Origin of the sequence: Amycolatopsis sp. NPDC049688 (genome assembly GCF_040674975.1) — a bacterium.
Lineage (GTDB): Bacteria > Actinomycetota > Actinomycetes > Mycobacteriales > Pseudonocardiaceae > Amycolatopsis.
In genome coordinates, this window is the sequence record NZ_JBFANY010000024.1 from 56,840 (window position 1) to 112,874 (window position 56,035).

54 protein-coding genes (2 of these 54 cut by a window edge) are annotated in these 56,035 nt (G+C 72.4%); 27 read left to right on the top strand and 27 right to left on the bottom strand.

Annotated features, from left to right (window positions below; translation table 11 throughout):
- Positions 1-396: the 5' portion of a DMT family transporter gene (locus AB0J55_RS42730; protein ID WP_364262818.1), read on the bottom strand. It extends 510 nt beyond the left edge of the window; 396 of the gene's 906 nt are visible here — the first part of the coding sequence; the start codon lies at positions 394-396; its stop codon lies beyond the left edge, outside the window.
- A gap of 102 nt (positions 397-498) precedes the next feature.
- Between AB0J55_RS42730 and AB0J55_RS42735 the strand changes: the two genes are divergently transcribed.
- On the top strand, positions 499-1,401 hold the full coding sequence (locus AB0J55_RS42735) for a LysR family transcriptional regulator (protein WP_364262821.1): 903 nt from the start codon (positions 499-501) through the stop codon (positions 1,399-1,401).
- Here the strand turns inward: AB0J55_RS42735 and AB0J55_RS42740 are convergent.
- The 7 genes from AB0J55_RS42740 to AB0J55_RS42770 form a co-directional block, all read right to left on the bottom strand.
- Positions 1,398-2,492, bottom strand: a complete 1,095-nt coding sequence (locus AB0J55_RS42740) for a serine/threonine-protein kinase (protein ID WP_364262824.1) — start codon at positions 2,490-2,492, stop codon at positions 1,398-1,400. The two genes, AB0J55_RS42735 and AB0J55_RS42740, sit on opposite strands and share 4 nt — an antisense overlap.
- Before the next feature lie 13 nt (positions 2,493-2,505).
- A complete protein-coding gene (locus tag AB0J55_RS42745; protein ID WP_364262827.1) occupies positions 2,506-4,140 on the bottom strand; it encodes a serine/threonine-protein kinase in 1,635 nt (544 codons plus the stop codon).
- 215 nt (positions 4,141-4,355) lie between these two features.
- On the bottom strand, positions 4,356-5,216 hold the full coding sequence (locus tag AB0J55_RS42750; protein WP_364262830.1) for a hypothetical protein: 861 nt from the start codon (positions 5,214-5,216) through the stop codon (positions 4,356-4,358).
- 258 nt (positions 5,217-5,474) lie between these two features.
- A complete protein-coding gene (locus AB0J55_RS42755; RefSeq protein ID WP_364262833.1) occupies positions 5,475-7,253 on the bottom strand; it encodes a hypothetical protein in 1,779 nt (592 codons plus the stop codon).
- 334 nt (positions 7,254-7,587) lie between these two features.
- Positions 7,588-7,902 carry a hypothetical protein gene (locus AB0J55_RS42760; protein WP_364262836.1) on the bottom strand — a complete coding sequence of 105 codons (315 nt, stop codon included), beginning with the start codon at positions 7,900-7,902 and terminating at the stop codon, positions 7,588-7,590.
- 65 nt (positions 7,903-7,967) lie between these two features.
- A complete protein-coding gene (locus AB0J55_RS42765) occupies positions 7,968-8,264 on the bottom strand; it encodes a chorismate mutase (RefSeq protein WP_013222709.1) in 297 nt (98 codons plus the stop codon).
- Positions 8,265-8,425: 161 nt separating this feature from the next.
- Positions 8,426-8,851 carry a DUF1707 domain-containing protein gene (locus AB0J55_RS42770; protein WP_364262839.1) on the bottom strand — a complete coding sequence of 142 codons (426 nt, stop codon included), beginning with the start codon at positions 8,849-8,851 and terminating at the stop codon, positions 8,426-8,428.
- A 134-nt stretch (positions 8,852-8,985) separates the two neighbouring features.
- On the opposite strand from AB0J55_RS42770, the gene pcrA reads away from it, so the two are divergent.
- Positions 8,986-11,400 carry a DNA helicase PcrA gene (gene pcrA, locus AB0J55_RS42775; protein WP_364262842.1) on the top strand — a complete coding sequence of 805 codons (2,415 nt, stop codon included), beginning with the start codon at positions 8,986-8,988 and terminating at the stop codon, positions 11,398-11,400.
- A gap of 962 nt (positions 11,401-12,362) precedes the next feature.
- On the opposite strand, the gene AB0J55_RS42780 is transcribed toward pcrA, so the two are convergent.
- Positions 12,363-13,043 carry a M23 family metallopeptidase gene (locus AB0J55_RS42780; protein WP_364262845.1) on the bottom strand — a complete coding sequence of 227 codons (681 nt, stop codon included), beginning with the start codon at positions 13,041-13,043 and terminating at the stop codon, positions 12,363-12,365.
- A 555-nt stretch (positions 13,044-13,598) separates the two neighbouring features.
- Between AB0J55_RS42780 and AB0J55_RS42785 the strand changes: the two genes are divergently transcribed.
- The 9 genes from AB0J55_RS42785 (at position 13,599) to AB0J55_RS42825 (ending at position 23,961) form a co-directional block, all read left to right on the top strand.
- Positions 13,599-15,839: a hypothetical protein gene (locus AB0J55_RS42785; RefSeq protein WP_364262848.1), complete on the top strand. Its 2,241-nt coding sequence runs from the start codon at positions 13,599-13,601 to the stop codon at positions 15,837-15,839.
- Positions 15,829-16,152, top strand: a complete 324-nt coding sequence (locus AB0J55_RS42790; protein ID WP_364262851.1) for a hypothetical protein — start codon at positions 15,829-15,831, stop codon at positions 16,150-16,152. Before AB0J55_RS42785 ends, AB0J55_RS42790 begins: the two co-directional genes overlap by 11 nt.
- Before the next feature lie 119 nt (positions 16,153-16,271).
- Positions 16,272-17,441 carry an ADP-forming succinate--CoA ligase subunit beta gene (gene sucC / locus AB0J55_RS42795; RefSeq protein ID WP_364262854.1) on the top strand — a complete coding sequence of 390 codons (1,170 nt, stop codon included), beginning with the start codon at positions 16,272-16,274 and terminating at the stop codon, positions 17,439-17,441.
- 1 nt (position 17,442) lies between these two features.
- Complete coding sequence (gene sucD / locus AB0J55_RS42800) at positions 17,443-18,333, top strand: succinate--CoA ligase subunit alpha (protein ID WP_364262857.1); 891 nt, start codon at positions 17,443-17,445, stop codon at positions 18,331-18,333.
- Between the two features lie 206 nt (positions 18,334-18,539).
- Positions 18,540-19,319 carry a DUF5336 domain-containing protein gene (locus AB0J55_RS42805; RefSeq protein WP_364262860.1) on the top strand — a complete coding sequence of 260 codons (780 nt, stop codon included), beginning with the start codon at positions 18,540-18,542 and terminating at the stop codon, positions 19,317-19,319.
- Positions 19,320-19,460: 141 nt separating this feature from the next.
- Positions 19,461-20,903, top strand: a complete 1,443-nt coding sequence (locus AB0J55_RS42810; RefSeq protein ID WP_364262863.1) for a DUF6350 family protein — start codon at positions 19,461-19,463, stop codon at positions 20,901-20,903.
- Positions 20,904-20,980: 77 nt separating this feature from the next.
- On the top strand, positions 20,981-21,598 hold the full coding sequence (gene purN / locus AB0J55_RS42815) for a phosphoribosylglycinamide formyltransferase (protein ID WP_364262866.1): 618 nt from the start codon (positions 20,981-20,983) through the stop codon (positions 21,596-21,598).
- Positions 21,588-23,147, top strand: coding sequence for a bifunctional phosphoribosylaminoimidazolecarboxamide formyltransferase/IMP cyclohydrolase (gene purH, locus AB0J55_RS42820; protein WP_364262869.1), 1,560 nt, complete (start codon positions 21,588-21,590; stop codon positions 23,145-23,147). Before purN ends, purH begins: the two co-directional genes overlap by 11 nt.
- 31 nt (positions 23,148-23,178) lie before the next feature.
- Entirely contained in the window at positions 23,179-23,961 is a 783-nt protein-coding gene (locus tag AB0J55_RS42825; RefSeq protein ID WP_364262872.1) for a hypothetical protein, read from the top strand.
- Here the strand turns inward: AB0J55_RS42825 and AB0J55_RS42830 are convergent.
- Together AB0J55_RS42830 and AB0J55_RS42835 are read right to left on the bottom strand one after the other, a co-directional pair.
- Complete coding sequence (locus tag AB0J55_RS42830; RefSeq protein ID WP_364262875.1) at positions 23,958-24,716, bottom strand: hypothetical protein; 759 nt, start codon at positions 24,714-24,716, stop codon at positions 23,958-23,960. The two genes, AB0J55_RS42825 and AB0J55_RS42830, sit on opposite strands and share 4 nt — an antisense overlap.
- A gap of 44 nt (positions 24,717-24,760) precedes the next feature.
- Positions 24,761-25,249, bottom strand: a complete 489-nt coding sequence (locus AB0J55_RS42835; protein WP_364262878.1) for a GNAT family N-acetyltransferase — start codon at positions 25,247-25,249, stop codon at positions 24,761-24,763.
- Positions 25,250-25,536: 287 nt separating this feature from the next.
- On the opposite strand from AB0J55_RS42835, the gene AB0J55_RS42840 reads away from it, so the two are divergent.
- The 3 genes from AB0J55_RS42840 to AB0J55_RS42850 all read left to right on the top strand — a co-directional run bounded on the left by AB0J55_RS42840 (position 25,537) and on the right by AB0J55_RS42850 (position 32,583).
- The gene (locus tag AB0J55_RS42840) at positions 25,537-26,232 is read left to right on the top strand and encodes a hypothetical protein (protein WP_364262881.1); all 696 of its coding nucleotides are present in this window, start codon (positions 25,537-25,539) and stop codon (positions 26,230-26,232) included.
- 802 nt (positions 26,233-27,034) lie between these two features.
- The gene (locus tag AB0J55_RS42845; RefSeq protein ID WP_364262988.1) at positions 27,035-28,597 is read left to right on the top strand and encodes a DNA polymerase Y family protein; all 1,563 of its coding nucleotides are present in this window, start codon (positions 27,035-27,037) and stop codon (positions 28,595-28,597) included.
- Positions 28,598-29,277: 680 nt separating this feature from the next.
- On the top strand, positions 29,278-32,583 hold the full coding sequence (locus AB0J55_RS42850) for an error-prone DNA polymerase (RefSeq protein WP_364262884.1): 3,306 nt from the start codon (positions 29,278-29,280) through the stop codon (positions 32,581-32,583).
- Here AB0J55_RS42850 and AB0J55_RS42855 read toward each other — a convergent pair.
- The 3 genes from AB0J55_RS42855 to AB0J55_RS42865 are packed head-to-tail and all read right to left on the bottom strand — an operon-like array spanning position 32,576 to position 34,545.
- The gene (locus tag AB0J55_RS42855) at positions 32,576-33,304 is read right to left on the bottom strand and encodes a methyltransferase domain-containing protein (RefSeq protein ID WP_364262887.1); all 729 of its coding nucleotides are present in this window, start codon (positions 33,302-33,304) and stop codon (positions 32,576-32,578) included. The two genes, AB0J55_RS42850 and AB0J55_RS42855, sit on opposite strands and share 8 nt — an antisense overlap.
- A gap of 31 nt (positions 33,305-33,335) precedes the next feature.
- Positions 33,336-33,764: an acyl-CoA thioesterase gene (locus AB0J55_RS42860; RefSeq protein ID WP_364262890.1), complete on the bottom strand. Its 429-nt coding sequence runs from the start codon at positions 33,762-33,764 to the stop codon at positions 33,336-33,338.
- Positions 33,733-34,545 (bottom strand): helix-turn-helix domain-containing protein, encoded by an 813-nt coding sequence (locus tag AB0J55_RS42865; RefSeq protein WP_364262893.1) that lies wholly within the window; start codon positions 34,543-34,545, stop codon positions 33,733-33,735. Before AB0J55_RS42865 ends, AB0J55_RS42860 begins: the two co-directional genes overlap by 32 nt.
- Positions 34,546-34,709: 164 nt before the next feature.
- Here AB0J55_RS42865 and AB0J55_RS42870 point away from each other — a divergent pair, with 164 nt between their 5' ends.
- A complete protein-coding gene (locus AB0J55_RS42870) occupies positions 34,710-35,297 on the top strand; it encodes a pentapeptide repeat-containing protein (RefSeq protein ID WP_364262896.1) in 588 nt (195 codons plus the stop codon).
- 40 nt (positions 35,298-35,337) lie between these two features.
- On the opposite strand, the gene AB0J55_RS42875 is transcribed toward AB0J55_RS42870, so the two are convergent.
- Positions 35,338-38,433 carry a glycohydrolase toxin TNT-related protein gene (locus AB0J55_RS42875; RefSeq protein WP_364262899.1) on the bottom strand — a complete coding sequence of 1,032 codons (3,096 nt, stop codon included), beginning with the start codon at positions 38,431-38,433 and terminating at the stop codon, positions 35,338-35,340.
- 178 nt (positions 38,434-38,611) lie between these two features.
- Here AB0J55_RS42875 and AB0J55_RS42880 point away from each other — a divergent pair, with 178 nt between their 5' ends.
- Both AB0J55_RS42880 and AB0J55_RS42885 read left to right on the top strand, forming a co-directional pair.
- The gene (locus tag AB0J55_RS42880; RefSeq protein WP_205624108.1) at positions 38,612-39,478 is read left to right on the top strand and encodes a bifunctional methylenetetrahydrofolate dehydrogenase/methenyltetrahydrofolate cyclohydrolase; all 867 of its coding nucleotides are present in this window, start codon (positions 38,612-38,614) and stop codon (positions 39,476-39,478) included.
- Entirely contained in the window at positions 39,475-39,792 is a 318-nt protein-coding gene (locus AB0J55_RS42885) for a DUF3017 domain-containing protein (protein WP_364262902.1), read from the top strand. Before AB0J55_RS42880 ends, AB0J55_RS42885 begins: the two co-directional genes overlap by 4 nt.
- On the opposite strand, the gene AB0J55_RS42890 is transcribed toward AB0J55_RS42885, so the two are convergent.
- Both AB0J55_RS42890 and AB0J55_RS42895 read right to left on the bottom strand, forming a co-directional pair.
- Positions 39,789-40,973 carry an MFS transporter gene (locus tag AB0J55_RS42890; RefSeq protein WP_364262905.1) on the bottom strand — a complete coding sequence of 395 codons (1,185 nt, stop codon included), beginning with the start codon at positions 40,971-40,973 and terminating at the stop codon, positions 39,789-39,791. The two genes, AB0J55_RS42885 and AB0J55_RS42890, sit on opposite strands and share 4 nt — an antisense overlap.
- Positions 40,974-41,158: 185 nt before the next feature.
- Complete coding sequence (locus AB0J55_RS42895; RefSeq protein WP_354827698.1) at positions 41,159-41,482, bottom strand: metalloregulator ArsR/SmtB family transcription factor; 324 nt, start codon at positions 41,480-41,482, stop codon at positions 41,159-41,161.
- A gap of 109 nt (positions 41,483-41,591) precedes the next feature.
- Here AB0J55_RS42895 and AB0J55_RS42900 point away from each other — a divergent pair, with 109 nt between their 5' ends.
- On the top strand, positions 41,592-42,770 hold the full coding sequence (locus tag AB0J55_RS42900; RefSeq protein ID WP_364262909.1) for an MFS transporter: 1,179 nt from the start codon (positions 41,592-41,594) through the stop codon (positions 42,768-42,770).
- Here AB0J55_RS42900 and AB0J55_RS42905 read toward each other — a convergent pair.
- Entirely contained in the window at positions 42,767-42,955 is a 189-nt protein-coding gene (locus AB0J55_RS42905) for a DUF1918 domain-containing protein (protein WP_033261422.1), read from the bottom strand. The two genes, AB0J55_RS42900 and AB0J55_RS42905, sit on opposite strands and share 4 nt — an antisense overlap.
- Positions 42,956-43,038: 83 nt before the next feature.
- On the opposite strand from AB0J55_RS42905, the gene AB0J55_RS42910 reads away from it, so the two are divergent.
- Positions 43,039-43,602 (top strand): hypothetical protein, encoded by a 564-nt coding sequence (locus AB0J55_RS42910; RefSeq protein WP_364262912.1) that lies wholly within the window; start codon positions 43,039-43,041, stop codon positions 43,600-43,602.
- On the opposite strand, the gene AB0J55_RS42915 is transcribed toward AB0J55_RS42910, so the two are convergent.
- Complete coding sequence (locus AB0J55_RS42915) at positions 43,599-44,177, bottom strand: HhH-GPD-type base excision DNA repair protein (RefSeq protein WP_364262915.1); 579 nt, start codon at positions 44,175-44,177, stop codon at positions 43,599-43,601. The genes AB0J55_RS42910 and AB0J55_RS42915 overlap by 4 nt on opposite strands.
- A gap of 73 nt (positions 44,178-44,250) precedes the next feature.
- Positions 44,251-45,030, bottom strand: coding sequence for an AraC family transcriptional regulator (locus AB0J55_RS42920; protein ID WP_364262918.1), 780 nt, complete (start codon positions 45,028-45,030; stop codon positions 44,251-44,253).
- Between the two features lie 50 nt (positions 45,031-45,080).
- Between AB0J55_RS42920 and AB0J55_RS42925 the strand changes: the two genes are divergently transcribed.
- Entirely contained in the window at positions 45,081-45,494 is a 414-nt protein-coding gene (locus tag AB0J55_RS42925) for a DUF2000 domain-containing protein (RefSeq protein WP_364262921.1), read from the top strand.
- Positions 45,495-45,498: 4 nt separating this feature from the next.
- On the opposite strand, the gene AB0J55_RS42930 is transcribed toward AB0J55_RS42925, so the two are convergent.
- From AB0J55_RS42930 to AB0J55_RS42945, 4 genes are all read right to left on the bottom strand, one after another.
- Positions 45,499-45,918: a hypothetical protein gene (locus AB0J55_RS42930; RefSeq protein WP_364262924.1), complete on the bottom strand. Its 420-nt coding sequence runs from the start codon at positions 45,916-45,918 to the stop codon at positions 45,499-45,501.
- 145 nt (positions 45,919-46,063) lie between these two features.
- On the bottom strand, positions 46,064-46,675 hold the full coding sequence (locus AB0J55_RS42935) for a class I SAM-dependent methyltransferase (RefSeq protein WP_364262927.1): 612 nt from the start codon (positions 46,673-46,675) through the stop codon (positions 46,064-46,066).
- A gap of 10 nt (positions 46,676-46,685) precedes the next feature.
- Entirely contained in the window at positions 46,686-47,066 is a 381-nt protein-coding gene (locus AB0J55_RS42940; protein WP_364262930.1) for a DUF2203 domain-containing protein, read from the bottom strand.
- 25 nt (positions 47,067-47,091) lie between these two features.
- Positions 47,092-47,613: a hypothetical protein gene (locus tag AB0J55_RS42945; protein ID WP_364262933.1), complete on the bottom strand. Its 522-nt coding sequence runs from the start codon at positions 47,611-47,613 to the stop codon at positions 47,092-47,094.
- A 255-nt stretch (positions 47,614-47,868) separates the two neighbouring features.
- Between AB0J55_RS42945 and AB0J55_RS42950 the strand changes: the two genes are divergently transcribed.
- Entirely contained in the window at positions 47,869-49,092 is a 1,224-nt protein-coding gene (locus AB0J55_RS42950) for an NADP-dependent isocitrate dehydrogenase (protein ID WP_364262936.1), read from the top strand.
- Positions 49,093-49,275: 183 nt separating this feature from the next.
- A complete protein-coding gene (locus AB0J55_RS42955) occupies positions 49,276-49,572 on the top strand; it encodes an SH3 domain-containing protein (protein WP_364262939.1) in 297 nt (98 codons plus the stop codon).
- Here the strand turns inward: AB0J55_RS42955 and AB0J55_RS42960 are convergent.
- The 3 genes from AB0J55_RS42960 to AB0J55_RS42970 all read right to left on the bottom strand — a co-directional run bounded on the left by AB0J55_RS42960 (position 49,569) and on the right by AB0J55_RS42970 (position 52,134).
- Positions 49,569-50,117, bottom strand: a complete 549-nt coding sequence (locus AB0J55_RS42960; RefSeq protein ID WP_364262942.1) for a permease — start codon at positions 50,115-50,117, stop codon at positions 49,569-49,571. The genes AB0J55_RS42955 and AB0J55_RS42960 overlap by 4 nt on opposite strands.
- 79 nt (positions 50,118-50,196) lie before the next feature.
- The gene (locus AB0J55_RS42965; protein WP_364262945.1) at positions 50,197-50,772 is read right to left on the bottom strand and encodes a WHG domain-containing protein; all 576 of its coding nucleotides are present in this window, start codon (positions 50,770-50,772) and stop codon (positions 50,197-50,199) included.
- Between the two features lie 603 nt (positions 50,773-51,375).
- Positions 51,376-52,134, bottom strand: a complete 759-nt coding sequence (locus AB0J55_RS42970; RefSeq protein WP_364262948.1) for an MBL fold metallo-hydrolase — start codon at positions 52,132-52,134, stop codon at positions 51,376-51,378.
- A 428-nt stretch (positions 52,135-52,562) separates the two neighbouring features.
- Here AB0J55_RS42970 and AB0J55_RS42975 point away from each other — a divergent pair, with 428 nt between their 5' ends.
- The 5 genes from AB0J55_RS42975 to yhjD all read left to right on the top strand — a co-directional run.
- A complete protein-coding gene (locus tag AB0J55_RS42975; protein ID WP_364262951.1) occupies positions 52,563-53,372 on the top strand; it encodes an exodeoxyribonuclease III in 810 nt (269 codons plus the stop codon).
- A 312-nt stretch (positions 53,373-53,684) separates the two neighbouring features.
- Positions 53,685-54,038, top strand: a complete 354-nt coding sequence (locus AB0J55_RS42980) for a hypothetical protein (protein ID WP_364262991.1) — start codon at positions 53,685-53,687, stop codon at positions 54,036-54,038.
- Between the two features lie 46 nt (positions 54,039-54,084).
- Positions 54,085-55,119, top strand: coding sequence for a tryptophan--tRNA ligase (gene trpS / locus AB0J55_RS42985; protein WP_364262954.1), 1,035 nt, complete (start codon positions 54,085-54,087; stop codon positions 55,117-55,119).
- Positions 55,116-55,613, top strand: a complete 498-nt coding sequence (locus AB0J55_RS42990) for an AAA family ATPase (protein WP_364262956.1) — start codon at positions 55,116-55,118, stop codon at positions 55,611-55,613. Before trpS ends, AB0J55_RS42990 begins: the two co-directional genes overlap by 4 nt.
- A 65-nt stretch (positions 55,614-55,678) precedes the next feature.
- Positions 55,679-56,035: the start of an inner membrane protein YhjD gene (yhjD, locus tag AB0J55_RS42995; protein WP_364262958.1), read on the top strand. It continues 654 nt past the right edge of the window; 357 of the gene's 1,011 nt are visible here — the first part of the coding sequence; the start codon lies at positions 55,679-55,681; its stop codon lies beyond the right edge, outside the window.

Here is a 56,035-nt window from a genome sequence, read left to right on the forward strand (position 1 = left end):
GAGACCCACTACCAGGCCGGCCAGCCGCGCCCCGGTCATCCGCGACGACGTCCCCATCAGCGGGGCCGCGAGCAGCACCCACAGCGGCGTCGTCGAGTTGAGCACGCCGGTGATCCCCGAATCGACCGTCGTCTCGCCGATCGCGAACAGCAGGAACGGCAGCGCGTTGTGGAAGAACGCCGCGACGGCCAGGTGTCCCCACATCCGGCGGTCGCGCGGCAGCCGTGCCCGCTGCAGCCGGCACAGCACCAGCAGCATGGCCGCGCCGAGCACGAGCCGCGCCAGCACGAGCTGGACCGGCGAGAACATCCCCAGCCCCAGCTTGATCCAGAAGAAACTCGAGCCCCACATGAGCGCCAGCGCGGCGATCCTGAGCAGGGTTTTCGTTTCGCCCACCCCAGTCCTCCTTCGATAACAGCGTCAGCTTCGTCCGCGCCAGACGTAAGGACAAGCGAAAATAACTGCAGGAACACTTAAGCTGAGCTGTACGATCGGGGCATGCTCGACGTCCGCCGCATGCAGGTCCTCCGCGCCGTGATCACCAGCGGGTCGATCACCGCCGCGGCCCGCAACCTCGGCTACACGCCGTCCGCGATCAGCCAGCAGCTGTCGGCGCTGGAACGCGAGGCGGGCACCGAGCTGCTCGAACGCGTCGGCCGCGGTGTCCGGCCGACCCCGGCGGGCGCACTGCTGTCCGAGCACGCCGAGACGCTCAGCGCCGAGCTGGCCAAGGCCGAGGCGGCGTTGACCGAGCTCAAGGAGGGCCGCACCGGCCGCGTCGCGATCCGCTACTTCGCCACGGCGGGCGCGTCGCTGGTCCCGCCCGCCATCGCCGCCGTCCGGCGCGAGCACCCGGGCGTGCATCTCGACCTCAAGCTGGTGGAACTCGACGACCCGATCCTGGACGTCGAGTCGGGCGACGCGGACGTCGCGATCACCGTCTTCCCGCGCAAGACCCCGCCGGCCAAGGGCGTCGAGCTGGTGCACCTGCTCGACGACCCGTACCGGGCGGTGCTGCCGAAGGCCCACCCGCTGGCCCGCAAGCGCGTGCTGGACCTGACGGAGTTCGCCGAGGAGCCGTGGGTCGGCGTCGACGGCCTGCCTGGAGTCTGCCGCGACATCCTGCAGGGCGCCTGCGCTTCCGCCGGCTTCGCGCCGAACATCGTGGTGGAGTCCGAGGACTACCAGACAGCGCAGGGGTTCGTCGCGGCCGGCATCGGCGTCGGGTTGATCCCCGAGCTGGGGCTCGGCGCGCAGCACCCCGGGGTGGTCGTCCGCCGGATCCGGAACCCGGAGCCGGCGCGCGCGATCCACGCGGCGGTGGCGTCCCGGGCGTGGGGTCACCCGGCGGTCCGCACGCTGCTGGAAGCCATGCGCGCGGCGACCGCCAAGGTGGCCTAGACGAAGAACAGCTCCGACACCAGGATGCCGACCAGCACGGCCGCGAGGATCGCGGCCACGGTGATCAGCGTCTTCTTCGACACCGGCAGGTTCCACGCCTGAGCCTGGGCCTGGGGGCCCGGTGCCGGCGGCGGCGCGTACTGCGTCGGCGGCGGGACCGGCTGCATCCGCTGCGTCTGCTCCGCCGCGGAGTAGCCGGGCGCGGAGACCGGGATCTGCTGCTGGAACTGCGGTCCCGAGGGCGGCATCGGCGGCGCCGCGGGCGCCAGCCCCGGGTTGAAGGGCGGCGGCGGGGGCGGCGGGATCCCGGGTGCCGTCGGCGGGATGAACGCCGTCTCGCGGCCTTCGGTGATCGCCTGCAGGGACCGGACGGTGTCCGCCATCGTCGGCCGGGTCTTCGGGTCCGCGCGCAGCATCTTGCGCAGCGCCTCGGTGAGGACACCGGAGTTCTGCGGCGGGCGTTCGGACGACTGGCCGTCTTCGCCGAACGGCGGCACACCCTCCACCGAGGTGTAGAGCGTCGCGCCGAGGGAGAAGACGTCGGCGGCCGGCGTGGGCGGCAGCCCCCGCGCGACCTCGGGGGCCACGTACGCCGCGTGGGGCCCGCCGCCGCTGATGCCGATGTCGGTGAGCTTCACGCCGCCGTCGTCGGCCAGGAGCACGGTGCCCGGCTCGAGGGTGCGGTGCACGAACCCGGCCGCGTGGATGGCCGCCAGGGCGTTGCCGAGCTGGATGCCGAGCTGCGCCGCCTGGTCAGGGGTGAGCCGCCCGTGCTCGGCGAGGAACGTCGCCATGCTGCGCGACGGGATGTACTCCATCACCAGCCAGACGTCCTGGCCGTCGGGCAGCACGTCGAACACCTTGATCGCGCACGGGTGCTCGATCCGCGCCGCGTCCTTGCCCTCCTGCATGGCGGCCGCGCGCGCCTGCTCGGCGCGGTCGCCCGCGCCGACCGGCAGGTACATCCGCTTCATCGCGACGGTCCGGAACAGCCGCGTGTCGAACGCCAGCCACACGATGCCGGCGCGGCCGCGGCCGATCGGCTGGTCCAGCCGGAACCGGCCGCCGACGATGGTTCCTTCGGAGCTCAACACATACCTCGGGTCAGGAGTTGCCGGTACCGGTCGCCGAGGTCGACACCGGCGGAGACGACTCCGGCGACGACGAGGGCGGGGGCGACGATGTCGTCGTCTTCGGAGTCGACTTGGGCGTGGTGGTCTCGGCCGGTTCGGAGCTCCGCGAGGTCGTCGCCTTCTTCGACGACGAGGTCGGCTCCGTCACCGGCGGCGGCACGTCGGCCGTGCTGAAGGTCGTGTCCTCCGTGGGCGTCGGCGTCTCCGACGTCGCGGCGGGCGACGGCTTGGTGCTGGAGATCGGCGAGGCAGGCGCCTCCGGGTTGTTCGGGCTCAGCAGCCACACGACGAGCGCGACCAGGCCCACCACCACGACGCCGCCGATGATCGCCGGGCGCTTCCACGCGCCGGGCTTGCCCTCGTCCTCGTCGACCGGGCTCATCTGCGGCCGCGACCGTGCCGGGGGCGGCGGGGCGGGCTCGTCGTCGTAATCGTCGTAGTCGTCTTCGTAGCCGCCCTGCTCGTGCGGCGGCACCGGCACGGCGCGGGTCGCGGCCAGGCCGGGCGGCACGCCCCCGGCCGCGTGGTGGTCGTCCTCGCGGTAGTGGCCGTACCCGTCGTAGTCGTCCTCGGGGTAGCCGGTGGCCTCCGGGTAGTCGTCCTCGTCGTAGAACGGCACGGCCTGCGTCGGAGCCCCGCCGCCGCCGAGCAGCGTGCCCGAGTGGCCGGCGGGGATCTCGTCGAACATCTGCGTGGCGTTCGGGTCGGCGACGGCGGCCGCGCCGAGGACGCCGGCGGACGGCGCCATCATGGTCTCGTCCGCCGGGCCGCCGAGCGGCGTCTCACCGCGCGCGACGGCCGCGAGCAGCTCCTCGCACTCCTCGGCGGTCGGCCGGTGTTCGACGTCCGGGTGCAGCAGCACGGCCAGCACGCTGGCCAGCGGCCCGGACTGGCGCGGCGGGTTGATCTGCCCGGCCGCGACCGCGTGCAGCAGGCTCAGCGTGTTCTCCGACAGCCCGAACGGCGGCTGGCCTTCGCAGGCCGCGTACAGCGTCGAACCGAGGGAGAAGACGTCGGACTCCGGCCCGGGCTCGCCGCCGATGGCGACCTCGGGGGCCAGGTAGGCGGGGGTGCCGGCGATCATCCCGGTCTTCGTGACCGTGACGTCGTCCTTGGCGCGGGAGATGCCGAAGTCGGTGATCTTCACGACGCCGTTGCCGCCGAGCAGGATGTTGCCCGGCTTGATGTCGCGGTGGACGATGCCGACCGCGTGCGCCTCGCGCAGCGCCGCGGCGACCTGGGCGCCGATGCGCGCCACCTCGGTCGGCGGCAGCGTGCGGCGTTCCTGCAGCACGGCGGCCAGGCTGGTGGAGTTGAGGTACTCCATGATCAGGCACGGCTGCCCGTTGTCGTCCGTGACGACGTCGAACACCGAGATCGCGTTGGGGTGGTGCAGGCGGGCCGCGATCCGGCCCTCGCGCATCGTCCGCTGCCGGGCGTCTTCGGCGTCGTGCTCGTCCAGGTGCGGCTGGAGCAGCAGCTGCTTGATGGCCACGGTGCGGCCCAGGACCTCGTCGTGCGCCTGCCAGACGGCCCCCATCGCGCCCGTGCCGATCCGGCCGACGATGCGATATCGACCGGCGACCAGACGACCCTCGTCGCTCACGCGACCTCCCTTTGGGCTCCGACTTCACCAGGGCGTGAGGATCGGTGCCTGGTGACGCGGCCACGTGTACGCCGCTTCGCTGGAGCGTATGCACATGTCGTGGGCTGCGTGCCGGCTTCACGGAGACCGGCCCGTGACAAGGCTAGGCGCTCACTCTGCGCACACGAATCCGGTACGGGCACTTGAACCACGGGTGAAGGGGTGATCGCCGAGGGCTACATGTACTGGGCCGAGACGAGCTCGGCTTCGGTGATCAGCCCGCCGGTGTCGGCGACCCGGAACAGCTGGGTGACGCGCACCAGCGCGCCGTCCGGCCGGTGCAGCGTGGCGACCGCGAGGATCGAGCCGTCCGGCTTGATCTGCGTGTCGGCCTCCTGGACGTCGATGGCGTCCATCGCGCTCCAGGTGCGGACCAGCTCGCCCGCCGAGCCGCCGGCCAGGGACGGGCTCAGCAGCGCCAGCGCGCCCGCCGAGTTCCGCGCGATGGCGGCGTAGAAGTTCTTGACGGCCTGGATCTTGCGGCTCGCGCTGCGCGCGTCGGCGGCCTGGTCCGGGACCGAGGTGACCGGCGCGGGCGCCGCCTGGGCCCGCGGGGTGCCGTTCGCCGGGTGGTCGGTCACCGGCGTGTCCTCGGCCTGTGTGCCGGGGGTCGTCGTCCCGCGCTGCTCCGGCGCGCCGCCACCGGCCTGGCGCTGCGGCACGGCGAGTCCGCCGAGCTCGGCGGCGCCGGTGAACCCCGCGGGCGTGGACTGGCCGGCCGGCGACGCGGCGCGGTGCGAGCTGGTCAGCATCGGCGCGGCGATCACCGCGCCGGCGACGAGCGCGCCCGCGGCGACGAGCCCGGTCAGCTTCGCGCGGCGGGCGAGCCGGCTTTCCGGCTCCCCGGCGTCGTCGGCCTGCTCCGGCTCGCGGGCCGGCTCGGTCCGCCGCGGCAGGAACCGCTGCGGGTCGCGGACGACCTGCTCGAGGTGGTCGCGGTCGGCGTCGGCGACGCCGTCCAGGATCTCGGCCGGGATGATGTCCTCGACGCGGACGGCGTGGGGTGACTCACGCCGTGTGCGCTGCCGATCAAGCACGAAAGTCCTCGCTCTGGGGTGCCGGGACGGGCATCCGCCGTTCGGCCGGTGCCCGTTGGTCCGGTTGGCCGGTTCGTGGCCGGTTCCGGATCCGCTAGTCGTCAGGTAACCCTGTGCGGACGGCGACCACCAGGCTCTGTCGCCGGAATGCCGTCGCGATACGACGAGCGGCAGCTTATGTCACCCACCCGGACCAGGGATAACCGCTCGGCGCACCGCACGTGCATCAGAACGGGCGAACCGCACGTGCAGGCGTGGCTACTGACCGTCAGCCGTGATCTTGTCGCCGTCGCCGAAGGTCAGCGTGCGCTCCTCGACGGTCTTGGTCCCGTCCGTGTGGGTGATCTCCACGGTGTTGACGGTGACGCCGCGCTGCTGGTCGATGCTGACCTTCTTGACTTCGAAGTACGCAATGCCCGCGTACCGCCGGGCGAGGGCCTGCGGGCCCTGGTCGTGCAGCTCGCCGGTGGTCACCGACGACGCCGCGGCGGGGTCGGTGGTGACGGTGTTGAAGAACTTTTCCGAGTTGTCCCCCATGGTCTGGGCGTCCGGCGGGAAGGAGTACCACCACGGTGATTTGACCGGGGTCTCCCGCTGGGCGGGCGTGACGGGCGGCTTCCGCGGCGTCCTGTCGGGGGTGGCGGCCCCGGTCGTCGGGGTGGCCGGCGCTTCGGTGCTCCCGGCCGGCGGCGGAGCGACGCCGTCGACCGGCCCGGCCCCGCCACCGCTGGTCTTCCCCGGGGTGGTTTCCGAGGGGGCGGCGGACTCCGGCCCGGCGGCGGACCCGCCCTCGGTGGGCGGCCGCTGCCCGGAGGTGGGATCGACGACGGCCGGCGCGCCCTGGTAGCCGGGCCACGCGCCCTGCACGGCCTGGTCCACCGGCGGTTTCCCGACGAGGAAGGACCCGGCGCACAACAGCCCGACGACGACGGCCCCGGACGCACCGGTGGCGAACCAGGCGGCCTTCCGCCAGGTCTTGGGCGGGGTCACGGAGGCGGGCACGGACCCGATGGTGAAGCCACCGAGCCCGTCGATCGGCGGGGCGGAGTAGATCCGGGCATCGTCTTCGTCGACGTCCACCCCGCGCGGAGCGGGGGAGGCCAGCGAGACCCGCGTGCGCCGGGCGGCTTGGTCGGCCCGGGATTCGGCGGGCGAGGGTCCGGCCGGATCGTCCTCGAAGTCTTCGTAGTCCTCGGCTTCGTAGTCCTCGAAGGCTTCGAGGGGCAGGCTCCCGTGCACGGCCGGGAAGAGCGGAGCGGGCCGCCCGCCCCGCGGCTGCGGCAGGGACGGCAGCGGAAGACAGCCGGACATCACCGGATCGGCCGGGGCGCGGCCATCGGCGGGACGGTCGGTGTGGCGCTGCCAGGGGTGGTTCAGCGGGAGCGACCCGGAGGACACCGGATCGGCGGGACCGTCGGTGTGGCGCTGCCAGGGGTGGTTCAGCGGCAGTGACCCGGAGGACACCGGATCGGCGGGACCGTCAGTGTGGCGCTGCCAGGGGTGGTTCAGCGGCAGTGACCCGGAGGACACCGGATCGGCGGGACCGTCGGTGTGGCGCTGCCATGGGGGGTTCAGTGGCAGCGACCCGGACGACACCGGATCAGCGGGGTGCTGTGCGGCGTACGGCTGCGCCGGCCACCCCGTCGTCGCCCGGTCGGCCGCCAGCGGGTCGCCGGGGTGCCGGGTGGGCTGGTGCGGCGAGAGCGAGCCGGCGAGTACGGGATCGGTGGGCATCGGGTCGCCGGGGTATCGGGTGGCGTACTGCTGCGCCGGCCACTCCGCCATGGCCGGGTAAGCCCCCACCGCGTCGCCGCTGTTCCGCACCGGGCAGTCCTCAGGAGACGAGCCCACTCCACCGCCGTGGCCGTACCCGGCTTGCGGCGGGAGCACCGCCGGCGGATCGGTCACCCGGCCCGCCGCGTGGTGGCGCACCGGGCGGTGCTGCGGAAGCGGCGGCGTCCAGCTCTCCGCGCCGCCGCGCCGGTGGCGTCCGGGATGCGCGGGCGCGTTCGCGCGTCCGAGGAACTCGTGGCTCATGTGAGCTCGACCACCCGGCCGCACACTCCTGACGCCATCCGGCCGCCAGCCGACCCGATCGGAGCATCCTCACGCGCGGAATCCTGTTCGGAATCCTGCGCAAATGCACGCGCACGCAACAGTGGGCGCGCGGGGCCAGTGCCCCCGCGCGTCCTGCGGGCGTTGCCCGACCCAGACGCAAGGGTCCTCACGGCGTCAACCCTAGGAGCATCCGGCGGAGAAAGTCGCCCCCAAACCTGCAAGTTGCAGAGGTTTCACTCGGTCGGGCGCGACCGAACGGGCGATAGTGACGCTGCGAAGTTTCACGCAGCGGTATCGGTCCTGATCAGGCCCTTCACCCTCCCGAACGGTAACGGTCCCGCGTGGACTGCAGCGCCTTCGTCGCCACGACACCGCTACCGGCGGCGACGATGATCGCGAAGATGTCCAGCGCCGGTCCCCCGGCCGTGAGCAACCAGGCGAACAGCGAAGCCGCGGTCGTACCCCCGGCAACGGCCCAGCGGCTGCGGACGTACTGCGCGACCGGAGCGCCGCCGGCCCGCTTACCCGCTGCGTTGTTGAGCAACGCCAGATACCCCACATGGCCCAGCGCGGCCAGCACGCTCGCGAGCGCGACGATGACGGCGATGAGGTTCACGAGCCAGTCCATGACCCCAGTCTGCCCGCAAGAGGGGCGCGCCTGCCTCGGGGAAGTCCCCGAATTCGCCGCAACCGTTACCGGCCGAGCCGCCCGCGGCCCAGGTTCAGCAGCGCCATCGCGAGCTGCCGGCCGTCCGGGCCGAGTTCGCGGTACCGCGCGAGCACGTCCATCTCGCGGTTGTAGACGATGCGCGTGCCGCCGGCGGCCATCCGCGCGGCGCCGATCGTCTTGGACACTTCGACCCGGCGTTTCACCAGCCGCAGGATCTCCTTGTCCAGCCAGTCGATCTCCTCGCGCAGCGACGCGATGTCGTCGCCCGCGGGGGTGTGCTCGGCGGGCTGGCCGTCGGCGTTGGTGGCGTGTGCGTTCATCGGGACCTCTTTCTCGAAGCCCGGACCCGGTCCCAGGGACGGCGACAGCCCCGGGTCCGCGGACTCCGGGGCTGGCGTGATGGCGGTTCGGGCACTACGCGATCACGGGAGCCGGAGTCCGGGTCCCGTAAAAAAATCGCTCTGCGTGGTGCCGCACACGCTCAGTATGGCACAGCGGCGCCGGGCCGCTCCCGGAACGCGCGCACCCGAGCATGAACCAAGAGGCTCACCGCGAGCCAGAAGATCGGGAACGCCGGCCAGAAGAACCCGGCGCCCAGCACGACCCAGCGGACGATCGCCACGGCCGCGATCGCCACCACGACGGCGAGGTGCAGCCGTAGTGCGGGGTGCCGCCGCAGCGCGTCGCGGCCGAGCGGGAAACCGGGGCGCGGCGGCGCCGGGCGCGGCAGGTCGGCGGTGAGCGCGGTGAGTTCGTCGGTGAACCGCGCGGCGTAGACGTGGCTGAGGCGCTCTTCGACCTCTTCGAGGGTGAGCCGGCCTTCGGAACCGGCGTGCTGGACGGCGGTGGCGACGCGTTCGCGATCGGCGTCGGCGGCCCGGATGCGGGCGGATGAGGTGTCTTCCATGTCCGCCGATGCTCCGCGCGCGGAGCCCGTGGCGCGTCGGACGGCAGGCGACACCTGCCGGTACGCCCGGCGCCGTAGCCGCGCCCGGCACGCTGTGCCGCAGTTCCACCCACCCGGGGTAGCGTGGACGCACGATGGACACCCTCTTCGATCTCCCCGCCGCGAACCCTGTGCGCAAGCCCGCCGCCGGCGGGCAGGCCGAGCTGCTCGACGACCTCAACCCCGCCCAGCGCGAAGCCGTCACCCACGCCGGTGGCCCGCTGCTGGTGGTGGCGGGCGCGGGATCGGGCAAGACCCGGGTGCTGACCCGCCGGATCGCCTACCTGCTCGGCCAGCGCCGGGTGCACCCCGGCGAAATCATGGCGATCACGTTCACCAACAAGGCCGCCGCCGAAATGCGCGAGCGCGTCGCCGCGCTCGTCGGGCGCCGGGCGAACGCGATGTGGGTGTCGACGTTCCACTCCATGTGCGTGCGGATCCTGCGCCGCGAAGCCAAAACGCTGGACATGTCGTCGAGCTTCTCCATCTACGACTCCGACGACACCAAGCGGCTGATCACCTTGGTGGCGCGCGACCTCGACATCGACCCGAAGCGCTACGCCGCGCGCACGCTCGCCGTGCACATCTCGAACCTGAAGAACGAGCTCACCGACCCGGAAACCGCGGCGGCGAACGCGGGCAACGACCTCGAGCGCCGCGTCGCCGAGGTCTACGGCGAGTACCAGCGGCGGCTGAACCAGGCCAACGCCTTCGACTTCGACGACCTCATCATGCGCACGGTCTCGCTGCTGCAGGCGTTCCCGGACGTCGCCGAGTACTACCGGCGCCGCTTCCGCCACGTCCTCGTCGACGAGTACCAGGACACGAACCACGCGCAGTACACGCTGGTCCGTGAGCTGGCCGGGACAGCGCCGAACGAGGCGGGCGTCGAGCCGGCCGAGCTGGTCGTCGTGGGCGACGCGGACCAGTCGATCTACGCCTTCCGCGGCGCGACGATCCGCAACATCGAGGAGTTCGAGCGGGACTTCCCGAACGCGCACACCATCCTGCTGGAGCAGAACTACCGCTCCACGCAGACGATCCTGTCCGCGGCCAACGCCGTCATCGAGCGCAACCCGAACCGGCGCGCGAAGCGGCTGTGGACGGATTCGGGCGACGGCGAGAAGATCGTCGGCTACGTCGCGGACAACGACCACGACGAAGCCGCGTTCGTCGCGGGCGAAATCGACGCGCTGGCGGAGAAGGGCGAAGCCGACTACTCCGACGTCGCCGTCTTCTACCGCACCAACAACCAGTCCCGCGTCTTCGAAGAGATCTTCATCCGGCTCGGGCTGCCGTACAAGGTCGTCGGCGGCGTGCGGTTCTACGAGCGGCGCGAAGTCCGCGACATGATCGCGTACCTGCGTGTGCTGGCGAACCCGGAGGACACGGTCAGCCTGCGGCGCGTGCTGAACGTGCCCAAGCGCGGCATCGGCGACCGCGCCGAAGCCGTCGTGGCGACGCACGCCGAGCGCGAGCGGATCTCCTTCGCACAGGCGCTGCGGGACGCCGTCGAGGGCAAGGTGCCGCTGCTGAACCCGCGCTCGGTCAAGGCGATCGGCGGGTTCGTGGCCCTGCTCGACGAGCTGGGCGTGCTGGTCTCGGAGGGCGCCGAGGTCCACGACGTGCTGGAAGCGGTGCTGGAGAAGACCGGTTACCGCGTCGAGCTCGAGGAATCGGACGACCCGCAGGACCACACGCGCGTGGAGAACCTGGACGAGCTCGTCACGGTGGCGCGGGAGTTCACCGAGATCACCGCCGAGGTCGTCGCGGACGAGAACGCCGAGCTGGTCGTGGAGGAAGGCGTCCCGGCGCCGGGCTCGCTGCCGGCGTTCCTCGAGCGCGTGTCGCTGGTCGCGGACGCGGACTCGGTGCCGTCGCCCGACGGCGGCGAAGAAGGCGACGGCGGCGCGGGCGTGGTCACGCTGATGACCGTGCACACCGCGAAGGGCCTGGAGTACCCGGTGGTGTTCTGCACCGGCTGGGAGGACGGCGTCTTCCCGCACATGCGGGCGCTGGGCGACCCGACGGAGCTGGCGGAGGAGCGGCGGCTCGCGTACGTGGCGATCACGCGGGCGCGTCAGCGGTTGTACGTCTCGCGCGCGATCACGCGCTCGGCGTGGGGCCAGCCGTCGATGAACCCGGCTTCGCGGTTCCTCGACGAGCTGCCGCCGGACCTCGTCGACTGGCGGCGCCTGGAGCCGTCCAGCGGCGGCTTCGGCTCGTTCGGTTCCGGCTCGCGCGGCACCCCGCGGGCGGCGACCACCTGGGGCGGCCGGCGGTCCACTTCGCCGTCTTCGTCGGGGACGCCGTCGTTCGGCAAGGGCTGGAAGGACACGGTGGCGCTGAAGCTGGACGTCGGCGACCGCGTCAGCCACGACAAGTACGGCCTCGGCACGGTGATCTCCTGCGACGGCGTCGGCCCGCGCGCCACGGCCACGATCGACTTCGGCGCGGCGGGCAAGGTCCGCCTGATGCTGATCGGCAGCGTGCCGATGGTGAAGCTCTAGGCCACCCGGTCGAGTGAATCCGGCGGCGATCCCGGCGATCGCCGCCGGAATCGTCGTACCCACCCGGTAAAAAGGACCCTGCGATCGAACAAAGGTTCGACGGAGGGGGTAGTGTGGTGTGGACGCGGTGCTGTTTGGGCTTCTCGCCGAAGGGGTACGAAATTACCTGCGGGGAGTCCTGGAGACGATGGTTCCGGATCGGGGTCGGGAGCCTTCGGGGGTTTCGGGAGTCCCTCCGCACGCGGGAGCGGAGGCGTGCCGGCTGGCCGCCGCCTGGCGAGCGCTGCTCAGGCAGCACGAACTCGGCGCGGACGGGCGTTGTGTCACCTGCGGCCGGGGACGCCGCTGGACGACCAGAGCCCGAAGCGTCGCGCGTGTCCGCTCCGCGGGGGGCGCGGTGCCATGGGGCTGGCTGCCCACCCGGCGGCCGGCAGAGCTGTGCACGGTGTGGCAGGTCGCGGTGGCGTACTTCATCCGCCGGTTACCGGGCGGACAGCGGTAGGCATTCCCGGGCGCTGAGGCGGCTGTGGACGGTTTTTCCCGGGGCGGGAGTGGGTTCGGTCGTCCGACGGGTTTCGGGGCGGCCTGGGGTGCTTCCGGTGACTGGTGTGATCGGCTTGGGTTCGGAGAGCGCTCCGCCGGGCGGAGAAGGTGGCAGGACGACCGCGAGCGGTTCCGGGGAAGGTCCTTCTCTGCGAGCCGTCGGTGAGGGCGGGCTGGCAGCCTCCAGTGGCAGCCCTACTCCGCGAGCCCGAGCCGCGCGAACGTTACCCGATCCGGGCGTTTGTGTTCGGCCTTCAGTGGTGAACCTTGAGCTTGTGACCGGTTCCAGCATCCGAGCGGCCAGGCGAGGCGCGTGCTCTCAGCGTCCTTCGCCGGATTCGGCTGCCTGCAGTGTCCCGGCCGGAGCGGAAGTCCGCTCTACGGCCGGGTGCGGGCTGGGTGTGCCACGAGCGAACGGATCAGATGACGATGCCGCGCGCCGCCAGCCAGGGGCGGGGGTCGATCTTCTTGGTGCCGTTCTGCCACACCTCGAAGTGCAGGTGCGGGCCGGTGCTCTGGCCGCGGTTGCCGATCTCGGCGATCTGCTGGCCGCACTTGACCTTCTGGCCCTCCTTGACGGAGAAGCTGTTCATGTGGCCGTAGACCTGGATCGTGCCGTCGTCGAGCTGGACCCGCACCCACAGGCCGAAACCGCTGGCCGGCCCGGCCTCGATCACGGTGCCGTCGGAGGCGGCGTAGATCGGCGTGCCGATGGCGTTGGCGATGTCGATGCCGAGGTGGCTCGTGCCCCACCGGGCACCGAAGCCCGAGGTGAAGGTGCCGTGCGCGGGCAGGCAGGTCTTGGGCCGGTTGGCTTCTTCGGCGGCCTTCTTGGCGGCCTCGGCTTCGCGCTGCTCGCGGGCCTGCGTGACAGAAGCGCTGTCAGCGAGCTTCGCGGCTTCGGCGGAGGCGTCGACGGCGTGGCCGGTCGGCAGGAGTTCCGGGGCGCCCCCGGAGCCCGCACCTCCCGCGGTCAGCGAAGCGCTGGCGTCCTGGCTGTTGGCCAGGGGGGTGAAGGCGGCGTCGGAATCGGTGACCGTCTTGAGGGTCGAACCCGCAGCAGCGGCGGCGAACGCACCAGCCGCAACAGCGGCAACCACGACACGGCCGCGAAGGGCCGAAGAGGGCGGGGCGATGCGGTGCGCACCCCGGACACGAACGACCGCACCTTCCAGTGCGTCCTTCAATGCCGGGGAAGGAGCTTGGCCGCCGGGGGAGCGGTGTGAAGCCAAGACAGGGCCTTCCATCGTCGGGGAGCCGGGTCGAGGACTGCGGGCGGGGGAACCCGGTGAGCCAACCTCGGGGGTGGTTTGCTCGGCGTCCTACTTCGTGACCTGACTGTAATGGGGACCCCGGGACAGTAACGAAGGGGTACCGCTGTCGGCAAGATGTGCCCCCTGTGTCGGCCGATCGGGTGGAGTGTGCGAGCCGCTCACCAGTGGAAATCACCCAAAGTTAGAGGGGGTTTACGGCGTTCGGTGTGACTTGCCTTACAGGGTGGAGGGCAGGTGAACACCTCCCAGCGAGCTCAAAACGCCCTCCGGGGCGGTCACGGCCGGGAATAAGAGATTGCAGCAGAAGGTTGACGCGCTTTCGACGACTCGCGCCCGCCGACGGCTCCGGGACGGCCCGAACTTGCTAGCGTCGCGGGCAATATGCCCCCACGCTCAGAGCCCCCCACCGAAAGCACCCCAGGCCCCCGCGAAGACCCGGCAACCGCCGCGGCAACGGGCGAGCCCACGCCGAAGTTCGGCATCGGTCAGGCTGCGCACGACCCCGCCGAGCAGCCGCGCCGGGAGTCGGCCGCCGCGGGGGGTTCCGGCGAGTTACCGCGGACCCCGGCCGCCGGGAGTACATCCGGCGCGGCGCACGGTGTCGCGGGTGGCTCCGCCGAGCCACCGCGCCGCGAACCGACTGCCGTCAGCGCACCGCACGGCCCGGAAGGTGCCAAGGGTGGTTCTGCCGAGCCACCGCGGGCCGAGCCTTCCGCCGGGAGTGCGCCCGGTGCCGCGGATGGCTCCGCCCCAGCGCGACCCGACCCCGCCGTAACCGCGCAGCAAGCCCCGCGCGACCCCGCAGGCCGCCCGCACGAGGCCGCTTCGAAGGCCTCCGCAAGCGCGCCCGACGAGCCCCGAACCCCCGCGCGCCAAGCCGCCGAACCATCCCGGTCCGATCCGCCCTGGGCCGAAGACTCCGAAACCCGCCCCCTCACCCCCGCACTCGCCCTGGCCGCCCTCGGTGCCCTCGCCCTCACCGCCGGCGCCATCATCCCCGTCTCCCCGGCCGCCGACCCCGGCTTCACCAGCTGGCCCTGGCTGGCCCTCCTCGCCCTCGGCCCCATCGCCGCCGCCGTCTGGCTGGCCTCCCGGCGGGCCGCCCTCGGCGGCGGCCTGATCCTCGGCCTCGCCGCCCTCGCTCCCGGCCGGCTCGTGCTCGACCTGCAGTTCGCCGTCAACGGCCCCCTCACCATCCGGCCCGAGCTCTACCTTCCCGACCGGTTCCTCGGCAGCTCCGCCGTCGGGGCCGGGTTCTGGCTGCTCGTCGCCGGGCACCTCCTCACCCTCGGCGGCGGGGTGCTCGCCTGGCGGGCCCTCCGCAGCCACGACGAACCCGAACGCCGTCGGTGGCGGCTGCTCGTCCCGCTGCTCGCCGTCGTCGCCGCTGTCGGGCTGCTCACCGCTCCCGTTCTCTCCGACAACGGCTTCCTGCTCGCCCGCGCCGCCTTCGAAGGGCCGTGGCCCGCCCTCGGCGGCTACCTGCTGCTCGCCGCCGCCCTGCCGCTGGCCGCCGTCGTCGCACTGGCCGCTCCCGCCGAGGACGTGGCCCGCGGTGCGCTCGGCGGGCTGGCCGCCGCGGCCTTCGGGGTCGCCCTGCCGCCCGTGCTCGCCGGGCTCTTGCGGGACGATCTGCACGTCGCCTGGGGACCCGTGCTCACGCTCGCCGCTGTCGCGGTCGTGGCCGGGCTCGCGAACACGAGGCTCACCGAACGGACCGAAAAAACCGAATCCGACCTGGCCGGCAACGCACGGCTGCCCGGCCTCTTCTGGTGGCGGCTCACCACCGGCCTCCTCGGCCTGGCCACCGCGCTCGCCGCGCTCATCGGCGCCTTCGCACCCCAGGTCGCCGTCACTGCGCTGAACCCGGGCGCCACCGCGCCCGTCAGCGCCGCCGCCGACAGCCCCGCCCGGTGGTTCCTGCTCGCCGCCGCGCTCGTGCTCGCCGTTCCCGCCGCCGGGGTCCTCGTGCCGAAGACCGCCGCCGTCGCGCGGCCCGTGCTCGGGGTCGCCTGGGCCGGGATCGTCCTGGCCGGCACCGCCGTCCTCAACACCGCGCTCACCGCCACCCAGGCCGGAAACCTCGCCGGCTTCGGCGGCGCGGCCGCCCCCGTCTTCAGCTACGACCTCGGGGCCGGCGCCGCCTGGACGTTCGCCGCGCTCGTGCTCGCCGCACTGGCCGCGCTCGCCGCCGCCGGGACCGGGGTCGTCGAACGTGAAGACGCCGGGGACGGACCGACCCCGAACAACAACCTCGCCGTCGTCACGGCCGGTGCGGTGCTGGCCGGCGCCGCGTTCGGGCTGCCCGTCTTCGCCCTCCCCGGTTACACCGCCCCCAACCTCTGGTCCCGCTTCGACACCCCGTCGTGGGGCCTGCTGACCGCCGCCGTGGTCGTCATCGGGGCCGCGGCGCTCTCGACGCGGTCCCGGCCCAAGCCGGCCGCCGCCCTGCTCGCCGGCGCCGCCCTGCTCACCGCCCTGCACGCCGCCGAACTGCCGCTCGTCGGCGGCTCCCTCGGCGGCGCGAGCCCGGCCACCGGCTTCTGGCTCGCCCTCGCCGCCACGGCCGCCTTGCTCGTCGCGGCCGTGCTGGCCGCCGCCGGGGGACGTCGTGCGGCGTGACCGGCCGCGGGTGCTGCTCGTCGAGTTCACCCGGCCCGACCCGGCGGCAGTCGCCCTGGCCCGCCGCCTGCGCGACGACGGCGTCGAGGTCGTCCACGCCGGTCCCCTGGACACCGCCGAGCAGATCCTCCGCACCGCCGAACAGGAGGACCCGGACGCGGTCGGCGTGCTCGGCGCCGAGCCGCCCGAAGGGCTCGAAGACAAGCTCGGGCCCGTCCCCGTCTTCACCGCCGACACCGCGGCGGAAACGCTGGAACAGCTCTCCGGTGGGCGGTCTCACACCGCTGAAGCACCGTCTGACCGCGCACGGTGACCGACTTCACCAGGTGCGGAGTCCCCTGCGTCTGCGCAGGTCGCTAACCTCGACAGGTCCGACAGCGCGGTCCGGTCATGCGGACCACCACAGTGGCGTGTCGTCAGGAGACTGGAGTAGTGGACCTCTACGAGTACCAGGCGAGGGATCTCTTCGCCGCCCACGGAGTACCGGTTCTGCCGGGAGCCGTGGCTAGCAACCCCGAAGAAGCCAAGGCCGCCGCGGAGCAGATCGGCACCCAGGTCGTCGTCAAGGCGCAGGTGAAGGTCGGCGGGCGTGGCAAGGCGGGCGGCGTCAAGCTGGCCCAGACGCCGGACGAGGCGAAGGAGAAGGCGGAAGCCATCCTCGGCCTCGACATCAAGGGCCACATCACGCGCCGCGTGCTCGTGGCGGAAGCCTCGGACATCGCGTCCGAGTACTACTTCTCCTTCCTGCTGGACCGCGCGAACCGCACGTTCCTGGCGATGGCGTCCTCCGAGGGCGGCATGGAGATCGAGCAGCTCGCCGTCGAGCGCCCCGAGGCGCTCGCGAAGATCCCCGTCGACGCGATCGCCGGTGTGGACAAGGCGAAGGCGCTCGAGATCCTGAAGGCCGGCAACTTCCCGGCCGAGATCATCGACGAAGCCGCCGACGTCGTGGTGAAGCTCTGGGAGACCTTCGTCTCCGAGGACGCCACCCTGGTCGAGGTCAACCCGCTGGTCCGCGACCCGCAGGACAAGATCATCGCCCTCGACGGCAAGGTCACCCTGGACGAGAACGCCTCCTTCCGCCAGCCGGGCCACGAGGCCCTGGTGGACAAGGACGCGGAGAACCCCCTCGAAGCCAAGGCCAAGGCCAAGGACCTCAACTACGTCAAGCTCGACGGCGAGGTCGGCATCATCGGCAACGGCGCCGGCCTGGTCATGTCCACTTTGGACGTCGTGGCCTACGCGGGCGAGAAGCACGGCGGCGTGAAGCCGGCCAACTTCCTCGACATCGGCGGCGGCGCCTCGGCCGAGGTCATGGCGGCCGGGCTGGACGTCATCCTCAACGACACCGACGTGAAGAGCGTCTTCGTCAACGTCTTCGGCGGCATCACCGCCTGCGACGCGGTGGCGAACGGCATCGTCGAGGCCCTGAAGATCCTGGGCGACGAGGCCACCAAGCCGCTGGTCGTCCGCCTGGACGGCAACAACGTCGTGGAGGGTCGCAAGATCCTGGCCGACGCGAACCACCCGCTGGTCACCGTGGTGGACACAATGGACAACGCGGCCGACAAGGCTGCCGAGCTCGCCGCGGCAGGTGCGTGAGATGTCGATCTTCCTCAACGAGAACAGCAAGGTCATCGTCCAGGGGCTCACCGGCTCCGAGGGCATGAAGCACGCCACCAAGATGCTGAAGTCCGGCACGAACATCGTGGGCGGCGTCAACGCCCGCAAGGCCGGCCAGACGGTCACCATCGAGGGCAAGGACCTCACCGTGTTCGGCACGGTCGAGGAGGCCATCAAGGAGACCGGCGCCGACGTGTCGGTCATCTTCGTGCCGCCGAAGTTCGCCAAGGACGCGGTCATCGAGGCGATCGACGCCGAGATCCCGCTCGCCGTGGTCATCACCGAGGGCATCCCGGTGCACGACTCGGCCTACTTCTGGGCGCACGCCGTCGCGAAGGGCAACAAGACCCGGATCATCGGCCCGAACTGCCCCGGCGTGATCAGCCCGGGCAAGTCGAACGCCGGCATCATCCCGGCCGACATCACCAAGGCCGGCGAGATCGGCCTCGTGTCGAAGTCGGGCACGCTGACCTACCAGATGATGTACGAGCTGCGGGACATCGGCTTCTCGACCGCGGTCGGCATCGGCGGTGACCCGATCATCGGCACCACGCACATCGACGCCCTCGAGGCGTTCGAGGCGGACCCCGAGACCAAGGTCATCGTGATGATCGGCGAGATCGGCGGCGACGCCGAAGAGCGCGCCGCGGCCTACATCAAGGAGAACGTGACGAAGCCGGTCGTCGGTTACGTCGCGGGCTTCACCGCGCCCGAGGGCAAGACCATGGGCCACGCGGGCGCCATCGTGTCGGGCTCCTCCGGCACGGCCGCCGCCAAGAAGGAGGCCCTCGAGGCCGCCGGCGTCAAGGTCGGCAAGACCCCGAGCGAGACCGCCGTCCTGGCGCGTGAGCTGTACAACAACCTGGGCTGAGGCCCGGAAGTAACTCCTGGTGAGGCCGGGCACCCCCAAGGTGCCCGGCCTTTCCTCGTCCCGGGATGAAACCGGGCGAGGGATTCATGCGTCTGGTGGGCTGGTGGCCTTCGAGTGCGCTAGCGTTCTGCGCACACACGCCACCTCGTCTTTCCCCGGGTGCCCGCGCGCCCGGAGTGCCGGTCGAACCGACAGGAGTGCATCCGATGACCTTCCCCAGCGGTGGGCCTGGCTACCCCCAGCAGGGTGGCGGCCAGCAGCCCCCCGGACCGCCGTCCAGCGGCTTCCCCGCGCAGCAGCCGCACTCGCACCAGGCGCCGTCCGGCGCCGCGGGCCTGCCCCAGAACCTGCCGGTGCTGCTCGCCCTGGTCGTCGCCGTCTTCGGCCTCGTGCAGTACTTCCTCGGCTTCTCCGACAACGCCGACGTCGGCCTCGCGACGACGTTCCTGCTGGGTGCCGGCCTGCTCGCCGGGCTGCACGTGCTGCCGAAGGGACCGAAGACGCTGCCGTTCGCGGCGCTGTTCAGCGTCCTCGGCGCGCTCGGGGCCCTGGACGCGCTGGTCGCGCTGCCCACCACGCCGGGCATCGTCACCGTGATCCTGATCCTCGGCATCCTGCAGATGATCGTCGCGGTCGGCGCCCTGCTGATCGAGCACGACGTCATCAAGCCGCCGTCGCCGAAGCCCGCCGCGCCGTCCTACGGCGGCGGTCAGTACGGCCAGCCGGGCCAGCAGGGGCAGCAGCAGTACGGCCAGCCCGGCCAGCAGTTCGGCCAGCCGGGCCACGGGACGGGCCCGGCCGCCCCCGGCGAGCCGTCGGCGCCGTTCTCGCAGCCGGGTCAGTACGGCTCGCCGAACCCGCCGTCGACCACCCCGCCGCCGGGGCAGCAGGCCACGACGTACGCGCCGCAGCAGGGCCAGTTCTTCCAGCAGCCGCCGCCGGACAACCCGGGCACGCCGCCCGGCGGCTTCGGCAAGTCCAGCTGACATCCCGTGAAACACCCGCTGTGACCCTCCGTGTCACAGCGGGTGTTTTGCGTCCGGGAGGTACCCGACCGGGTGGGTTGGGTTGATCACGCGCCCCGGCGGCGGCGTGCCTCACCCGGACGGAGCAGCCGGGATGTCAGGGTGCGCACCATGGACCTGCTCACCGACGCCCCCGAGGAGCCGGTGAGCGACCCCGGACCCGGCGTCGCGCCCTCCCGGCCCGCGCGGGTGCGGGTGTTGCTCGCCGCGGCCCTCGGCCCGCTGGTCACCGGCTACACCGCGGTCGCGGCCGTGCTCGCCCTGATCGCGCTCACCGCCGGCCGCGCCGTCTTCTCCGACACCGGCGTGCTGCTGGCCGCCGGGCCCGGCTGGCTCGCCGCGCACCAGGTGCGCGTCGCCATCGGGGGTCACCCACTCGGGATGCTGCCGCTGCTGCCGACGCTGGGCGTGGTCGCGCTGGCCGCGCGGACGGCGTCCGGTACCGCCCGCCGCCTCGGCTGCCGGTCGTTCCGCGAAGCGCTGCCGGTCCTGATCACGATCACCGGCGCGCACGCGCTGTTCGGGCTCGTCGTGGCCCTCTTCGCCCAGGGCTCACCGGTGACGGCGAACCCGGTGGCCGTCTTCGTCGTGCCGGGCCTGCTGGCCGCGGCGGCGTCGTGCGCGGGCATCGCGCGGTCGTGCGGGCTGCCGGACGTCGTCGAGGAGCGCCTCGACCCGCTGGCGCTGCGCGGCCTGCGGACCGGCGCGCTGAGCCTGGCCGCCCTGGTGGCCTGCGGTGCGGCCGTGTTCACCGTCGTGACCGCGGTGTCGTGGAAGACGGTGGCCGACGTCTACGAGCCCGGTTTCGGCACCAGCTTCGGGCTCTTCCTGCTTTCGGTGCTGTACCTGCCGAACGCCGTCGCCGCCGCGCTGTCGTTCGTCACCGGGCCCGGGTTCTCGATCGGTGCACTGGACGTCGGCATGTTCGGCTACCGCGGGGGCGCCGTGCCCGGCGTTCCGCTGCTCGGCGGCCTGCCCGAGCACCACGCCGGCTGGTGGCCGGCGCTGCTGGTGCTGCCCGCGGCGGCCGGTGCGCTGGCCGGCTGGACGCTGCGCAAGGCCGACGCCGAACCCGCGCAGCGCATCCGCGCGGTCGCGGTCGCCGGTGCCGTCGTCGCGCTCGGCTGCGTCGTGCTGGGCACGCTGTCCGGTGGGCGGCTCGGCGACGGCCCGTTCGACCCGGTGAGCGTCCCGGTCGGCGTCGCTTCGGTGGTCGCCTTCTGCTGGATCGTCATCCCGGGTTCGTTCGTCGCCTTCTTCGCGGGTGAGCACGAGCCGCCCGCGCCGCCGCCCGAAGCGCTCGAAGACAACGAGGCGTTCCAGGACGCCGACGACGTCGACACCGAAGAAGCGTTCGAAGCCGTCGAGGAGCTCGAAGCGGCTCAAGCGTCCGAAGAGGACGAGCAGTTTTCCGCCGAGGACGCCGAATTCGAAGCCGAAGCCGACGCCGAACTGGGCCTCGACGACCCGCCCGGAACCGGCGACGCTGTGACCGGAGGCACCGAGACCTGCGGCGACGTCGAGCCGGGCGAGGGCGACCGTTAGGGTTTAGGTGTCCTGGTGAAGCGCCGTGCGCCCGGCTGCGCACCGCCCGCGGCAAGGAGCCCGCTCTGTCTCAACGGTTGGAGCTGCCCACCCCGGTGAAGCTCGTCGTGCTCGCGTCGGGCTCCGGCACCCTCCTGCAGGCGGTGCTGGACGCCACCGGGCGGTCCGGCTTCCCGGCCAAGGTGGTCGCCGTCGGCGCCGACCGCACCGGCATCGAAGCCCTCACCCGCGCCGAGCGGCTGAGCATCCCGGCGTTCACCGTCCGCGTCGCCGACCACCCCGACCGCGCCGCGTGGGACAAGGCGCTGACCGAGGCCGTCGCGGCGTACCGGCCCGACCTGGTCGTTTCGGCCGGGTTCATGAAAATCCTCGGCGAGCAGTTCCTCGGCCGCTTCACGGTGATCAACACGCACCCGGCGCTGCTGCCTTCCTTCCCCGGGATGCACGCGGTCCGCGACGCCCTCGAAGCCGGCGTCAAGGTCACCGGCTCGACCGTGCACTTCGCCGACGCCGGGGTCGACACCGGGCCGATCATCGCCCAGGAGGCGGTCGTCGTGGAGAGCGACGACGACGAAAACGTCCTGCACGAACGGATCAAGGCCGTCGAACGCAGGCTGCTGGTGGAAACGATCGAGCGACTCGGCCGCGGTGGCTGCACCGTGGACGGACGAAAGGTGACATTTCGTGAGCACTGACCTGGGACGGCGTCCGGTCCGCCGGGCGCTGATCGGCGTCTCGGACAAGGCGGGCCTCCTGGACCTCGCGACCGGCCTGCACGCGGCCGGCGTCGAGATCGTCTCCACCGGCGGGACGGCGAAGGCCATCGCCGACGCCGGTGTCCCGGTCACGCCGGTCGAGCAGGTCACCGGGTTCCCGGAGTCGCTGGACGGCCGCGTGAAGACGCTGCACCCGAACGTGCACGCCGGCCTGCTGGCCGACCAGGGCAACCCCGACCACGTCGAGCAGCTGCGCAAGCTCGACATCGCGGCGTTCGACCTGCTGGTCGTGAACCTGTACCCGTTCGCGCAGACGGTCGCGTCCGGCGCGAGCCCCGAGGACTGCGTCGAGAACATCGACATCGGCGGCCCGGCCATGGTCCGCGCGGCGGCGAAGAACCACGGCAGCGTCGCGGTCGTCGTCGACCCGGCCCGCTACGGCTGGGTGCTCGAGCGCGTCGCCGACGGCGGTTTCGAGCTCGAAGACCGCAAGCGCCTCGCGGCACGGGCGTACGCGCACACGGCGGCGTACGACACGGCCGTGGCTTCGTGGTTCGCCAGCGCGTACGCGCCCGCGGACGACGCCGGCTTCCCGGACTTCCTCGGCGCCACCTGGGAACGCGCCGACGTCTTGCGCTACGGCGAGAACCCGCACCAGAAGGCCGCGCTGTACAAGAGCCAGAACCCGGGCCTGGCGCACGCCGAGCAGCTGCACGGCAAGGCCATGTCCTACAACAACTACGTCGACACCGACGCCGCCCGCCGCGCCGCGTTCGACTTCACCGAGCCCGCCGTCGCGATCATCAAGCACGCCAACCCGTGCGGCATCGCGGTCGGCACCGACATCGCCGAGGCGCACCGCAAGGCCCACGCGTGCGACCCGGTTTCGGCCTACGGCGGCGTCATCGCGACGAACCGGCCGGTCAGCCGCGAGGCCGCCGAGCAGATCGCCGAAGTCTTCACCGAGGTCGTGCTGGCCCCGGACTTCGACGCCGAAGCCCTCGAAATCCTGCAGCGCAAGAAGAACATCCGCCTGCTGAAGCTGCCCGCGGCTCCGGCGTTCCCGGTCGAGTTCCGCCCGATCTCCGGCGGCGTCCTGCTGCAGACCGCCGACGCGATCGACGCCCCGGGCGACGACCCGGCCGCGTGGACGCTGGCCACCGGGACCCCGGCCGACGAGCAGACCCTGCGCGATCTCGAGTTCGCGTGGCGCTCGCTGCGCGCGGTCAAGTCCAACGCCATCCTGCTCGCCGCGGACGGCGCGACCGTCGGCGTCGGCATGGGCCAGGTCAACCGGGTCGACTCGTCGCGGCTCGCGGTGGCCAGGGCGGGCGACCGCGCCAAGGGCTCGGTCGGCGCGTCGGACGCGTTCTTCCCGTTCCCGGACGGCCTGGAGGTGCTGGTCGAGGCGGGGGTCCGCGCGATCGTGCAGCCCGGCGGCTCGGTCCGCGACGCGGAAGTCATCGCGGCCGCGGAGAAGGCGGGCGTCACGATGTACCTGACGGGGACGCGCCACTTCGCGCACTGACCCCGCGCTTCGCTTCGAGAGGGAGGGCTCGATGCAGCAACCGCCGTACGGCCAAGGTCAGCAGGGGTACCCGGGCTATCCGCAGCAGCAGCCCGGGTACCCGCCGCAGCAGGGCTACCCGCAGCAGCCCGGATACCCGCCTGGGTTCCAGCCGCCGGGGTTCCAGCCGCCGGGGTACCCGCCCGCCGGGTACGGCGCGCCGGTTCCGCCGCCGAAGAAGAAGCGGACCGGGCTGATCCTCGGGGTCATCGGCGGCGTCGTCGTGCTGCTCGGCGCGGGTATCCCGCTGGGCATCTTCGCGAGCGACTACTTCGCGAGCACCGGCGCGGCGCCGTCGTCGTCGCCGGTGCCCGCCGAGTGCCAGGTTCCGGCGCCGGTGCTGGAGAAGGCGGGTTTCCCGAGCTTCGTGCTGGCCGGCCAGGGCACCCAGGACCTGCCGGGCATCAAGCAGCAGGGCTGCAGCTGGAAGCCGGGGCCGGACGAGAACGTCCGCGACGCCACCATGCACGTCCAGATCACCCGGTACTCCGGCGAGAGCGCGCGCGAGCAGGCGAACGACCTGTTCACGCCGAAGGCACCGCCGATCCCGCCGACGGTCGTGCGCGGCATCGGCGACAAGGCGGTGCTGGTCCGGCTGGCCACCGACAGCGCGTTCAGCGGGTCCGAACTGCACGTCCTGAAGGGCACGACGGTCGTCGTCCTCGAGGTGTCCGGCTGGGACAAGGGGTTCTTCTCGAACTCGCCGATGCCGCAGGAGGAAACCGACGCCGCCGTGCAGGCCGTCGGCGCGGAGATCGTCAAGAAGCTGGGCTAGGCGGGCGCGGGCAGCGTCTTGCAGAGCGCGACCGGGAACTTCCGGTCGGCCGCCAGGATGTCCGCGCAGCCGGCGGACCGGGTCTGCGCGAACGACGTCCACCCCGAGTCGCTCCAGCGGAACGCGGTGCGCGACGGCGGCTCGGTCTGGCGCACCAGGAGGTCCACGAGCAGCCAGGCCGGGTCGCAGGCGCGCGGGGTGCCCGCGCTTTCGGCGCCCGCGGCGGACACCGCCGCGCCGATCCACGCGGGGTCGCAGTGGTCGGCGGGCGGGGCGCAGGTGCCCTGGCGGTCGCAGTGGCCCCAGCCGGCGCCGAGCTTGTGCCAGGCGTTGCCGGTGTCGGAGTTGAGGATCACCGTCCGGTCGGCGACCGGGGCCGACGTCGTCAGCCGCAGCTCCGCGGGCACCTTGTCCTGACAGCCACCGGCCGCGGGCCGGGTCGAGTAGACGACGTCGGCGCGGATGTCGGTCTTCGCCTCCACGAGCTGCTCGATCCGCGGCTCGCGGACGCAGCCGGGGTCCTTGCCGGGCAGGGCGACCTGCACGAACAGGCTGCGCTCGTCGGGGCCGGGGCGGATGCCGGTGACGTCGGCGCGGAACGAACGCCACTCCGCGCCGATGGTCGTGGGCCCGGGGGCCGCGGCCGTGGCGCCGGGCACCCCGCCGCCGGCGGTCAGCACGACGGCGGCCACCGCACCCACCGCGGCGAGCGCGCCGGCGGCCCACAGGATCGGCCGTCTCCGCGGTCCGGTCATCGTCACCCCCAAGTCCACGGGGCAATCTAGCCGACGCCGCAGCGTCAGGCGGCCGGACCGGATTTTTCGCGCAGCGTGACGTCTTTCTCCAGGTACACCGCGCCCGCGATGTGGCCGCCGGCTGCGGGCGGGTCGGTCAGCCGGTAACCGGCGCGCTGGTACATCGTGATGTTGCGGGTGCTGCGCGCACCGGTGAACAGCGCGAACCGGCGGGCTTCGGCGGGCGCCTGCCCTTCGGCGTGGGCGAGCAGCCGCCGTCCGAGCCCGCGCCCGGCGAAGTCCGGCGCGACCATCAGTCTGCCGACCTCCCAGCAGTCCCCGTCCAGGCGGGCGCGCACGGCCCCGATCAGCCGGTGGTCCTGCCGCAGCACCCACACCGACCACGTCTTCGTCCAGTCGCGCACGTCCTCGAGGGTTTCGTGCAGCGCGGGGATGTCGAGGGTGTCGTTGAGGACGGCTTCCTGGACCCAGCAGCAGCGTTGCAGGACCAGCAGCTCCGGGGCGTCTTCGGGCCGGGCGTCGGTGAGCTCCACGGCGTCTGTCTAGTGACCGGCACCGGCCGGGGCAACTTCATTACCTTGGCGGGGGCTCGGTCATGCGCCCGGATTCGCTCCGCTGCCGCCGGCGCGGGCTCGCGGCTGGCCTTCCAGTCCCGCTATCGGGTGACTTGACACCTCGGAGGGTTCGCGGTTGACTTGTTCATGTCGAACACGTGTTCGACATGAACACCGCCGCCTTCCCCGCGGCGAACGAGAGTCGTCGGTCGTGTTTTGGGAGAGGCCCGGCCGCCGGCCCAGTCCGTGGTGGGGAGGTGCGTGCGGTGACCGCTGTGGTGGAGCCGCCGGTGGCCCGGCTGGCGGCCCTGCCCGGGGTCAGCACGGCGAGCCGCGTGGCGGCCCAGGCCGAGCGGGCCAGGGCGACGGGAAGGGTGCTCCCGGTCGTCCCGGCGCTGGCCGGGCTGCTGCCCGGCGGGGGGCTCCGGCGCGGGAGCACGGTGGCAGTGCACGGGGGGACGTCACTGCTGCTCGCGCTGCTCGCCTCGCCCACGAATTCGGGTTCGTGGGCGGCCGTGGTCGGTCTGCCGTCGCTGGGGCTGGCGGCGGCGGCCGAGTACGGTGTCGACCTCGCCCGGGTGGCGTTGGTCCCACGGCCGGGAGTCGAGCTCCCGGCGGTGGTGGCGGCGTTGCTGGACGGCGTCGACCTGGTGGCGGTCCAGGCGGAGACGCTGCACCCCTCGGTGGCGCGACGGCTGTCGGCCCGGGCGCGGCACCGGGGCGCGGTACTGCTGTCGGCCGGCGCCTGGCCCGGCGCGGACGTGGAGCTGTCGTGCCGCCGCGAGCCGTGGTCAGGCCCATCGGACGGCTACGGTCACCTGCGGACGCGCAGGGCCCTGGTCCGAGCCCACGGCCGCGGCGCAGCGGCCCGCCCGCTCACGGCCGAGCTCGCCCTGCCGGGCCTGGACGGCAAGGCCACCCAGGCCCACCCGACCCCCTCGCTCCGCGAGGCCACAGCATGAGCCGCCCCCGTCCTCAAAGGACACACCCACCCACCGGCCTCCACCCCTCCCGGCGCACGGGCCACCCCTCCAGCCCCGCTCCCCGCCCCTCCAGCCACACAAGCCGACCCTCCCGGCACGCGCTCCGACCCTGCGGGTGCGCGAGCCGACCCTCCAGGCACGCGCCCCGACCCTGCGGGCACGCGAGCCACCCCTTCAGCCACGCGGCCCGACCCTCGGGGTACGCGAGCCACCCCTTCACTCCCGCGGACCGACTCTCCGGGTACGCGCCCCGACCCTGCGGGCACGCGGGCCACCCCTTCAGTCACGCGGCCCGACCCTCGGGGTACGCGCTCCGACCCTCCGGATACACGCCCCGGCCCTCCCGGCACGCGAGCCGAGCCTGCGGGTGCGCGGACCGACTCTCTGGGTGCGTGAGCCGACCCTCCGGGTACGCGGGCCGACTCTCCGGATGCGCGAGCCGACTCTCCGGGTACGCGCTCCGACCCTGCGGGTGCGCGGACCGACTTCCGGGGTACCTGAGCCGACCCGCCGAGGACGCGAACCTCCCCTTCGGGGCTGCGGGCCGGTCGTTCGAGGGCGTGTGTCGCCCCTCCAATCACGCGTGTCGCCCCTCTGATCACGCGTGTGGCCCCTCCAATCACACGAACCGCCCCTCCGGGCGCGCGTATCGTCCAGCCGAGTGCGCGTGTCGTCCGCCTGGGTGCGCGTGTCGTCCGTTCCGGTGCACGTGCCACCCCCTGCCGGTGGAGGTCGCGTGACCGTTCCGGCTCAGCGGGGTGCCTCCGAGATCCCCACCCGCCTGCTCGTCCTGTGGTGCCCGGACTGGCCCGCCGTCTCCGCGGCGGCCGTCGGCGGTGTTGCCGTCAGCGAGCCCGTTGCCGTCTTCAGCGCCAACCGGGTCGTTGCCTGCAACGCCCCCGCGCGGCGGGGTGGTGTGCGGCGCGGGATGCGGCGGCGGGAGGCGCAGTCGAACTGTCCGGAGCTGGCCGTCTTCGCCGCGGACGGCGGCCGTGACGCGAGGCTCTTCGAGGCCGTCGCGCGGGCTGTCGAAGGGCTCGTCGTCGGGGTCGAGGTTGTGCGGCCCGGACTCGTTGCCGTGCCCGTTGCCGGTGCTGCCGGGTACTTCGGTGGGGAACACGCCCTCGTCGAACGGCTCCTCGACGAGGTGGCGGCCGTCGCCGGAGTCGAGTGTCAGATCGGGGTTGCCGAAGGGCTCTTCGCCGCGACGCTCGCCGCACGGCTCGGCGCCTTCGTCGAACCCGGGTGCGTTGCCGAGTTCCTCGCGCCGCTGCCCGTCACCGAGCTCGATCAGCCCGGTGCTGACCGCGCGGAGCTCGTCGACCTGCTGCGCCGCCTCGGGTTGAAGACGCTCGGGGCCTTTGCCGCCCTGCCGGAACGCGATGTCGTCAACCGGTTCGGGACCGTCGGTGTCCTAGCCCACCGGCTGGCGCGCGGACGCTCCGAACGGCCCCCGCTGCGTCGGCGGCCGCCGCCGGAGCTGACCCTGACCGAGGAGTTCGACCCGGTTGTCGAGCGGGTCGACGTCGCCGCGTTCCTCGCCAAAGGCCTCGCGGCGCGGTTCTGCGCCGGCCTCGCCGGGCACGGTCTCGCCTGCACCCGGCTCGGCATCCACGCCGTCACCGAGGACGGTGAACACCTCGGCCGCACGTGGCGGTGCGCGGAACCGCTGACGCCGTCCGGGGTCGCCGACCGGGTGCGCTGGCAGTTCGAAGGCTGGCTGCGCGCCGCGCCGGGGCAGCGGCCGACGTCCGGGGTCGTGCGGCTGCGGCTGGAACCCGAGGAGATCGTCGAAGGGCGTTCCCTGCAGCTCGACCTGTGGCGCAACGGCGGTTCCGACGAGGCCGACGAGCGCGCCGCCCGGGCGTTCGTGCGGGTCCAAGGCCTGCTCGGGCCCGAAGGCGTGGTGACGCCGGTGCTCGACGGCGGCCGCGACCCCGCGGGCCGCGTCCGGCTGGTGCCGTGGGGCGACCCGCGCGAGCGGACGACGCCACCGGACGCAACCTGGCCGGGACGGCTGCCGTCCCCATCGCCGGCGACCGTCCTGGACCGGCCGGTGCCGGCGCAGGTTTTCGACGACGGCGGCCGGGCCGTCGGCATCACGGCTCGCGATCAGGTGACGTCGCCCCCGCGGCGGCTCAGCATCGCGGGAGCCGCGGGCCGGGAGGTGGTGGGCTGGGCCGGCCCTTGGCCCCTGGCAGCCGACCGGCGGCGGCCGGGCCCGCCCCGCGCGCGGCTGCAGCTGGTCCTGGCCGGCGAAGGAGACGAGCCACCCGAGGCGGTGCTGGTGCACTGCGCGGGCACGGAAAATCCACTGTGGACGGTCGAGGGAGTGTACGACTGAGCATGGACGAGGACTACGCACAACGGCTCCGAAACTGGCTGCGCGCCGAGCCGCAAGCAACCCCACGCGGGACGGCGGAGCAACGCGAATGGCTGCGGGAAGTCCCGGAGCCCAGCACCCGCGCGGCCCACGACCGACTTCCGGCAGCCCAAAATCCGGCGCCCGACGCCCGGCCGGCCCACGACCGGCTACCGACGGCTGACGCTCCGGAGCCCAGCGCCCGCGACCGGCTTCCGGCGGCCCAAAGCCCGGCGCCCGGCGCCCGCCCGGCCCGCGACCGGCTTCCGGCGGCCGAGAGCCCGAAGCCCGGCAGCCGCGTGGCTCGCGACCGAATCCCGGCGGCTGAAGCCCCGGCGTCCGGCGCCCACCCGGCCCACGACAGGCGCCCAACAGCCGAAACCCCCGGCAGCCAAACCCCCGACCAGCACCCCAAGCCCGAAACCCCAGACCCCCAGCCCAACCCACCCGAAAGCTGGACGGTCCGCGGCTACCTCCCGGAGCCCCAAGACGACGACTGGATCTGCCCGGTGATCACCCTCCCGCTTCCACGCCCCTCCCGCGAAAACGGCTGCCGCATGAGCGAGGCCGAAGCGCGGTCCCGCTGGAACCACCCCTCCAACTGGCACCGCCGCCGCCGGGAAGCCGGGGAGTTGCGGCCCGATGAGCCCCGGAGCCACTGAATGGGCTGGAACAACCCACCCGTCCGCTGGAAGGACCTCGCCCGCACCCTCGCCGGCGGCCTCCCTCCCGGTGATCACGGCGACAGTCCCGCCTGGGGACGGCGTCGCGAGGGCTACCACCGGCCCGGCGACCTCCCCGCGCGCGGCAATGACGACGGCGGTGAGGCCGTCCGCGTCCCCTACGCCGAACTGCACTGCCACTCCAACTTCAGCTTTCTCGACGGGGCCAGCCATCCCGAAGAGCTCGTCGAAGAGGCCGCGCGCCTGCAGCTGGACGCCATTGCCCTCACCGATCACGACGGCATGTACGGCGTCGTGCGGTTTGCCGAAGCCGCGCGGGAACTCGGGGTCAACACCGTCTTCGGGACCGAACTCAGCTTCGGGCTCCAGAGCCCGCAGAACGGCGTTCCCGACCCCGAAGGCGAGCACCTCCTCCTGCTCGCCCGCGGCGACCAGGGCTACCGCGCCCTCTGCCGCGCCGTCACCGCCGGGCAGATCCACCACCAGGCCGAAAAGGGACGGCCGAACTACGACCTCGGTGCGGTCGCCGAGGAGGTCGCCGGGCAGTGCGTGGTGCTGACGGGCTGCCGCAAAGGCGCGGTGCGCTCGGCCCTCGTCGCGCACGGCCCGGCGGCCGCCGCGGAACAACTGAAAATCCTCATGGACCGCTTCGGCCGGGACAACGTCTACGTCGAGCTCACCGACCACCGCCAGCCCCTGGACAGCACCCACAACGACCTCCTCACGCAGCTCGCCGGCGAACTCGGGCTGCCGACCGTCGCCACCACCGCCGCGCACTACGCCCGGCCCGAACGCGCGCCGCTCGCCGACGCGCTCGCCGCGATCCGGGCGCGGCGGGGGATCGACGAACTCGAAGGCTGGCTGCCGGCCGCCGGGACGGCGTTCCTGCGCAGCGGTGCCGAAATGGACGTCCTGTTCCGGCGCTACCCCGGTGCGGTCCGGCGCAGTGCCCTGCTCGGCATGGAATGCGCGTTCCCGCTGAAGCTGATCGCCCCCGAGCTGCCGCCCTTCGACGTCCCCGACGGCTACACCGAAACGACCTACCTGCGCCACCTGACGGAGGAAGGCGCGAAGGAACGCTTCAAAGGCAAGCCGCACGAGGAAAAAGCGAAGGAACAGATCAAGCACGAACTCGCCATCATCGAGGAGCTCGGCTTCCCCGGCTACTTCCTGATCGTCTGGGACATCGTCCGCTTCTGCAACGACAACAAGATCCTCTGCCAGGGCCGCGGTTCGGCCGCGAACTCCGCCGTCTGCTACGCGCTCGGCATCACCAAAGTCGACTCGGTCGCCTACGAACTGCTCTTCGAACGCTTCCTCGCCCCGGACCGCGACGGCTATCCCGACATCGACCTCGACATCGAGTCCGACCGCCGCGAAGAGGCCATCCAGTACGTCTTCCGCAAACACGGCCGGCTGAGAACCGCCCAGGTCGCGAACGTGATCACCTACCGTGCCCGCTCCGCCGTCCGTGACGCCGCCCGCGCCCTCGGCTACTCGCCGGGTCAGCAGGACGCCTGGAGCAAGCAGATCGACCGCTGGGGTTCGCTGCGCAGCACCGAAAAGGACCACGACCACGACATCCCGGACGAAGTCGTGCAGCTCGCCTTCGCGCTCGAGGACTTCCCGCGGCACCTCGGCATCCACTCCGGCGGGATGGTCATGTGCGCCGAGCCGGTCAGCCAGGTGGTGCCGGTCGAGTGGGCGCGGATGGAAAACCGCAGCGTGATCCAGTGGGAAAAAGAGGACTGCGCCGCCGCCGGGCTGGTCAAGTTCGACCTGCTCGGCCTCGGCATGCTGTCGGCGCTGCACTACATGATCGACCTGGTCGAGGAGTACAAGAACGAAAAGGTCGACCTCGCCGAGCTCGACCTCGCCGACGAAAAGATCTACGACATGCTGTGCCGCGCCGACGCGATCGGCGTCTTCCAGGTGGAGAGCCGTGCCCAGCTGGCGACGCTGCCGCGGCTGCAGCCCCGCGAGTTCTACGACCTCGCCGTCGAGGTCGCCCTGATCCGGCCCGGCCCGATCCAGGGCGGCTCGGTGCACCCGTACATCCGCCGCAAACAGGGCCGCGAGAAGTGGGCCTACGACCACCCGCTGCTGGAGAAGGCGCTGCACAAGACCAAGGGTGTGCCGCTGTTCCAGGAGCAGATGATGCAGATCGCGCTGGACGTCGCGAACTTCACCGCGGCGGAGGCCGACCAGCTGCGGCACGCGATGGGGTCGAAGCGGTCGGACCGGAAGATGGACCGGCTGCGGCAGCGGTTCCTCGACGGCGCCGCCGCGAACGGCGTCGAAGCCGAGCTCGCGCAGAAGATCTTCGGCAAGCTCAAGGCGTTCGCGAACTTCGGCTTCCCGGAGAGCCACGCGCTGAGCTTCGCGCACCTGGTCTTTTCGAGTGCCTACTTCAAGCTCTACCACCCGGACGCGTTCCTGGCGGGCCTGCTGCGGGCGCAGCCGATGGGGTTCTACTCACCGCAGTCGCTGGTCGCCGACGCGCGGCGGCACGGCGTCACCGTGCACGGCCCGGACATCAATCGCAGCCTGCCGCACGCCACCCTGGAGCCGGGCACCGGCGAGTTCCACGACGTCCGCACCGGGCTGGGCACCGTGCGGAAGATCGGCGAAGACCTGGCGAAGCGGATCGTGGCCGAGCGGCAGGAGAACGGCGACTACCGCGACCTGGCCGACGTCGCCCGCCGGGTCCGGCTGACCACGCCGCAGATCGAGGCCCTGGCCACCGCCGGTGCCTTCGCCGGTTTCGGCGGTGACCGCCGGCAGGCGCTGTGGATGGCGGGGGCGGTCGCCGGGGAACGCCCGGAGAAGCTGCCCGGCCTGGTCGGCGCGGAGGCGCCGGTGCTGCCCGGGATGGACGGCCTCGACATCGCGGCGGCCGACGTCTGGGCCACCGGCGTGTCGCCCGGCAGCTACCCGACCGAGTTCATCCGCGACCGGCTCGACGAGCTCGGCGTCGTCCCGGCGAGCGGCCTGGCCGACCTCGACGACGGCGCCCGGGTGCTGGTCGGCGGCGCGGTCACGCACCGGCAGCGCCCCGCCACGGCCGGCGGGGTCACCTTCCTCAACATCGAGGACGAAACGGGGATGGTCAACGTGATCTGCACGCTCGGCCTGTGGCAGCGCTACCACCGCGTCGCGCGCGCCAGCTCGGCGCTGCTGATCCGCGGGGTGGTGGAGAAGGCCGACGGCGTGGTCAGCGTCCTCGCCGACCGCGTCGAAGCGCTGCCGATGCGGATCAAGGCGAAGTCGCGGGACTTCAGGTGAGGGGACGCCGCACGATCGTGACGATTTCGGGGCTCGCGTCGGTCACCGGCGTGCGGTCCCAGTAGCCGTACTGCTCGTCGACGACCAGCCCCGCCTCTTCGGCGAACCCGTTCAGCGAGGGGACGTCGAGGAAGCGCAACGTGCTTTCGCTGTACTGCGGCGCGTCCCAGCTCGGGCTTTCGTACGTGGTCTTGAAGGTGACGTACCCGTTCTCGAACGGCCCGGCGTCGTTCCACGAGCGGACGTCCCCGGCTTCCCAGACGTTCGAAGGGGTCCAGCGCTCCCAGGCGCGGGCGGCCGGGTTGCGTGTCTCGAAACCGAACCGGCCGCCCGGCTTCAGCGCCCGCCGGACCGCCGAGAACGCCGTCCGCACCTCGTCGTCGGTCAGCAGCACCTGGAACGCATGCCCGGTCATCACCGCGAAATCGAACTCGCCGTCCCAGGAAGCGGTCGACAAATCGCCGTGCACCCACTCGATGTCGTCCCGGCGGCGCGCCTGGATGAGCATGCCCTCGGCGGGATCGAGCCCGACGAGCCGTCCTTCGTGGCCGGATTCGCGCGCCCAGTGCAGCAGGGAACCGGTGCCGCACCCGACGTCCAGCACCGACTCCGCGGCCATGATCATCGGCAGGTAGAACGCGAAGTCGCCGCTGCTCTCCCGCGGGTTCATCGCGTCGTAGAGCGAAGCGAGGCCGGCGTCGGTGTAGTGCTCGTCGGGCATGCCGCCACCGTAGAGCCCGGCACCGGGGAACTCACCCGGTTTTCGGGCCCAGGCCGAGCAGTTCGGGATGGGCGGCCAGTTCCCGCCAGTACGCGCCGGGGTCGGGCAGCAGCCGCCGCCGGTCCAGGTCGAGCAGGCCGGACACGCTGGCCACCTCGGCGACCAGCGTGCCGTCCGGCGCGTGGAACTCCTGCGTCACCCGCGAGGTTTTGCCGGTACCCCAGTGGAATTCGCAGCTGACGCCGACTTCGCCGTGCGGCGGCAGTTCCCGGTGGAATCGCACGGTCGTCTCCAGGTTCACCGGGCCGATCCGGCGGGCGGCCAGCTCGGCCGGGTCGATGCCGGCGGCCCGGACGCACACCCAGCGCGCGTGGTCGGCATAGGCGAGGTAGGCCGGGCCGCGGACGTGGCCGTTCGCGTCGATGTCGTCAGCGCGCACCGCGATGGTGACTCGGAACATGCGGACGATCGTGGCGCGCGAGTGGCGTCGGCGTCTGGAACTTTTCGGCCACCCGCACGAGCGCGGCGGGGGAGGAGCCGGAGAGGCGGCGGCATTCGCGGCCGAGGTGGGACTGGTCGGCGTAGCCGAGCCCGGCGGCGACGCCGGCCAGCGACGCCCGCCCGGCCGACAGGGGCTCCAGGAGCCGGAGGAACCGCTGGAACCGCCGGACGCGGTGCAGTTGCTTCGGTCCCGCCCCGACGGCGTGGACGAAGTGCCGCCGCAACGAGCGTTCGCTGAGCCCCACGGCGATCTCGGACGTCCGGGTGTTCGTGCCGAGGGCCTGCACGGCAGCCAGCACCCGCCGGTCCGGCGCCGCGCTCCGGCGGGCGACGAGCGTTTCGAGGATCCCGCGCTGTGCCAAGGGATCCGGCGTGAGCGCGAGGACTTCCTCGGCGCGACGGGCATCCGCGCCCCAGAGGTCGCTGAGCCGCGTCACGGCGGGCAGCTCCGGCATGGACGTGCCGAGCACGGCGGCCGCGGCCCCGCAGCGCAGCCGCACCCCGACCCGGGACGCCGACGCCGGAACCCACAGCCGCAGGGGCGCGCCGACGGTGACGACGACCGTCAGCGCGTCGCCGTCCCAGACGAGGTCCGCGCAGCCGTCCGGCAGGACGCGCAGCGGCCGGGCCCAGCCGGTGCTCCCGTGCCAGCCGCAGGCCAGGACGTCCGTGAGCGCGGGCGGTGGCGCGACCTCGCGGTACACCGAGCGCGCCGCCACCGGCCGCAGCGGAACTCCCATGGGCCCCAGTATGCAGCGGTCAGGAACCGACCCCGTGGATCTGCCGGACGGCTGGGCCGACACCCGGCGGCCTTCCTGCGGCTCTCTGCCGGACAGCGGGCGGCCCAGCGGCGGACGATCGAAGCCGGCGCTGGCGCCGGTAGCGGGTGTGGCACCCTGGGCCCGTGCTGGAGACGGGGGAGGACTACCGCGAAGCGGTGTTGTCCGGACAGTGGTGGGAAAAGCGGCGCTTCACCGGCTGCGACTTCACCGGAGCGGACCTGAGCGGGCTGCGGACCCGGGGCTGCACCTTCGACGACTGCGTGTTCAGCCGGGCCGACCTGTCGCGTTCGCGGCACGACGCGTCGGCGTTCCGCTCGTGCACCTTCGACCGGACCGTGCTCGCCGAGAGCCGCTGGACGTCGTGCTCGCTGCTGGGCACGTCGTTCACCGAGAGCGGCTTCGGCGGGATCGCGCTGACCGAGTGCGACCTGTCCCTGGCGTCGTTCGCGAAGGCGCGGCTGCGCAAGCTCGGGCTGTCCGGGCTGCGTCTGCGCGAGGCCAACCTGACCGAAGCCGACCTCACCGGCGCGGACCTGCGCGGCAGCGACCTGACCGGCGCCCGCCTGCAGGGCGCGAAACTCGAGGGCGCCGACCTGCGCGGCGCCCGCCTCGACGCGAACGCCCTGGTGCAGGCCGACCTGAGGGGCGCCGAGGTCGACGTCGAAACGGCGATCGCCTTCGCCGCCGCGCACGGCCTGATCATCCGCTGAACGACGAAGGCCCCGGCAGCGCCGGGGCCTTCGTGAGAATTCAGTCGATCGGGGGTTCGCCCGGGTCGAGTTCGATCAGGTCGCCCTCGGCCAGGAGTTCTTCGATCGACGCCGGCAGCAGGTACGCCGACCCGCCGCCGGGCTGGTTGAACCACGGGATCGCGACGCCGGCCAGCGTCTCCAGCGGCCGCTGCACCCGGTAGACGTGGTACGGGCGGTTCACCCACTCCGGTACCAGCGACCGCTCGGCGAACGGCGTGCCCGCCGCGTACGTCAGGTTGCCGTTCGGGCCGCCGAAGCGGTCCAGCTCGCTGCCCGCGGGCAGTTCGCGCAGCTCCTTGCCGCGGAACAGCGTCAGCGGCGGCTCGCCCGCCATCGGCGAGATCGGCCACTGCTGCTGGCCACCGCCACCACCGCCGTTGACGGCCGGCCGGGCCGGTGCGCCCTGGGGCACCGGCGGGGCGGGCGGCACGGGGGCCAGGACGGTCGGCGCCGGCTGCGGCGGCTCACGCCGGGGCGGCGCCGGCGCGGCGGGCGGCGGGCCGGCCTGCTGCCGGTCCACCGGCGGCGGCCCGGCCGGGACCGGGGCCGGCGGCGCGGGCGGGCGCGGGGGTGCCGGCGGCTCGTCGTCCTCGAGGTCGCCGAACAGCTCCTCGGCGCTGGTGAACGCCGTCTGCTCCTGCGGCGGCACCGGCGGCTCGGGCTTGCGGACGGGGTACGAGCCGGTCGCGACCTCGGGCGACAGCGTCGCGACGACCCGCTGCGGCGCCGGCGCCGGCTCGGGTTCCGGTTCGGGCTCCGGCGCGGGCGGCTCCTCGGCGGGCACGTGCCCCTCCGGGTTGAGCAGCAGCTTGCCGAGCATGAACGCGGCCGCGTCTTCGGCGTCGCCGAACACCGCGGGGTTGCTGAGCTTGCCGTCGTACCAGCCGACGCGCCAGCCGTCCTCGACCTCCTCGACGCTCCACCCGTGCTCGGCGGGTTCGCCCAGCTTGTAGCCGCTTTCGGGCACGTCGAGCTCGTCCAGCTTGGCCTGCAGCCCGGCGAGCACGGGGTGGTCCGGGGTCTCGCGGCGCAGCGCCCGGCGGCCCGGACGCGGGGCGGCGGGCGCCTCGGCCTGGGCGGGGGCCTGCGGCGCCGGCGGCTCCGGCACGGGCAGCACCCCGGGGACCTCGGGCTGGGTGATCATGGTCGGCGGCCCGGGGTCGAACGCGGGCTGCTCCCGCCGCGGCGACGCGAAGGCGTGCGAGGGCTCGTCGTCGTGTCGCTGCTGCTGGAACGACTGGGGCGGTGCGTCTTCACGCTGCGGCGGCTGGAAGGCGTGGGACGGTTCGTCGTCGTGTCGTTGCTGCTGGAACGACTGGGGCGGTCCGTCTTCACGCTGCGGCGGCTGGAAGGCGTGCGAGGGCTCGTCGTCGTGTCGCTGCTGCTGGAACGACTGCGGAGATGCGTCTTCGCGCGGCGGCGCAAAGGCGTGCGACTGCTCATCGTCGTGCCGCTGCGGCTGGCCGGGCGGCTGGAAGGCGTGCGGGGCCTCGTCCGGCCGCTGCGGCTGGCCGGGGGCCTGGAACGCGTGCGGCGCCTCCTCCTGCCCCGGTGACTGGAACGCGTGTGCCTCGTCGTGCTGCGGCTGGAAGGCGTGCTCGTCTTCGTGCGGCTGGTCGGCCTGGAAGGCGTGGGACGGCTCGTCGTCCTGGTGGGCCGGGCCGGCGTCGAACCCGGTGTGCCCCGGTTCGTCGTCGTGCGGTTGCTCGGCCTGGAAGGCGTGCTCGTCCTCGTGGGGCGGCTGGAACGCGGCGTGCTCGTCGTCGCGGCGCGGGAAAGGCTCGCCGTCCCGCGGGGCCTCCGGGTCGTGCCCGATCGGCTGGTCGGGGACGTACTCCGCGGTCTCTTCGAGGTCGGGCACCCGGCCCGGCTCCGGCGACGTCCCGTTCGACCCCGGGGCGTGCTCGGCCTGCTGGTCGTAGTCCTCTTCGCCGTAGTGCTCGTCTTCCTCGGCGAAACGGTCGTCGAACTCCTGGTCGTAGCCGTCTTCGGCGTACTCGTGCGCTTCGGCGGGCGCCTCCGGCTCGGCGGGGGCGTGCGGCGGCTCCACCGGGGCGGGCGGCTCCTGGTGCTGCTGCGGCATCGGCGGCGCGACGGGCGCGGCGCCGGGCGGCGGCCCCACGGGCGCCTGCTGCTGCGGCGGCATCGGCGGGGGACCTTGCGGCGGCGCCTGCTGGATCGGCGGGCCCTGCGGCGGCGGCCCGGCCGGGCGCTGCTGCGGCGGGGGCTGGTTGCCGCGGGTCAGGTACCCGGCGGCGGCCTGCAGCGTCGCCTCGTCGACCGGCGGCAGCGTGAAGCCGACCGCGCGGACGTGCTCGACCAGGTCGGGTTCGGGCGAAACGCCGTACTTGTGCAGGTAGAAGTTCACCGCGGCGGGCCAGATCCACTGCCCGTCGCTGTGGAAGGCGACCGGGACGGTGGCCTCGGGGGCCGCGGCCAGCCGGTCGATGTCGTAGCCGCGCTCGGGCACCACCAGCGGCGCGTGCTCCAGGTACTCCAGCAGCCGGTCCTGCTCCTCGACCTCGAGGTCGGGGCGGTTGATCACCGGGCGGCCCGCCGGGCCGACGGTGTCGAAGATCCGGGCGATCCGGAAGTGCGGCCCCGGCTGCTCCGGGCCGAGCCCGGACATCCGCCGGATCAGCCATTCGGGGACGTTCTCCTCGGTGCGCGGGAACATCCGCAGCTCGTCGGAGTACGCCTGCGGCGGCGGCGCGAGGTTCCACACCGGTTCGTCGCGGTTGTACTCGAGGTTGTAGCTGGACGGGTGGTCGAGCTGGTAGCGCGCGTTGAACCACGTTCCGCGGCCGTCGCGGTACATGCCGCCGCGCAGGCGCCCGAAGAGGGTCGCGATGTCGTGGGTCGCGAGCCACTCGTGCACCGTGCCGTCCTCGGTGACGATCTCGCCGGTCAGCTCGTGGTACCTCCCGACGGCTCGGTACTCCGCGGTGACCTTGCGCCAGTCGCGCGGGGCGGCACGGAGCAGGGCAAGTCCGATCTGCTTGACCAGGGTGTCCTGCTCGGTCGCGTTCAGCTGCGTCGTCGGTTGTGCCACGGGGACATTTTGACTGCTCGCGCGCGCGAGTGCACCCCGCATGTGGGTTTTGCCGCCCGGCCACCCGGTGGCACCGGGCCTGACCTCGGGTGATGCGACGTGCGGTAGGTCACAGCTTGATCGCGGGAACCGTCGCGATTGGACCGTGTGGGGTAGTGGCCAGTCTACGGGCTGCGACCAGGCGCGCCTGGAAGCGACGCGCGGGGGTCGCTTTGCCAGAATGGGGCCCGTGACGGCGAAGATTCTCGACGGCAAGGCCACCAAGAACGCCATTTTCGCGGAGCTCGAGCCCCGCGTCGCGGCCCTCGCCGCGAAGGGGGTGACGCCGGGGCTGGGCACCGTCCTGGTCGGCGACGACCCGGGGTCGCACTCGTACGTGCGGATGAAGCACGCCGACAGCGGCAAGATCGGGATCAACTCGATCCGCCGCGACCTGCCGGCCGACATCACCCAGGAGAAGCTCGAAGCCGTCATCGACGAGCTCAACGCCGACCCGGCCTGCCACGGCTACATCGTCCAGCTGCCGCTGCCGAAGCACCTCGACGCGAACCGCGTGCTGGAGCGCATCGACCCGGAGAAGGACGCCGACGGCCTGGCCCCGGTCAGCCTCGGCCGGCTCGTGCTGGGCCAGCAGGGGGCGCTGCCGTGCACGCCGTACGGGATCATCGAGCTGCTCAAGCGGCACGGCGTCGCGCTGAACGGCGCGCAGGTCACCGTGGTCGGCCGCGGCATCACCGTCGGCCGGACGCTGGGCCTGCTGCTGACCCGCCGCAGCGAGAACGCCACCGTGACGCTGTGCCACACCGGCACCCGCGACCTCGCCGCCGAGGTCCGCCGCGCCGACGTCGTGATCGCCGCGGCCGGGGTGCCGGGGATCATCACACCGGACATGGTCGCCCCGGGCGCGGCGGTGCTCGACGTCGGCGTGTCCCATGTGGACGGCAAGCTCACCGGCGACGTCCACCCGGGAGTCGCCGAGGTGGCCGGCTGGATCTCGCCGAACCCGGGCGGCGTCGGCCCGATGACCCGGGCGATGCTGGTCAGCAACGTCGTCGAAGCGGCGGAGCGCTCGGTCGCGGGCCGATGACGATGACCGAGGAGCGCCGGGAGGTGTCCGGTCCCCGGCCGTCCCGGTTCACCCAGCTCCCGTTCGCGGCGGTGCTGGTGGTGGTGGCCGTCGCGGCGCTGCGGATCTTCCAGTACCACTGGCGGGAGGGCGCGGCGCTGATCGGCGTCGCGCTCCTCCTCGCCGCGGCCCTGCGGGCGGTGCTGCCGACGGCCAGGGCCGGCCTGCTGGCGATCCGCGGCAAGATCGTCGACGTGGTGACGTTCACCGCGCTGGCGGCGGCGGTGCTGTACGTCGCCCTGACGATCATCGGCGGCCCGTTCAGCTCCTCTTAGGACGCGAGGGCGAGCTCACGCCGTTCGGCTTTGGCTTCGCGGCGGTCCAAAGTGCCCGAGACGACCGCGAGGGTCAGGCCGAAGACGGCCAGCAGGGCGCCGACCCAGTTGGGGGCGACCAGGCCGAGGCCGCCGGCGATGACCAGGCCGCCGAGGTACGCCCCGATCGAGTTGGCGATGTTGAACGCCGACTGGACCGCGGCCGACACCAGGGACGGGGTGCCGCCCGCCTTCTCCATGATCCGCGCCTGCATCATCGGGCCGATCATGAACCCGGCGACGCCGACGAAGAAGATCGTGATCGCCGCGCCGATCTTGCCCTGGGCGGTGATCGTGAAGATGCCCAGCACCGACGCCAGCGCCAGCAGCGCGATGTACAGGCTCGGCATCAGCGCGCGGTCGGCCAGCCGGCCGCCGAGCAGGTTGCCGATCGTCATGCCGACGCCGGCCAGGGACAGCAGCAGGGTGACGTTCGACGGCGAGTAGCCGGCGACGTCGGTCAGCATCGGCGTGATGTACGACAGGCAGGCGAACACGCCGCCGAGCCCGAACGTGACGATCGCCAGCGCCAGGTGCACCTGCGGCCGCTTGAACGCGCCGAGTTCGTTCCGCAGCGACGCCTCCGCCGAGGGCTTGCCCTGGTGCGGGACGAGCTTCGCGATGGCCGCGATGGCGACCAGGCCGATCACGGCGACGACGCCGAAGGTGGCGCGCCAGCCGACCTGCTGGCCGAGCAGCGTGCCCAGCGGCACGCCGATGACGTTCGCCAGGGTCAGGCCGAGGAACATCAGCGACACGGCCTTGGCCCGGTCGCCCGGGGCGACGAGGCTGGAGGCGACGACCGCGCCGGCGCCGAAGAACGCGCCGTGCGGCAGCCCGGCCAGGAACCGGAACGCGATGCCGAACTCCTGGTTGGGTGACAGCGCGAAGAGGGCGTTGCCCAGCGTGAACAGGCCCATCATGGCCAGCAGCATGGTCTTGCGCGGCAGCCGCACGGCGACCGCGGTGAGCAGGGGGGCGCCGACGACGACGCCGAGGGCGTAGGCGGAGATGAGGTGGCCGGCAGCCGGGATGTCGACGCCGAAGTCGGCGGCCGCCTGGGGCAGCACGCCCATCATGACGAACTCGGTGGTCCCGATGCCGAAAGCTCCGATGGCGAGCGCGAGCAGCGCGACGGGCACGGCACTCCTTCCAAGGTGGGTAAACGATTACTGAGCCTAGGTTTCTGGATCGGTTCAGTAGGTGGGCATAAATAAAGACAGCTGATCGGCCCCAGCGCCGTGAGCTGCCTACGCCCTAGTCCAACAAGCGAGGGGGCCGGTTGTCATCCCGATATCGGGTGACGATCCACACCGTAACGCGGTGATCAGCGCCGAGCGGCCAGAACGCCGTTCAGCAGGCCTGGGAACAGCGCGTCGAGATCGTTGCGGCGCAACGAGTTGAACCGGGTGGTGCCTTCCTGGCGCCCGGCCACGACCCCGGCCTGGCGCAGGATGCTCAGGTGGTGGGTGAGTGTGGACTTGGTCACCGGCACGGTGAGCCCGCCGCACGCGATTTCCTGCTCGGTGCCCGCGAGTTGTCGGACGATGGCCAGCCGCACCGGGTCGGCGAGGGCGCGGAGCACGCCCTCGACGGTGATCTCCTCCCGGGCCGGGTGGGCGATCGGGGGCAGCGTGTCGGTCTTGGCCATGGGCCCATTGTACGACGCCGGTCGAAATTGCGGCAGCGACGTAGTACGGTGACTGTCGAACTACGACGTTCGTCGAACCAATCCCTGCTTCGTCTTGGGGGCCCAACCCATGTCCGCACCTGCTCCTTCGAGGATCTCGGTCCTCGCGTTCGGCGCCTTCGGCGTCGGGACCAGCGGTTACATCGTCGCCGGGCTGCTGCCCGCGCTGACCGGTGAGCTGCACGTCTCGGCGACGGCCGCCGCGCAGCTCGTCACGGCCTTCGCCATCGCCTACGCGGTCGGCTCGCCGCTGTTCGCCGCCGCCACCGGCACCTGGGAACGCCGGACGCTGCTGGTCGCGGCGCTCGCCGTCACCGGCGCCGGCAACCTGTTCGCCGCGCTCGCGCCCGGCTACGGCTCCCTCCTGGTGGCCCGCGTGGTGACCGCGGTCGGTGCCGCGGTGTTCACGCCCGCGGCGAGCGCCGTGGCGGCCGAGCTGACCGTCCCCGAACGCCGGGGCCGCGCGGTCGCGATGGTGTTCGGCGGGCTGACGGTCGCGCTCATCTTCGGCGTCCCGCTCGGCAGCCTGATCTCGCAGCACCTCGGCTACCGGACGGCGTTCGCGCTGGTCGCCGCCTTCTCGCTGGCGAGCGCGCTGGCCGTGCGGCTCGCGCTGCCGACGGTCGCCGCGCCGCCACGGGTGGGTCTCGCCGAGCGGTTCGCCGCCGGCCGCGACCCGCGGGTGCTCGTCATGCTGGCCACGACGGTGCTCGCCTGCCTGGCCGCGTTCATGGTCTACACGTTCGTGTCACCGCTGCTGGCCGCGACGGCCGGCGTGCACGGCACGACGGTCACGGTGCTGCTCTTCTGCTACGGCGTCGGCGGCGCGATCGGCAACTTCGCGGGCGGCCGGGCGACCGACCGCTGGGGTTCGCGGGCGCCGCTGCTCGTCGTCACCGTGGCCATCACCGCCGTGATGGCGCTGCTGCCGCTGACGACCGTGACGCCGGTGGCGGCCGGGATCTCGCTGTTCGTGTGGGGGCTGGCGACGTGGTCGTTCAACCCGCCGGTGCAGCACCGCCTGATCGAGCTGTCGCCGGGCCACGCCGGCCTGGTCCTTTCGCTCAACGCGTCCGCGATCTACCTGGGCGTCGGCCTGTCCGGCGTCGTCGGCGGAGCGGTGCTCGCGTCGGGCGGGCCGCTGCTGCTGCCCGAGGTCGCGGCCGCGCTGACCCTCGTGGCCCTGCTGCTGGTGGGCTCGGCGTGGGGGCGGGTCCGCGAGCCTCGGGAACCGGTCGCCGTCGGTTAGTCGGCGTGCGTTTGGACTTCGCAGTCGGGGCCGGGGTAGACGAGCCCCTCGTGCCCGTCGGCGAACCGCACCAGATAGGGCGGGGCGCCGTCGGGCCCGCGGACTTCGAGGATCTCGCCGCGCTGCTCGGCCGACCCGACCGTCCGGCCGTGCACCTGGATTTCGTCTCCTACTCCTGCGTGCATGGGCTTCACCTCCGTGTCCAGGGTAGGAGCGGCCCGGGACGGCGGGTAGCCCGGCGATCGGGTGGCGTGGCAGGGTTTCCGAAGTGGACGGTCGGCGAGCCGCGGCGGCGGAGAACGCGGCGTGGTGCGCCCTGGTCGCCGGCGGCGGCCGCCGGGGCCCGCGCGCCTGGACTTCGGCCTCCCGCACGCCGGAGTTCTACCCGGACGCGGTGACGCTCGACCCGGCCGCGACGGCGGCCGACGTCCTCCCGTTCGTCGACGCTTCCGCGGGCTGCTCGGTGAAGGACAGCTTCGCCGCGCTGGACCTGCCGGGCTTCTCGGTGTTGTTCGTGGCGACGTGGATCGCCTGCGGCCCGGGCATCGCCGAGCCGGGCTGGCGGCGCGTCACCGAGCACGCGTTCCCGGCCGACGCGTCGGTGGCGGTGCTGTCCTGCGGTCCGGCGCAGGTCGTCGCGCACCGAGGCGACGACGTGGTGGGGCTGTCGAACTTCTCGGGCCCGGCCCGGGCGTGGCCGGGCGCGGTGGCGGCGGTGGCGTCGGCGTTCCCGGGTGTCCCGGTGGTGGGTTACGAACACGGCGACGCGCTGCAGGTCGCGCTGGACCACGGCGCCGAGCCGCTGGGCCCGCTGCGCGTCTGGGTGCGTTAGCCCGCCTGCGCGGCTTTGGCGGCCTTCTTGAACGCGCGCACCTCGGCGAGGGTTTCGGCGCTCGTGACGTCGGCGATCGACCGGCGCGAGCCGCGGTCGCCGTACGCGCCGGCTGTCTCGCGCCAGCCCTTCGGGGTGACGCCGCGCTGCTTGCCCAGCATGGCCAGGAAGATCTTGGCCTTCTGCTCGCCGAACCCGGGCAGGGCCTTCAGCCGCTTCAGGACTTCGGGACCGTCCGGCTTCGGACGGCCGTCGAGCCAGATGCCCTCGGTGCGGCCGTCGTAGGTCTCGATGATGTGCTGCGCGAGCGCGTGGACGCGGCGGGCCATCGAACCGCCGTACCGGTGGATCGCCGGCGGCACCACGCACATCTCGACGAACTTCTCGACATCGGTGGCGGCGATCTTCGCGATGTCGAACCCGTCCATCCGGTCCGCGATCTTCCGCGGGCCGGCGAAGGCGTGCTCCATCGGGTACTGCTGGTCCAGGAGCATCCCGACGAGCAGGGCGAACGGGTCGTCGTTCAGCAGCTTGTCGGCCGCCGGGTCGCCGGTCAGGTGCAGTTCGCGCAGCATGCCGTCATCTTGACACAACGGCCTTCTTCGTCCGTGCGCTTCTTCGCCGGCAGGAGGCCATGACCAGCGCCGGTCAGGACCGGGTTCCCCGGTACCGCGACGGCGTCGTGCCCAGGTACCGCTTGAAGTGCCGGGTCAGGTGGGCCTGGTCGGTGAACCCGGCCGCGGCGGCGACGTCCGCGGTCCGGGCGCCGTCGAGCAGCAGGCGGCGGGCGCGGTCGACGCGGCGGCCCGTCAGGTAGCGGTGCGGGGGCAGGCCGAACCGCGCTCCGAAGGCGCGGACCAGGTACGCCGGGTGCGCGCCCAGCGTCTCGGCCGCTTCGGCGAGCGTCAGGGCATCCGGCAGGCGCGCGTCCAGCAGGTCGCGGAGGTCGTCGGCGAGGCCGCGCTTCGGCGGGTGCGAAACCGGGCGGCCCAGGTGGGTGCGCAGCCGGTCGGCGACCAGCACCAGCCGGCTCTCGGCCTCGAGTGCGTCACCCGGCTCGGTGAGGGACTCGTGGAGCTGGTGGATCCGGGTGCGCAGGAGGCCGTCGGCGACGCTGGGCCGGTCGACCGCCGCGCCGATGAGGTCCTCGCCGAGGACCGGCGTGTCCAGGTAGAGCACGCGCTTGCGGAAGCCGTGGCTGGTCGCCGCCCGCCCGTCGTGGGCCACGTTCGGCGGCAGCAGCGTCACCGCCGGGCCGAGCGCGCCGTGATGGTGGCGGTCGAGGTCGTAGCGGATGACGCCGTCGTCGACGATCAGCAGCGTCCACGTGTCGTGCGTGTGCAGCGGGTAGGCGTGGGTGGTGAAGCGCGCGTGGAAGACCTCGGCGATCCCGGGGACCGCCGGCCGCCAGGCTTCGACGTCCGCCATGTCAAGAACGTACAAGACGCGCGGGTGGCCGGCGGGCGAGTGTGTCCGGCATGAGTTCCTTCGACACGAAGATCGCCGTCCTGCTCCGCGACGACCTGGCGTCCTGGCAGCGGCTGAACGTCACCGCCTTCCTGGTGAGCGGGATCGCGCACGTGACCCCCGAGCTGATGGGCGAGCCCTACGCCGACGCCGACGGCACGCAGTACCTGCCGATGTTCGGCCAGCCCGTGCTGGTCTTTTCCGGAACGGCTGCGGTGCTGACCGCCGCGCACGGCCGCGCACTGGGCCGCGGCCTGCGGTTCTCGATCTTCACCGACGAGCTGTTCCACACCGGCAACGACGCCGACAACCGGGCGGCGGTGCGCGCGGTGCCGGGGGAGAAGCTGGCCCTGGCCGGGCTGGCGGTGCACGGGCCGAAGAACGCCGTCGACAAGATCCTCAAGGGAGCGTCGCTGCACCGGTGAGGCGTCACGGCCTGAGCCGCTCGACCGGCGGCAGCCGGCCGGTCGTCACCCAGGTGACCCAGTCCGCGGGGGCGAAGGTGCAGTTCCCGGACCGGACCCGGCCGGCGTGCCGGCCGAGCAGCTGGACGGCACGCCAGAGGTCGTCGTCGGCCTCGTGGCGCTCGAACGTGGCCGGATTTGCCGCGGTCCGGCAGAAGACCCCGGTCAGCGTGCTCGTCAGCCGGTCCCGGCGTTGGAGGAACCAGCCGTCGGGACCGGTGGGCGTGCCCGCCTCGCCGCCGTAGGTGCGCCACACGACGTCCGGGCCGAGCCGCGGGGCCAGGTCGAGCGCCACCGCGGACTCGAAGGCGCAGGTGTCCGCGTACGGCGAGGGTGGCACCGGCCGTGGCTCGATCCGGAGCGGGGCGAGGACCTCGATCGTCACCCTTCCGTCGTGTTCCCGGCTCTTCCAGCGCGTGATCCGGCTTCGGTGGCCCGGTCGCTTCCGGTTTTCGGCCGAGTCGGTGCTCATCTCGAAGAGAAGGCCGGCTGCTGTTCTAGGTGGTGGCCGTCGGCGAACCGCTCCAGGTTCACGGCGCCGTCGCGTGCACCAGGAACACGCTCCGGACCCGGTCACTTCCCTCGACGGTGAACGTCCGGGCCGTCACGTCCACGAAGCCCTGCGCCAGCGCCGCCGCGCCGGCTTCGTCGGTCGGGAAGGTGATGTCCTTCGGCACGAACTCGGCGAACGGCCCGGACGGCTTGAACCGGGTCCCCGACACGACCGAGAACGCCAGCCGTCCGCCCGGCTTCAGCACGCGCAGCCAGTCCGCGAACGCCGCCGCGCCCAGGAAGTGCAGCGAAGACGCGCACAGCACGACGTCGGCCGAGTGGTCCTCGACCGGCATCGGCACCGCGGGCCCGACGCACCACTCGATCCGGCCGTCCGGGTCCTGCGCAGGTGCCTTGGCCTCCGCCCGCGCGACCATGGCCGGCGACAGGTCGACAGCCAGCACTCGCGCCGGCTTCAGCCGTAGCGCCGCGTACGCCGCGAAGCCCGTCCCGGTAGCCACGTCGAGGACGAGGCCCGGGGCGTCGGGCAGCGGCTCGACCAGGGCCTCCGCCACGGCGGCGTGGAAGGTGTCGTCGTCGTAGTGCTCGGCTGTGCCGTCGAAGAACGCGGCCCGGGATTCGTCGCTCACGAAAGCCAACCTAGCCGGGGCCACCAGCGGTTTTCAGCGGACGGCGGCCCGCGAAACCGAGGTCGGCGCGGTGGTACCAGCCCAGCTCCCGGTCGCCTTCGAGCCAGCACAGGAGCACGTCGGTGCCGTCGAGCTCGGCCGGGAAGTCGACCAGCAGCGGCGCGAACCCCTTGAGCTCGGCGCCGGTGCGCTGGATCGTCGTCATCAGGTCGTCGAGGCGGGCCTGGGCGGCCTTCCACTCGGGCAGCCCGCCCAGCCCGGTGGCCCGGCCGCCCGGGCGCAACGACGCCGCGAGCTCGGCCGCGTCGGCGCGGACGCGCACGAGTTCGTCGAGGACCGGCCGCAGGCGCGTCAGTTCGGCGCGGGCTTCCGAGACGGTGAACAGTCCCATCCGCCGATGATGCCACCGGCGTACGTCACGCTTCGCGGCGCCGCCGGACCAGTGCGGCGGCCAGGCCGCTGCCGACCAGCAGGAAGCCCACACCCAGCAGGCCGCCGATGAACAGGAAGTCCATGACGCCGTACGCGATGTCGCTCTTCGGCATCAGGTTGACCAGCTTGAACCCCCACTCGGGCACGGCCATCGCGGCGACGCCGGGCAGCACGCCGTAGATCAGCCCGCCGAGGATCGGGCCGGCCGCCGACAGCGCGCCGAGCGCGGCGACGACCAGCAGCAGGATGGCTCCGCCGGCCAGCAGCGCGATGCCGAGCGGGTCGCGGTTGGTGCTCAGCGTGGCCTGGATCAGCTGCTGCTGGCGCAGCCCGCCCCAGCTCAGCAGGCCGAGGGCGACGGGGGTGAGGACGAGCCCGCCGAGCGCGCTCACCACGTGCGCGGCGCCCCGGCGCGGCCGCTCCTCGAGCACGTCGCCGGCGTCGTCGGAGTCCTGGTAGTCGTTCTCGTAGTCGTCTTCGTAGCCGGCGTACCGATGGGTCGACATGGCCTCACCTCCCGCAAGGATTCACGGGTGGCATCGTGCCCTGGTTCACCGCCGAACACCTACGGTCGCTCGGCGAGCGGTCGGATCGGCTGACCGGCGGGTTCGTGCCCGGTGATCCCGGCCACAAAGGGCGGGTGGAGACTTGATGCCGGCCACTACTGGAACCATCCAGCTCGGTCAAGCAGTACGCTTGTACCGCTACCGGCGAGACGTATCGAAGTAACGCGAAGATCCGCGGAAGGAGCACCGCTGCTCATGGCCAAGATCAAGGTCCAGGGCACCGTCGTCGAACTCGACGGCGATGAGATGACCCGCATCATCTGGCAGTTCATCAAGGACAAGCTGATCCACCCGTACCTGGACGTGAACCTGGACTACTACGACCTGGGCATCGAGGAGCGGGACCGCACCGACGACCAGGTCACCATCGACTCCGCGAACGCCATCAAGAAGCACGGCGTCGGCGTCAAGTGCGCCACGATCACCCCGGACGAGGCGCGCGTCGAGGAGTTCGGCCTCAAGAAGATGTGGCTGTCCCCGAACGGGACGATCCGCAACATCCTCGGCGGCGTGATCTTCCGCGAGCCCATCGTCATCCAGAACATCCCGCGGCTGGTGCCGACGTGGACCAAGCCGATCATCATCGGCCGCCACGCGCACGGCGACCAGTACAAGGCGACCAACTTCAAGGTCCCCGGCCCGGGCAAGCTGACCGTGACCTACACCCCGGACGACGGCTCCGAGCCGATGGAGTTCCAGGTCGCGCAGTTCCCCGAGGGCGGCGGCGTCGCGATGGGGATGTACAACTTCAAGAAGTCCATCGAGGACTTCGCGCGCGCCTCGCTGCAGTACGGCCTGGACCGCGGCCTGCCGGTGTACCTCTCCACCAAGAACACCATCCTCAAGGCCTACGACGGCCAGTTCAAGGACGTGTTCGAGGAGATCTACCAGAACGAGTTCAAGGCCGACTTCGACGCCAAGGGCATCTCCTACGAGCACCGCCTGATCGACGACATGGTCGCCGCGGCGATGAAGTGGGAGGGCGGCTACGTCTGGGCGTGCAAGAACTACGACGGTGACGTCCAGTCCGACACGGTCGCGCAGGGCTTCGGCTCGCTCGGCCTGATGACGTCGGTGCTGCGCACGCCGGACGGCCGGACCGTCGAGGCCGAGGCCGCGCACGGCACGGTCACCCGGCACTACCGCCAGCACCAGCAGGGCAAGCCGACCTCGACGAACCCGATCGCGTCGATCTACGCCTGGACCCGCGGCCTCGAGCACCGCGGCAAGCTGGACGGCAACCAGGAGCTGATCGGCTTCGCGAACACGCTGGAGCAGGTCGTCGTCGAGACCGTCGAGAGCGGCCAGATGACGAAGGACCTCGCGCTGCTCATCAGCAAGGACCAGCCGTGGCAGACGACCGAGGAGTTCCTCGCGACGCTGGACGACAACCTGGCGAAGAAGATCGCCCAGGGCTGAGGTTCTTTTCGAACGCCCCCTTCCCGGTTCGCCGGGGAGGGGGCGTTCGCTTTGATCACGCCGTGTCACCTCGCGCGTGAACCGCTGGCGCCTCCGGGTGGTTGCTGCGTCCGGCGCTGTCCGTCCGGGTAAAGGATTGCCTACCCTTGGCGGGGGGACGGGGCACGCGGGTTGGAGGAAAGCATGTCGAAGAAGACTCTGCTCATCTTGGGCGCGCTCGTCCTGGTCGTCATCGTGTACGCCATGAACACGGGCAAGCAGGCTTCGGGCGCTTCGGCCACCGGCTGCAAGGTGACGGTGACGGCGGACGTCCTGAACGCCCGCGAGGCGGCGGACGGCAACGCCAAGATCGTCGGCAAATACCTGCGTGACGCCCAGTTCGACGCGATGCCGGGCGTCCAGAACGGCTTCCGGAAGGTGGCCGACGACAAGTGGGTGGCCGCGGCCTTCACCCAGCCGGTCGCCGGCTCCGCTTGCTAGACGCCCAGTAGGTCGGCCGCGAGCGTCACCACGCCGAAGGCCGCGGCGGACAGGCCCAGTGTCCTGGCGCGTTTCGGATCGCGTTTCGCGGCGGCGCGCCAGTAGAGGCCGATGCCGACCGCCAGCATCAGCAGTTCGACGACGGCCGAGACGGTGGGCAGCCGCCAGAGCCCGAAGCCGAACGTCGGTAGGTCACCGGCGTTGCCGGGCAGGATCGGCAGGTCGGCTCGGTGCACGACGAGGTCGAGCAGCCAGTGCGAGAACACGACGCCGCCGAGGACCAGCCCGGCTTGGCGGCCGAGCCATCTGCTCGCGACCGCACCGAAGAGCGCGGCGAGGACGAGCGCGCCGATGAGGGAGTGCGTGTAGTCGGCGTGGATGATGCCGCCGCCGTAGCCTTCGCCGTCGACTGTCTCGACGCCGCTGAGGTAGAGCGGCACGAAGACGACGTCGAGCCAGGCGGTGGCGAGCATGAGCGTCCAGACGGGAATGGCGGGGCGGCCCGCCTTGACGGCGGCGGCCAGCCCGAAGTGCCCGGCGATCATCGGCGGGTCTCCGTCCAGGGGAAGCGGGCGTCGAGCACGCCGAGCGCGACGGTGAAGAGGAGTACGGCGAGGAAGAAGCTCATTTCTGCTCCGAGTAGTTCGTGAGGCCCTGGACGAGCATGGTTTTGAGGACTTCGAAGCTTTCGTCGACGTCTTCGGGGCGCCCGAAGCCGCCTGACGCTTCGAGGCCGGCGAAGCCGTGTACGGCGGCGCGGAGGCAGCGGGTCGCGTGCACGGCTTGGACGTGGTCGAAGCCGAAGGGCCTGAGCACGGCGAAGACGACTTCGGCGACGGCGTGGGTGGCTTGGCTGAGTTCGTCGTCGGCGCGGTCCGGGGCGGCGGTCAGTGCTCCGGTGCGGTGCGGGTGGTGCTGCAGGTAGGCGCGGTAGGCGTCGGCGATGGCTTTGATGGCGTCCCCGCGTTCGCGCCCGGTGGCGGCGGTCCGGAGCGCGTCGGCCATTTCCCGGACGATTCGCAGGTCGATCAGCCGTTTCAGGTCGGCGAGGTTCTTGACGTGCTTGTAGAGCGAGGGGGCGGCAACGCCGGCGCGTTCGGCGACCTTGGCGAGGGTGAGTTCCCCGGGACCGGCTTCGTCGAGGATCTTGACGGCGAGATCGACCACGGCGTCTGTGGTCAGGCCGGCTCTAGGGGACATGGTGGCTACTCTTCATAGCTTTAAAGCTAATGATCGTACCTTCTGGGGTCAGGGGCCGGTTTTTGTCGGTGGTGGGTGCTAGAACTGATCCGGAAGGAAACCGCAGGTGGCGGCGTGGGTCGCCGGGAAGGAGGGGACGTCCGGGGGCGGGCGACAACTGAATGCGGCAGGGCTGGATGCGGTGGGTCCGCGGGGTCTCCAGGGGGAGTCTCGCGGGCCGGGGCCGGTCGGGGTCGAGGCTGGGGACCGTGCTTGGACGGGGGTCGGAGCGCGGGGGCGGAGATCCTGCGGTGGCTGCTGGGTGGCCGGGGTCGGGCTTGGGGAGCCTGGGGCCGGCCGGGGAACCGTTGCTGCGGTGCCGTCGGGGGCTTGGATGCCGGAGACCCTGGGCTGGGGAGTCGGGGTCTGCTGGGGAGCCTGAGCCGCGGGTTCTGAGGGGCCAGGTCCGCCGGTTTGGGCGTGGTCGCTGGACTGGGAACCCTGGGTCCGCCGGGTTCGGAGAGGTCGGGCCGCCGGTTTGGGCCCTGGGTGCGTCGGGCTCGGAGAGGTCGGGCCGCCGGTTCGGGGGCGTGGGGCGCTGGCTGGGGGAGCCGGCGGCCGACCTCAGAGCTCGAGGACGAGGTCCTCTTCCGCGACCAGCACCTCACCGCCGAACTCGGTGCGGGCTTCCTCGGCTGCTGCCGTTCGGTCGGTTCCGGGCCAGAAATGGGTCAGCAGGAGCCGGCGGGCTCCGGCCTCGGCTGCCCAATGGCCGGCCTCGGTGGCCGTCATCAGGTAGCGGGGTTCGCCCTCCGGTGGTGGGGTGCGGAGGGTGGCTTCGCAGATGAACAGGTCCGCGTCGCGGCCCAGCTCGGCCAGCAGCGGCGAGGGTCCCGTGTCGCCCGTGTACGCGACGGTGAGCCCGGGCGCGCTCAGGCGCACGCCGAAGTTCGGCTGGTGGTGCGGCAGCGGGTACGGCGTGAGGCGGAACGGGCCGATCTCGGCCGGGTCGGCGAGGTCGTGCACGTCGAACAGTGTCGCCGGATGCGGGCGTGGCTCCATCGCCTCGAGCCGCCGGATGGTGCCGGGCGTGCAGTGCAGCGGCAGGCGCGCCGATGGGGTGCCGGCTTGGACCGTGTAGTGCCAGGCCCGCCCGAGGGCGCTGATGTCGGCGCAATGGTCCGGGTGCTCGTGCGTCACGACCACGGCATCGGGCAACCCGTCGCGGCAATGCGCGAACAGCCGCGAGGCAGCCCCGTATCCGAGGTCGAGCACGACACGGAAACCGTTGTACGCCAACAGGAAACCGGCGCAGGACCGCCCGGCCTCCGGCCAGGCACCGCAACTGCCGAGCACGGTCACCCGGCTCCCCGCATCGCCCATGCGCGGCAGTCTGTCAGAACGGCAACGGCTGTCGGCACCGGTTTTGCACGACCGCGGCGCCCAGCACCACCACGGCCACCGGCCTTCCGTGGCGATCGGCGGCCCACGGCCACCGCCCGCCGCTCTGGCGACTGGCGGGCCACCGCCGCCGCGACCACCGGCCTTCCGTGGCGATCGGCGGGCCAACGCCACCGGCCGCCACCGGCCTGCCCGTGCCCGTTCGCGCCAGTCCGCTGGTCGGGCCGCGGGCGCCCTTGGCAGCCGGCGACCGGCGGCCGGCCGCCGCTCGCCACCCTGGCGACCGGCGGCCCACCGCCACCGCTTGCCACCCTGGCGACCGGCGGCCCGCCGCCATCGCCGCGGCCGCACCCGCCACCCCCGCCAGCCCGATGGCCGGCCGCCGTCAGCTCGGCCGGTAGCGTGGGCTCGTGCTGACCGTCTCCACCGTGAACGTCAACGGGCTTCGTGCCGCCGCCAAAAAGGGCTTCGTCGAATGGCTCGCCGCCACCGAAGCCGATGTTGTTGCCTGCCAAGAGGTGCGTGCCGAAGCCAGTCAGCTTCCCGCCTCCGTTGTCGAACCCGATGGGTGGTTCTCCGTGCACGCCCCCTCCGCCCTCAAGGGGCGCAACGGCGTTGCCGTCTACAGCCGTGTAGAGCCCGAAGAAGTCCGGGTCGGCTTCGGGGAACCCGAGTTCGAAGACTCCGGGCGGTACCTCGAAGTCCACCTGCCGAACGTCGTCGTCGCCAGTCTCTACCTGCCCAGCGGGGATGTCGGTACCGAACGGCAGGACGAAAAAGAACGCTTCATGGCCGCCTTCCTGCCCTACCTCGGGGAACTCCGGGCGAAGGCCGCCGCGGGTGGGCGGGAGGCGCTGGTCGTCGGGGACTGGAACATCGCCTATGACACCGTCGACCTCAAGAACTGGCGCGGCAACCGGAAGAACTCCGGCTTCCTGCCCGAGGAACGCGCCTGGCTCGGCCGCGTCTACACCGAAGCCGGCTTCACCGACGTCCAGCGCCGCCTCGACCCCGACGGCCCCGGGCCCTACACCTGGTGGTCCTACCGCGGCCAGGCCTTCGACAACGACTCCGGCTGGCGCATCGACTGCCAGCTCGCGACACCCGGCCTCGCCGAGAAGGTCGTCGACGTCGTCGTCGAACGGGCCGCCGCCTACGACCAGCGGTGGTCCGACCACGCCCCCGTCACCGCCACCTACGACATCGACTTCCCCCGGTAACCCGAACGGGTGCAGGCGTGGCCGGACAACGAGCCGGCCAACGGGTGACACCCGTTCGGGCACGCTCCGGGCTTGCTCTGCTTCGGGTAGTAGCAGCGCCACCCAGTCGAGTGATCGAAGTGAACCGTGGGGGCGCTCGGAGCGTATTACGGATTGAGCGCTACCCTCGCTTCCGAGTTGATCAGTATCGGCAGGTCTTGACACGCTCGGTAGTTTTCTGACCAGTAGCATGCAGCGTCTCACTCGAATGGGTGAGCGTTTCGCTCGTCACTCGCGGGAGGCACTCCGGTGCGCAACCCAGGTCGAACCCTGTTGCGGTCCATGCTGCGCGGTTTCCGCGCGGCCGCGGTCGTCGCGCTCGTTCCGGCCGGCCTGCTCCTGGCCGGCGGCGGCAGCGCGTTCGCCGCGGTCACGACGACCGCGCAGGCCGACACCAACGCCGAGACCTTCGGCCTGCTCGGTCCCGTCGGCCTGGTCGCCGTTGCGCTCGGCATCGTCGGCATGACGCTCGGTGTGCTGCGGCAGCGCCGCAAGGCGCGGGTCGCCGAAGCCGCCCCGGCCCTGCCGGAAGAGAAGGATCCGGTGACCGCGATGGCCGAAGCCGTCCTCGGCGAGCCCGATGCCTCGCCGACCCGGCCGTTCCTCACCCCGCGTCCGCACGCCTGAGGGCCCTCGCCGCCCGCCGGTCAGCCCGGCCTGGAAGAATCCTGACGTGGCCGAAGAGCAGACCGTCGCAGCAGAGCGCCGCCCGCGGGTCCTGTCCGGGATCCAGCCGACCGCCGACTCGTTCCACCTCGGCAACTACCTCGGCGCGCTGCGCCAGTGGGTGAAGCTGCAGGACACGCACGAGACGTTCTACTCGGTCGTCGACCTGCACGCGATCACCGTCGAGCAGGACCCGAAGGTGCTGCGCCAGCGCACCCGCGTCTCGGCCGCGCAGCTGCTCGCCATCGGCATCGACCCGCAGCGCAGCGCCCTGTTCGTCCAGAGCCACGTCCCGGAGCACGCCCAGCTCAGCTGGGTGCTCGAATGCCAGACCGGCTTCGGCGAGGCCGGCCGGATGACGCAGTTCAAGGACAAGTCCGCGAAGCAGGGCTCCGACCGCTCCAGCGTCGGCCTGTTCACCTACCCGGTCCTGCAGGCCGCGGACATCCTGCTCTACCAGGCCGACGCCGTCCCGGTCGGCGAGGACCAGCGCCAGCACCTGGAGCTGACGCGCGACCTCGCGCAGCGCTTCAACAACCGGCTGGGCAAGACGTTCGTGGTGCCGGAGCCGTACATCATCAAGGACACCGCGAAGATCTACGACCTACAGGAACCGACGGCCAAGATGAGCAAGTCGGCGGCGAACGTCAACGGCATCATCGAGCTGCTCGAGGACCCGAAGCGCTCGGCGAAGAAGATCCGCTCGGCGGTCACCGACACCGGCCGCGAGGTCAGGTTCGACACCGAGAACAAGGCGGGCGTGTCGAACCTGCTGACCATCTACTCGGCGCTGACCGACCGCTCGATCGCGGACCTCGAAGCGGCGTACGAGGGCAAGGGCTACGGCGACCTGAAGAAGGACCTCGGCGAGGTGTTCGTCGAGTGGGTGACGCCGATCCAGCAGCGCGCGCAGTCCTATTTGGACGACACGGCGGAGCTGGACAAGGTGCTCGCCGCGGGTGCCGAACGCGCGCGCGAGGTGGCGTCGAAGACGCTGGCCAGGACCTACCAGCGGATCGGGTTCCTGCCGCCGGTGCGGTGAAGCTGATCCTGCTCAACGGCCCGCCGGGCAGCGGCAAGTCGACGCTCGCCCGGCGCTACGCCGACGACCACCCGCCGGCGCTGGCCTTGGACGTGGACCGGCTCCGCGCGATGCTCGGCGGCTGGCGCGCATCTCCGGGCGAAGCCGGTTCCCTGGCGCGGGACATCGCGCTGGCGGCGGCCCGGACGCATCTCGGTGCGGGCCACGATGTGGTGGTGCCGCAACTGGTGGCCCGGCCCGGGTTCCCCGAGCGCCTCGAAGCCTTGGCGGCCGAATGCCGGGCGAGCTTTCACGAGTTCGTGCTGCTGCCGGGCCGCGCGGTGGCCCGGCACCGCTTCGCCGCTCGTGGGTCGGAGGTCGAGGCTGCGGCTCCGCTGACCGAGCCGGCCCTGGACCGGGCGTACGACGCGGTTGCGACCTTCGCGGCGAGCCGCGGAGTCCCAGCCCTCACCGCGGCGGACGCCTACCCCGCTCTGCTGGCTGCTCTCACCTGAGCCGGGCCTCCCTCACGTGAGCCGCTCGCGTTGCGGGGTGCACACACCGTGGTTAGCGTTTCACGGTGGCGAACGAAGAGAAGGAAAAGCTGCTTCCGCGGTTGAAGCGGAAGTACCCGTGGCTCGACCACCTGATCCGGGCCAACGACGCCTTCACCGAGCGGTACGGCAACCACTACGCCGCCGCCATCACCTACTTCAGCGTGCTGTCGGTCATCCCGATCCTGATGGTCGCCTTCGCCGTGGTCGGGCTGGCCGTCAACAACGACCCGGACATCATCAAGCAGATCCGCGACAGCATCCAGCACTCGGTGCCGTCCGGTCTGCAGCCCCTGGTGACCGGCATCGTCGACGCCGCGCTCAAGTCCGGCAGCGGGATCGGGATCTTCGGTCTGCTCATCGCCCTCTACTCCGGGATCGGC

Excerpts from the sequence above, each read along its gene's own strand:
- AB0J55_RS42945 (WP_364262933.1), bottom strand. The coding sequence starts at position 47,613 with ATGTCGACCCATCGGTACGCCGGCTACGAAGACGACTACGAGAACGAC.
- AB0J55_RS42850 (WP_364262884.1), top strand. The coding sequence starts at position 29,278 with ATGGGCTGGAACAACCCACCCGTCCGCTGGAAGGACCTCGCCCGCACC.
- AB0J55_RS42855 (WP_364262887.1), bottom strand. The coding sequence starts at position 33,304 with ATGCCCGACGAGCACTACACCGACGCCGGCCTCGCTTCGCTCTACGAC.
- AB0J55_RS42755 (WP_364262833.1), bottom strand. The coding sequence starts at position 7,253 with ATGAGCCACGAGTTCCTCGGACGCGCGAACGCGCCCGCGCATCCCGGA.
- AB0J55_RS42920 (WP_364262918.1), bottom strand. The coding sequence starts at position 45,030 with ATGGCGGACGTCGAAGCCTGGCGGCCGGCGGTCCCCGGGATCGCCGAG.
- AB0J55_RS42760 (WP_364262836.1), bottom strand. The coding sequence starts at position 7,902 with ATGGACTGGCTCGTGAACCTCATCGCCGTCATCGTCGCGCTCGCGAGC.
- sucD (WP_364262857.1), top strand. The coding sequence starts at position 17,443 with ATGTCGATCTTCCTCAACGAGAACAGCAAGGTCATCGTCCAGGGGCTC.
- AB0J55_RS42925 (WP_364262921.1), top strand. The coding sequence starts at position 45,081 with ATGAGTTCCTTCGACACGAAGATCGCCGTCCTGCTCCGCGACGACCTG.
- AB0J55_RS42765 (WP_013222709.1), bottom strand. The coding sequence starts at position 8,264 with ATGAACGCACACGCCACCAACGCCGACGGCCAGCCCGCCGAGCACACC.
- AB0J55_RS42865 (WP_364262893.1), bottom strand. The coding sequence starts at position 34,545 with ATGGGAGTTCCGCTGCGGCCGGTGGCGGCGCGCTCGGTGTACCGCGAG.
- AB0J55_RS42915 (WP_364262915.1), bottom strand. The coding sequence starts at position 44,177 with ATGCTGCGCGAACTGCACCTGACCGGCGACCCGGCGGCCGACAAGCTG.
- AB0J55_RS42885 (WP_364262902.1), top strand. The coding sequence starts at position 39,475 with ATGACGATGACCGAGGAGCGCCGGGAGGTGTCCGGTCCCCGGCCGTCC.
- AB0J55_RS42960 (WP_364262942.1), bottom strand. The coding sequence starts at position 50,117 with ATGATCGCCGGGCACTTCGGGCTGGCCGCCGCCGTCAAGGCGGGCCGC.
- AB0J55_RS42735 (WP_364262821.1), top strand. The coding sequence starts at position 499 with ATGCTCGACGTCCGCCGCATGCAGGTCCTCCGCGCCGTGATCACCAGC.
- AB0J55_RS42830 (WP_364262875.1), bottom strand. The coding sequence starts at position 24,716 with ATGACCGGACCGCGGAGACGGCCGATCCTGTGGGCCGCCGGCGCGCTC.
- AB0J55_RS42770 (WP_364262839.1), bottom strand. The coding sequence starts at position 8,851 with ATGGAAGACACCTCATCCGCCCGCATCCGGGCCGCCGACGCCGATCGC.
- AB0J55_RS42825 (WP_364262872.1), top strand. The coding sequence starts at position 23,179 with ATGCAGCAACCGCCGTACGGCCAAGGTCAGCAGGGGTACCCGGGCTAT.
- AB0J55_RS42965 (WP_364262945.1), bottom strand. The coding sequence starts at position 50,772 with ATGTCCCCTAGAGCCGGCCTGACCACAGACGCCGTGGTCGATCTCGCC.
- AB0J55_RS42895 (WP_354827698.1), bottom strand. The coding sequence starts at position 41,482 with ATGGCCAAGACCGACACGCTGCCCCCGATCGCCCACCCGGCCCGGGAG.
- AB0J55_RS42950 (WP_364262936.1), top strand. The coding sequence starts at position 47,869 with ATGGCCAAGATCAAGGTCCAGGGCACCGTCGTCGAACTCGACGGCGAT.
- AB0J55_RS42905 (WP_033261422.1), bottom strand. The coding sequence starts at position 42,955 with ATGCACGCAGGAGTAGGAGACGAAATCCAGGTGCACGGCCGGACGGTC.
- AB0J55_RS42880 (WP_205624108.1), top strand. The coding sequence starts at position 38,612 with ATGGGGCCCGTGACGGCGAAGATTCTCGACGGCAAGGCCACCAAGAAC.
- pcrA (WP_364262842.1), top strand. The coding sequence starts at position 8,986 with ATGGACACCCTCTTCGATCTCCCCGCCGCGAACCCTGTGCGCAAGCCC.
- AB0J55_RS42875 (WP_364262899.1), bottom strand. The coding sequence starts at position 38,433 with ATGCGGGGTGCACTCGCGCGCGCGAGCAGTCAAAATGTCCCCGTGGCA.
- AB0J55_RS42955 (WP_364262939.1), top strand. The coding sequence starts at position 49,276 with ATGTCGAAGAAGACTCTGCTCATCTTGGGCGCGCTCGTCCTGGTCGTC.
- AB0J55_RS42860 (WP_364262890.1), bottom strand. The coding sequence starts at position 33,764 with ATGTTCCGAGTCACCATCGCGGTGCGCGCTGACGACATCGACGCGAAC.
- AB0J55_RS42785 (WP_364262848.1), top strand. The coding sequence starts at position 13,599 with ATGCCCCCACGCTCAGAGCCCCCCACCGAAAGCACCCCAGGCCCCCGC.
- AB0J55_RS42805 (WP_364262860.1), top strand. The coding sequence starts at position 18,540 with ATGACCTTCCCCAGCGGTGGGCCTGGCTACCCCCAGCAGGGTGGCGGC.
- AB0J55_RS42900 (WP_364262909.1), top strand. The coding sequence starts at position 41,592 with ATGTCCGCACCTGCTCCTTCGAGGATCTCGGTCCTCGCGTTCGGCGCC.
- AB0J55_RS42940 (WP_364262930.1), bottom strand. The coding sequence starts at position 47,066 with ATGGGACTGTTCACCGTCTCGGAAGCCCGCGCCGAACTGACGCGCCTG.
- AB0J55_RS42970 (WP_364262948.1), bottom strand. The coding sequence starts at position 52,134 with ATGGGCGATGCGGGGAGCCGGGTGACCGTGCTCGGCAGTTGCGGTGCC.